This is a genomic window from Streptomyces sp. NPDC002446, assembly GCF_053595675.1.
Window position 1 is genome coordinate 1 of the sequence record NZ_JBSFYC010000057.1, and the last position, 51,433, is coordinate 51,433.

Annotated in this window: 38 protein-coding genes; 10 read left to right on the top strand and 28 right to left on the bottom strand. The window is 72.1% G+C overall.

The genetic code is table 11. The features are described 5' to 3' along the window. Positions 1 to 122: 122 nt before the first annotated feature. Positions 123 to 2,243 carry a DNA gyrase/topoisomerase IV subunit B gene (locus ACWD6P_RS27015; protein ID WP_451446758.1) on the bottom strand — a complete coding sequence of 707 codons (2,121 nt, stop codon included), beginning with the start codon at positions 2,241 to 2,243 and terminating at the stop codon, positions 123 to 125. Between the two features lie 441 nt (positions 2,244 to 2,684). Between ACWD6P_RS27015 and ACWD6P_RS27020 the strand changes: the two genes are divergently transcribed. Further along, on the top strand, positions 2,685 to 2,915 hold the full coding sequence (locus ACWD6P_RS27020) for a DUF7455 domain-containing protein (RefSeq protein WP_043266503.1): 231 nt from the start codon (positions 2,685 to 2,687) through the stop codon (positions 2,913 to 2,915). 123 nt (positions 2,916 to 3,038) lie between these two features. On the opposite strand, the gene ACWD6P_RS27025 is transcribed toward ACWD6P_RS27020, so the two are convergent. The 6 genes from ACWD6P_RS27025 to ACWD6P_RS27050 all read right to left on the bottom strand — a co-directional run bounded on the left by ACWD6P_RS27025 (position 3,039) and on the right by ACWD6P_RS27050 (position 12,335). Next, on the bottom strand, positions 3,039 to 3,848 hold the full coding sequence (locus ACWD6P_RS27025; RefSeq protein WP_451446759.1) for a serine protease: 810 nt from the start codon (positions 3,846 to 3,848) through the stop codon (positions 3,039 to 3,041). Between the two features lie 137 nt (positions 3,849 to 3,985). Beyond that, a complete protein-coding gene (locus tag ACWD6P_RS27030; protein ID WP_451446760.1) occupies positions 3,986 to 5,539 on the bottom strand; it encodes an RNA polymerase sigma factor in 1,554 nt (517 codons plus the stop codon). Between the two features lie 403 nt (positions 5,540 to 5,942). Continuing rightward, positions 5,943 to 6,950, bottom strand: a complete 1,008-nt coding sequence (locus tag ACWD6P_RS27035; RefSeq protein ID WP_451446761.1) for a FadR/GntR family transcriptional regulator — start codon at positions 6,948 to 6,950, stop codon at positions 5,943 to 5,945. 732 nt (positions 6,951 to 7,682) lie between these two features. After that, a complete protein-coding gene (locus ACWD6P_RS27040) occupies positions 7,683 to 8,447 on the bottom strand; it encodes an NUDIX hydrolase (RefSeq protein ID WP_451446762.1) in 765 nt (254 codons plus the stop codon). Positions 8,448 to 8,496: 49 nt separating this feature from the next. Beyond that, the gene (locus ACWD6P_RS27045; protein WP_451446792.1) at positions 8,497 to 10,500 is read right to left on the bottom strand and encodes a glycogen debranching N-terminal domain-containing protein; all 2,004 of its coding nucleotides are present in this window, start codon (positions 10,498 to 10,500) and stop codon (positions 8,497 to 8,499) included. Positions 10,501 to 10,715: 215 nt separating this feature from the next. Next, positions 10,716 to 12,335, bottom strand: a complete 1,620-nt coding sequence (locus ACWD6P_RS27050; protein WP_451446763.1) for a DUF4192 domain-containing protein — start codon at positions 12,333 to 12,335, stop codon at positions 10,716 to 10,718. Between the two features lie 125 nt (positions 12,336 to 12,460). On the opposite strand from ACWD6P_RS27050, the gene ACWD6P_RS27055 reads away from it, so the two are divergent. Continuing rightward, positions 12,461 to 14,626, top strand: coding sequence for a RecQ family ATP-dependent DNA helicase (locus ACWD6P_RS27055; RefSeq protein ID WP_451446764.1), 2,166 nt, complete (start codon positions 12,461 to 12,463; stop codon positions 14,624 to 14,626). A 226-nt stretch (positions 14,627 to 14,852) separates the two neighbouring features. Next, positions 14,853 to 15,560 carry a hypothetical protein gene (locus ACWD6P_RS27060; protein ID WP_451446765.1) on the top strand — a complete coding sequence of 236 codons (708 nt, stop codon included), beginning with the start codon at positions 14,853 to 14,855 and terminating at the stop codon, positions 15,558 to 15,560. Between the two features lie 94 nt (positions 15,561 to 15,654). Here the strand turns inward: ACWD6P_RS27060 and ACWD6P_RS27065 are convergent, their stop codons facing one another. From ACWD6P_RS27065 to ACWD6P_RS27085, 5 genes are all read right to left on the bottom strand, one after another. Continuing rightward, positions 15,655 to 16,302: a hypothetical protein gene (locus ACWD6P_RS27065; RefSeq protein ID WP_451446766.1), complete on the bottom strand. Its 648-nt coding sequence runs from the start codon at positions 16,300 to 16,302 to the stop codon at positions 15,655 to 15,657. 66 nt (positions 16,303 to 16,368) lie between these two features. Continuing rightward, positions 16,369 to 17,070, bottom strand: coding sequence for a ribonuclease HII (locus ACWD6P_RS27070; RefSeq protein WP_451446767.1), 702 nt, complete (start codon positions 17,068 to 17,070; stop codon positions 16,369 to 16,371). Between the two features lie 293 nt (positions 17,071 to 17,363). After that, on the bottom strand, positions 17,364 to 18,272 hold the full coding sequence (locus ACWD6P_RS27075; protein WP_451446768.1) for an ADP-ribosylglycohydrolase family protein: 909 nt from the start codon (positions 18,270 to 18,272) through the stop codon (positions 17,364 to 17,366). 11 nt (positions 18,273 to 18,283) lie between these two features. Beyond that, on the bottom strand, positions 18,284 to 18,943 hold the full coding sequence (locus tag ACWD6P_RS27080; protein WP_451446769.1) for a histidine phosphatase family protein: 660 nt from the start codon (positions 18,941 to 18,943) through the stop codon (positions 18,284 to 18,286). Positions 18,944 to 19,038: 95 nt separating this feature from the next. Continuing rightward, complete coding sequence (locus ACWD6P_RS27085) at positions 19,039 to 20,658, bottom strand: ABC-F family ATP-binding cassette domain-containing protein (protein ID WP_451446770.1); 1,620 nt, start codon at positions 20,656 to 20,658, stop codon at positions 19,039 to 19,041. Positions 20,659 to 20,742: 84 nt separating this feature from the next. On the opposite strand from ACWD6P_RS27085, the gene ACWD6P_RS27090 reads away from it, so the two are divergent. After that, positions 20,743 to 21,513, top strand: coding sequence for a TetR/AcrR family transcriptional regulator C-terminal ligand-binding domain-containing protein (locus ACWD6P_RS27090; protein ID WP_451446771.1), 771 nt, complete (start codon positions 20,743 to 20,745; stop codon positions 21,511 to 21,513). 27 nt (positions 21,514 to 21,540) lie between these two features. Here the strand turns inward: ACWD6P_RS27090 and ACWD6P_RS27095 are convergent, their stop codons facing one another. Then, a complete protein-coding gene (locus ACWD6P_RS27095) occupies positions 21,541 to 22,146 on the bottom strand; it encodes a YdbC family protein (protein ID WP_451446772.1) in 606 nt (201 codons plus the stop codon). A 69-nt stretch (positions 22,147 to 22,215) separates the two neighbouring features. After that, positions 22,216 to 23,628 carry an amidase gene (locus tag ACWD6P_RS27100; RefSeq protein WP_451446773.1) on the bottom strand — a complete coding sequence of 471 codons (1,413 nt, stop codon included), beginning with the start codon at positions 23,626 to 23,628 and terminating at the stop codon, positions 22,216 to 22,218. Between the two features lie 240 nt (positions 23,629 to 23,868). On the opposite strand from ACWD6P_RS27100, the gene ACWD6P_RS27105 reads away from it, so the two are divergent. Then, positions 23,869 to 24,456: a TetR/AcrR family transcriptional regulator gene (locus ACWD6P_RS27105; RefSeq protein ID WP_451446774.1), complete on the top strand. Its 588-nt coding sequence runs from the start codon at positions 23,869 to 23,871 to the stop codon at positions 24,454 to 24,456. Between the two features lie 200 nt (positions 24,457 to 24,656). After that, positions 24,657 to 25,175 (top strand): TerD family protein, encoded by a 519-nt coding sequence (locus ACWD6P_RS27110; RefSeq protein ID WP_451446775.1) that lies wholly within the window; start codon positions 24,657 to 24,659, stop codon positions 25,173 to 25,175. A gap of 94 nt (positions 25,176 to 25,269) precedes the next feature. On the opposite strand, the gene ACWD6P_RS27115 is transcribed toward ACWD6P_RS27110, so the two are convergent. Continuing rightward, a complete protein-coding gene (locus tag ACWD6P_RS27115; protein WP_451446793.1) occupies positions 25,270 to 25,836 on the bottom strand; it encodes a CGNR zinc finger domain-containing protein in 567 nt (188 codons plus the stop codon). A gap of 192 nt (positions 25,837 to 26,028) precedes the next feature. Between ACWD6P_RS27115 and ACWD6P_RS27120 the strand changes: the two genes are divergently transcribed. Then, on the top strand, positions 26,029 to 27,306 hold the full coding sequence (locus ACWD6P_RS27120; protein WP_451446776.1) for an MFS transporter: 1,278 nt from the start codon (positions 26,029 to 26,031) through the stop codon (positions 27,304 to 27,306). A gap of 60 nt (positions 27,307 to 27,366) precedes the next feature. On the opposite strand, the gene ACWD6P_RS27125 is transcribed toward ACWD6P_RS27120, so the two are convergent. After that, positions 27,367 to 30,240 (bottom strand): vitamin B12-dependent ribonucleotide reductase, encoded by a 2,874-nt coding sequence (locus tag ACWD6P_RS27125; protein ID WP_451446777.1) that lies wholly within the window; start codon positions 30,238 to 30,240, stop codon positions 27,367 to 27,369. 123 nt (positions 30,241 to 30,363) lie between these two features. Continuing rightward, positions 30,364 to 30,894 carry a transcriptional regulator NrdR gene (gene nrdR / locus ACWD6P_RS27130; protein WP_018092899.1) on the bottom strand — a complete coding sequence of 177 codons (531 nt, stop codon included), beginning with the start codon at positions 30,892 to 30,894 and terminating at the stop codon, positions 30,364 to 30,366. Between the two features lie 545 nt (positions 30,895 to 31,439). On the opposite strand from nrdR, the gene lexA reads away from it, so the two are divergent. Further along, positions 31,440 to 32,240: a transcriptional repressor LexA gene (lexA, locus tag ACWD6P_RS27135; protein ID WP_451446778.1), complete on the top strand. Its 801-nt coding sequence runs from the start codon at positions 31,440 to 31,442 to the stop codon at positions 32,238 to 32,240. A gap of 82 nt (positions 32,241 to 32,322) precedes the next feature. Here lexA and ACWD6P_RS27140 read toward each other — a convergent pair whose 3' ends face one another. From ACWD6P_RS27140 to ACWD6P_RS27160, 5 genes are all read right to left on the bottom strand, one after another. After that, positions 32,323 to 34,299 carry an ATP-dependent DNA helicase gene (locus tag ACWD6P_RS27140; RefSeq protein ID WP_451446779.1) on the bottom strand — a complete coding sequence of 659 codons (1,977 nt, stop codon included), beginning with the start codon at positions 34,297 to 34,299 and terminating at the stop codon, positions 32,323 to 32,325. Positions 34,300 to 34,376: 77 nt separating this feature from the next. Further along, entirely contained in the window at positions 34,377 to 36,143 is a 1,767-nt protein-coding gene (locus tag ACWD6P_RS27145; RefSeq protein ID WP_451446780.1) for an IucA/IucC family protein, read from the bottom strand. A 105-nt stretch (positions 36,144 to 36,248) separates the two neighbouring features. Further along, positions 36,249 to 36,950, bottom strand: coding sequence for a GNAT family N-acetyltransferase (locus ACWD6P_RS27150; RefSeq protein WP_451446781.1), 702 nt, complete (start codon positions 36,948 to 36,950; stop codon positions 36,249 to 36,251). Positions 36,951 to 37,047: 97 nt separating this feature from the next. Further along, complete coding sequence (locus tag ACWD6P_RS27155; RefSeq protein WP_451446782.1) at positions 37,048 to 39,081, bottom strand: IucA/IucC family protein; 2,034 nt, start codon at positions 39,079 to 39,081, stop codon at positions 37,048 to 37,050. Further along, positions 39,078 to 40,472, bottom strand: a complete 1,395-nt coding sequence (locus tag ACWD6P_RS27160; RefSeq protein ID WP_451446783.1) for a diaminobutyrate--2-oxoglutarate transaminase family protein — start codon at positions 40,470 to 40,472, stop codon at positions 39,078 to 39,080. The genes ACWD6P_RS27155 and ACWD6P_RS27160 overlap by 4 nt, the downstream gene beginning before the upstream one ends. Before the next feature lie 349 nt (positions 40,473 to 40,821). Between ACWD6P_RS27160 and ACWD6P_RS27165 the strand changes: the two genes are divergently transcribed. Continuing rightward, positions 40,822 to 42,009, top strand: a complete 1,188-nt coding sequence (locus ACWD6P_RS27165) for a trypsin-like serine peptidase (protein WP_451446784.1) — start codon at positions 40,822 to 40,824, stop codon at positions 42,007 to 42,009. Between the two features lie 127 nt (positions 42,010 to 42,136). Here ACWD6P_RS27165 and hflX read toward each other — a convergent pair whose 3' ends face one another. The 6 genes from hflX to miaA all read right to left on the bottom strand — a co-directional run bounded on the left by hflX (position 42,137) and on the right by miaA (position 50,702). Further along, positions 42,137 to 43,624, bottom strand: a complete 1,488-nt coding sequence (gene hflX, locus ACWD6P_RS27170) for a GTPase HflX (RefSeq protein WP_451446785.1) — start codon at positions 43,622 to 43,624, stop codon at positions 42,137 to 42,139. Positions 43,625 to 43,770: 146 nt separating this feature from the next. Next, positions 43,771 to 45,339 carry a M1 family metallopeptidase gene (locus ACWD6P_RS27175; RefSeq protein ID WP_451446786.1) on the bottom strand — a complete coding sequence of 523 codons (1,569 nt, stop codon included), beginning with the start codon at positions 45,337 to 45,339 and terminating at the stop codon, positions 43,771 to 43,773. A 240-nt stretch (positions 45,340 to 45,579) separates the two neighbouring features. After that, positions 45,580 to 47,778 carry a RelA/SpoT family protein gene (locus tag ACWD6P_RS27180; RefSeq protein WP_451446787.1) on the bottom strand — a complete coding sequence of 733 codons (2,199 nt, stop codon included), beginning with the start codon at positions 47,776 to 47,778 and terminating at the stop codon, positions 45,580 to 45,582. A 190-nt stretch (positions 47,779 to 47,968) separates the two neighbouring features. Further along, entirely contained in the window at positions 47,969 to 48,844 is an 876-nt protein-coding gene (dapF, locus tag ACWD6P_RS27185) for a diaminopimelate epimerase (RefSeq protein ID WP_451446788.1), read from the bottom strand. 281 nt (positions 48,845 to 49,125) lie between these two features. Next, on the bottom strand, positions 49,126 to 49,656 hold the full coding sequence (locus tag ACWD6P_RS27190) for a hypothetical protein (RefSeq protein WP_451446789.1): 531 nt from the start codon (positions 49,654 to 49,656) through the stop codon (positions 49,126 to 49,128). A gap of 107 nt (positions 49,657 to 49,763) precedes the next feature. Then, a complete protein-coding gene (miaA, locus tag ACWD6P_RS27195; RefSeq protein ID WP_451446790.1) occupies positions 49,764 to 50,702 on the bottom strand; it encodes a tRNA (adenosine(37)-N6)-dimethylallyltransferase MiaA in 939 nt (312 codons plus the stop codon). A 187-nt stretch (positions 50,703 to 50,889) separates the two neighbouring features. Between miaA and ACWD6P_RS27200 the strand changes: the two genes are divergently transcribed. Then, entirely contained in the window at positions 50,890 to 51,333 is a 444-nt protein-coding gene (locus ACWD6P_RS27200; protein WP_451446791.1) for a hypothetical protein, read from the top strand. The last annotated feature ends 100 nt before the right edge of the window (positions 51,334 to 51,433 follow it).

The following is a 51,433-nucleotide window of genomic DNA, read 5'->3' on the forward strand; positions in this document are numbered from 1 at the left end:
CTCGTGGCCGGGCGGCACGATCGCCGCCGTCTGCTCCAGCCATGCGGTCAGTTCCGTCGCGCGTACGGACAGCTCACAGACGGAGCAGGGTGGAGAGGCGCCCGACGGGAGTCCCGGTGCGCTCAGGTGTCGATGCGCGAACGGTCCAGGGTGGACGCGGAGTTGGTGATGAACTCCTTACGGGGGGCGACTTCGTTGCCCATCAGGAGGTCGAAGGCCTGCTCCGCCGCTTCGAGGTCGCTGATGTTGATGCGGCGCAGGGTGCGGTGGCGCGGGTCCATGGTCGTCTCGGCGAGCTGGTCGGCATCCATCTCACCCAGGCCCTTGTAGCGCTGGATGCTGTCCTTGTAGCGGACCTTCTTGCGCTCGAGTTCGAGCAGGGTCTGGCGCAGCTCGTTGTCCGAGTAGGTGTAGATGTACTTTTCCTGACCCTTCTTCGGGTTGGTCAGCTCGACGCGGTGCAGCGGCGGGACGGCGGAGAAGACCCGGCCCTGTTCGACCATCGGCCGCATGTAGCGCTGGAAGAGAGTCAGCAGCAGGCAGCGGATGTGGGCGCCGTCGACGTCCGCGTCGGCCAGGAAGATGACCTTGCCGTAGCGGGCGGCGTCGATGTCGAAGGTGCGGCCGGAACCGGCCCCTATGACCTGGATGATGGCGCCGCACTCGGCGTTCTTGAGCATGTCCGAGACCGACGACTTCTGGACGTTCAGGATCTTGCCGCGGATCGGCAGCAGTGCCTGGAATTCCGAGTTCCGCGCCAGCTTCGCGGTACCCAGCGCCGAGTCGCCCTCCACGATGAAGAGCTCGCTGCGGTCGACGTCGTCGCTGCGGCAGTCCGCGAGCTTGGCCGGCAGCGAGGAGGACTCCAGTGCCGTCTTCCGGCGCTGGGCCTCCTTGTGCTGGCGGGCTGCGATACGGGTACGGGCCGCCGCGACGACCTTCTCCATGACGGCACGCGCCTGCTGCTTGGCGTCCCGCTTGGTGGAGGTCAGGAACGCCTTGAGCTCGCGGCTCACCACCTGGGCGACGATCCGGGAGGCGGCCGAGGTGCCGAGCACCTCCTTGGTCTGGCCCTCGAACTGCGGCTCGGCGAGCCGGACGGTCACCACGGCGGTGAGGCCCTCCATGGCGTCGTCCTTGACGACGTCGTCCTCGGCGACGCGGAGCAGCTTGCTGGACCGCAGGGCCTCGTTGACGGTCTTGGTGACCGACCGCTCGAAGCCGGAGACGTGGGTGCCGCCCTTGGGGGTGGCGATGATGTTGACGAACGACCTGACGGTCGAGTCGTAGCCCGTGCCCCAGCGCAGCGCGATGTCGACGCCCAGTTCCCGGGTGACTTCGGTCGGTGTCATATGGCCACGGTCGTCGAGGACCGGCACGGTCTCCTTGAAGGTGCCCTGGCCGGTCAGCCGCAGCACGTCGCAGACGGCCTTGTCCTGTGCCAGGTACTCACAGAACTCGCTGATGCCGCCGTCGTAGCGGAACGTCTCTTCCGTCTTGCCGGCGCCGTCGATGCCGCGCTCGTCCCGGACGACGAGGGTCAGGCCCGGCACGAGGAAGGCGGTCTGACGGGCGCGGGCGTGCAGCGTCTCCAGGGAGAGCTTGGCGTCCTTGAGGAAGATCTGCCGGTCGGCCCAGTAACGGACGCGGGTGCCGGTCTTGGTCTTGGGGATCCGCTTGCCCTTGAGGAGGCCGTTGCCCGGGTCGAAGGGGGCGTCGGCGCCGGATTCGGTGAAGATGCCGGGGACGCCGCGCCGGAAGCTGATCGAGTGCGTCCGGCTGCTGCGGTCGACCTCGACGTCGAGGCGCGCGGAGAGCGCGTTGACGACGGAGGCGCCCACGCCGTGCAGGCCACCGGAGGCCGCGTAGGAGCCGCCGCCGAACTTTCCGCCGGCGTGCAGCTTGGTCATCACGACCTCGACGCCGCTCAGACCGGTCTTGGGCTCGACGTCGACGGGGATGCCGCGGCCGTTGTCGCGGACCTCCACCGATCCGTCGTCGTGGAGGATCACCTCGATGTGGTCGCAGTAGCCGCCCAGTGCCTCGTCGACGGAGTTGTCGATGATCTCCCACAGGCAGTGCATCAGACCGCGGCTGTCCGTGGAGCCGATGTACATGCCGGGGCGCTTGCGGACGGCCTCGAGGCCCTCGAGGACGAGCAGATGCCGCGCGGTGTAGTTGGAACCGTCCCGGTCTGCCCCGGTCAGCACTGCGGTGGACGGCACGGACATCTCGGCGGTCACGCGGTTCGCTCCTCGCTGAATTTCTGGCAGTCCGCATTCCGCGGACTCGGTTGTGGCGGTGTCGCCGGTGAGAGGGTACCGAGGCCCAGTAGAGCCGATGTGACGCCACCCGTAAGCATGCTCATGGTAGTAGAATTTCGCTCGTACGTTCGATCCCTCGTTGGGGTGACGTCCTAGTGACGTGCACATCACGTTCCCTTCGAGGCATGAACCATTTAGGCTCCGGGCACGTCCTCATCAACAACCGGCAAGCCAGCCGGGAGGACAGACAACAACCAACGTGAATCAGACCACCACGCAATACGGCTCATTCGCCGCCACCCGGCAGCACCCGGCCCCCTCGGAAATTTTTTTCGAGGAAAAGGCACGAGCGGGAACGTTTTCGGCCTGGTTGGATGTTGACCCTGGTACGACAGCTCGTCGAGCTAGAGAAGAGGCGACGTGACTACTGTTCTGACACCCGCGAGCCCGCTGACGGCCGCTGACCGCTGCGACCGCTGCGGCGCCCAGGCATACCTGCGCGTCGTCCTGATGTCCGGCGGAGAACTGCTCTTCTGCGCCCACCACGGTCGCAAGTTCGAGCCAGAACTCAAGAAGATCGCCGCGGAAATACAGGACGAGACGGAGCGGCTGACCGCCTCTCCGACGTCTGCGTCCGATGAGGAACGCTGACACTTCGCATCCACGACGAGCGAACAGCGGCTCAGCGCCGTGCGGCGGGCGGTTCCCCCGGCACCACCGGGGAGGCCGCCCGCACGCGTACGCTCTCGCATGCCTGTCGGCTCCCCTGACCGCTCAGCCGGCTCCGTGTGCCGTCACGGCCGGCAACAGCGCGAAGGCGCGCGTATAGACCCCCGGGCTGCCTGCCTGGCCGCAGCCTGTCCCCCATGACACCAGCCCCACGAGCCGCCCGCGCACGACCAGCGGCCCGCCGCTGTCCCCCTGGCAGGCGTCCTTGCCGCCTTCCGGCTCCCCCGCGCACAACATCGAGTGCGACCGGTACGTACCGTCGGCGCTGCCCGGATAAGCCCGCGCGCAGACGGCGTCGCGCAGCACATTGACGTGCGCCGACCGCAGCCGAGTCGCATAGCTGCCCTCACCCGTGGTGTCCCCCCAGCCGTAGACCGTGGCCCGGCTGCCCGGCCGGTAGGCGGCGTCACGACGACCGGCTATCGGGATGGGCCGGTTCGGGACCGGCTTGTCGAGCGTGATCACGGCCATGTCACCGTCGTTCGTCCAGGTGTCATAGTGCGGGTTGACCCATACCTTCGCGGGCTTGTGCTCCTGGCCACCGGCGCCGGTGAGGTTGTCGCGTCCGATCACGACCCGAAGATCCCGTACCTGGCGCCAGGGGACGCCCAGCACCTCCTTGCTCAGGCAGTGCGCGGCCGTCACCACTGTGGAGTGTCCGACGAGCACGCCGCCGCAGAACTGTCCGGAGCGCTGGGCGCCGAAGCGGTCGTGGGAGGCCAGCGCCACCGCCCAGGGGCTCTGCGACATCTGGGCGGGCTTCCCGCCGATCACCGACTCGTCCGCGGCCGCCGACGCCGGCAGGGCGAGGACCAGGGCGAGGGCTCCGAAGCCAGCACGTACGGTCGGATGCATACGGACTCCTGACTCTGGGACAGCGTTCGCCCACCCAGAGTGAGCCAGACGGCCTTGCCCCGCACCCGGGACTGCCACGAGCCCGGCCCCTCCACGCTGGAGGAACCGGGCTCGTGGCGCTGTCCGGGCGGGTTGGGCTAGTCGAGGTAGTCGCGCAGCACCTGGGAGCGGGACGGGTGCCGCAGCTTCGACATCGTCTTCGACTCGATCTGACGGATCCGCTCACGCGTGACGCCGTAGACCTTGCCGATCTCGTCCAGCGTCTTGGGCTGGCCGTCCGTGAGGCCGAAGCGCATGGACACCACGCCGGCCTCGCGCTCGGAGAGGGTGTCCAGCACCGAGTGCAGCTGCTCCTGCAGAAGCGTGAAGCTGACCGCGTCGGCCGGGACGACGGCCTCGGAGTCCTCGATGAGGTCACCGAACTCGCTGTCGCCGTCCTCGCCCAGCGGGGTGTGCAGCGAGATGGGCTCGCGGCCGTACTTCTGGACCTCGATGACCTTTTCCGGGGTCATGTCGAGTTCCTTGGCCAGCTCCTCCGGGGTGGGCTCGCGGCCCAGGTCCTGGAGCATCTGGCGCTGGACACGCGCCAGCTTGTTGATGACCTCGACCATGTGGACGGGGATACGGATCGTACGGGCCTGGTCGGCCATGGCGCGGGTGATGGCCTGGCGGATCCACCACGTCGCGTAGGTCGAGAACTTGTAGCCCTTGGTGTAGTCGAACTTCTCGACCGCACGGATCAGACCGAGGTTGCCCTCCTGGATCAGGTCCAGGAAGAGCATGCCGCGGCCGGTGTAGCGCTTGGCCAGGGAGACGACCAGTCGGAGGTTGGCCTCCAGCAGGTGGTTCTTCGCGCGGCGGCCGTCCTCGGCGATGATCTCCAGCTCACGCTTGAGCTTCGGCGCGAGCTTGTCGGAGTTCGCCAGCTTGTCCTCGGCGAACAGGCCCGCCTCGATGCGCTTGGCGAGCTCCACCTCCTGCTCGGCGTTGAGAAGGGGGACCTTGCCGATCTGCTTGAGGTAGTCCTTGACCGGGTCGGCGGTGGCGCCGGCCGCGGCGACCTGCTGCGCGGGGGCGTCGTCCTCGTCGTCGTCGGACAGGACGAAGCCGGCGTTCTCCGCGCCCTCGGCGGCCTCGGGAGCGTCTCCCTTGCCGGGCGCCGCGGTCTCCTCGGCCACCTCGTCGTCGAGGAGCTCGTCGACGTCCTTCTTGGAGGCGGTCTTCTTCGCGGTGGCCTTCTTGGCCGTGGTCTTCTTCGCGACCGCCTTCTTGGCGGTCGTCTTCTTCGCCGCTGCCTTCTTCGCGGGCGCGGACTCGGACTCACCGGCCGACGGGTCCGCCATGGAGGCGGAGGCCGCGGCTGCGGTGGTCTTCTTGACCGTGGCGGTCTTGGCCGCGACGGTCTTGGTGGCGGTGCGCTTCGCCGGACTCTTCGCTGCGACGCTCTTGCGGGTGCGCTTGGGCGCCTCTGCGGCACTGACCATCAGCGTCACACCCTCCTCGTCGAGGATCTGGTTGAGGCTGCGCAGAACGTTCTTCCACTGGGTTGGCGGAATCTGGTCAGCCTCGAAGGCCCGACGCACGTCATCGCCGGCGATCTGCCCATCTGCCTTTCCCCGCTCGATGAGCGCCATCACAGACTCGGACTCGGCGATCTCCGGCGGGAGCGTACGGGATGTGCTGGCCGACACGAACAACCTCTCGGAACGATGGAAACGGCTTCCGACCCCGTCCAGTGTGGATCGGAGCCGACGACCGCCGGTGGGGATGGACCGACGGCGCAGGGGCAGCCGGGGAGTTGAACAGCGTCACGAACGCTGCCCGTATTCCCTCCTCGGCTATCACCTCTTAAGTCATCGCGCTTCCCTGAGGAGCGTTACGCCCAATCTGCGTGGCCCGAGTCACACCCCATAACGACCCATTCCCAGTCATATGACATGCAACCCTCCCAAGGTCCGCCGCCGGATCCGGTCGACGCCCCGGATCCGGCGATCTTGTGCGCCTTCGCCGCGTACGGCGTGCCCCGCCCGAGGGGTACGCGGGGCACGGGGGCCGCGCGGCGCCTACGGTCCGTACGCGGTCGAGTACGGGCCTTCAGTGCTCGCGGGGCGCGGGGACGACATGGTCGACGGGCGTCCCGGAGCCCTGGCCGGCGGCCTCGCCGTGGGCGGCGAGGAGCTGGCGCATCGCGGATTCGGCCGCCGTGGCGTCGCCGGAGCCGATGGCGTCGACGACCCTCATGTGCTGCCCCACCGACGTCTCGACCGGCCGCTCGCAGCCGCCGCTGGGGCCGCCGGAGACGTGCAGGGCGGCGGAGACGATGCCCGAGAGGTGCTCGAGCATGCGGTTGCCGGCGAGCTGGAGCAGGAGGGAGTGGAACTCGGCGTCGGCGCGGGAGAAGGTCATGGTGTCGCCCTGGGCCGCGGAGTGGCCCATGATCTCGACCATGTCGGCGAGCCGCTGCTGGACGTCCTCCCTGCCGTGGCCGGCCGCGAGCCGGGCGGCCAGCGGCTCGATCGTCCAGCGCAGCTCGCACAGCTCACGGCGCTGGTCGTCGCGCTGCGGGCCATAGGCCCGCCATTCGATGATGTCGGGGTCGAGGAGGTTCCAGTCGCTGACCGGGCGTACCCGGGTGCCGACGTTGGGGCGGGCGCTGACGAGGCCCTTGGCCTCGAGGACGCGCAGCGACTCACGGACGACGGTGCGGGAGACCTCGAAGCGCTGGCCGATCTCCTCGGGGACGAGCGGGCGGTCGGCGCCGAGATCGCCGGAGACGATCATCTGGCCGAGCTGCTGGACGAGTTGGCCGTGCAGGCCTCGGCCCCGGCTGCCGGCGGCGCGGCGGCCGACCCGGCCGATGTCGGCTTCGGAGCCGTCCCAGACCTGCGAAACGCGCTCGGCACGCTCCGGACCGGCTGCGTTGTTGGCGTTCGCAGCGCCGGCGGCGCTGGCGGTGGCGTAGGGGTAGCGGTCAAGCTCGCCCGGGCCTGCGAGGCCGGTGTCGCCGGGGCGAGCCGCGGTCATCATGGTGTGCGCAAGGGTACTCACGCATCCTTTGTCGGCGACACCCTGAACGCCCTTGAGGTCTTTGGTGAAAAGCACACGAAAGGGTGATCGCCCCCCATCTCCGAATTGACGCTTTATCGGAAAGAAATGCGCTCTCCACAGCGAGTTATGGACAACAGCCATAACAACACAGCGTCAAAACAGGCGTCTTACTCGGTCAGAACACGAAGCCATAAAGCGCCATGGATACATCACCGCAGGCCAGAGCCGGTCAGCGCCAACGCCGTTGCGCTGCCTGCGAGTTGGCCCGTGCGCCGGCTCACGACCGAAATGCCTCGGTCGATTCCGGAGGGGCACTTGACGGCGGCAGCGTGATCAGTGACCGGCAGCAGGCCCCGTTTGCGGCGACGACGCGGCGACCCCCGGGCCAACCCTGTTGCGGCGAACCGAAGTACGGCGGGGATCGCCATTCCGGCGCAACTACGGCTGTTACAGAAAAGGACAGTTGAGGGGCCGCCCATCCTGTGAGCAGGCAAGGTGCCCGCGGCGCGGCGGGAGGGCGCGCCGGGGAGGCAGGGCAGGGCAAGGCCGGCAGCGGAGCCGGAGGCACGGCCGGGCGGGCGGACCGGTCGGGGTATCGCGGGCACCGGGGGCGGACCGCTCAGGCCGGAGATCCCACCGGTCGGCGACTATCGGGGACGCTGGGGCACTCACACAGCAAGAATACTAGCTTATGTCCTATTTTCTCGTAATTGTTCAATCTTGACGGTGCGTCGTGTCCCCGCGGGCGCACGCCGGTCCGGCGGCACCGCGGTATGCGCCCCTGGCTCAGATCTCCGGGCGCAGCATCGGCGGATTGAGCAGGGTCGCCCCGCCGGCCCTGAACAGCTGTGCAGGGCGGCCGCCCTGGCGCGTGGTGGTGCCGCCCGTGGGCACCAGGAACCCAGGGGTGCCGGTCACCTTGCGGTGGAAGTTGCGGGGATCGAGCGCCACACCCCAGACCGCCTCGTAGACCCGGCGCAGCTCGCCCACGGTGAACTCGGGCGGGCAGAACGCCGTGGCGAGCGAGGAGTACTCGATCTTCGAGCGGGCGCGCTCCACACCGTCGGCGAGGATCCGGGCGTGGTCAAAGGCGAGCGGCGCCGCCAGCTCGCCCTCGCGGGCATGGGGGTCGCCCTGCTCCAGGAGTGTCTCCACCGGTGCCCAGCGCGCGCTGTGGGCGTCTCCACCGGGCGTGGGGGCGGGCAGGTCTGGGGCGAGGACCAGGTGTGCGACGCTGACGACCCGCATCCGGGGGTCGCGCTTGGGGTCGCCGTACGTGGCGAGCTGTTCCAGGTGCGCGCCGTAAGCCGGCGACGCGTCCATCGGGGACTGCGCGTGCAGCCCGGTCTCCTCGGCGAGCTCCCGGGCCGCCGCGTCCTCGAGGTCCTCGTCGGCCCGGACGAATCCGCCAGGCAGCGCCCAGCGGCCCTGGAACGGCGGCTCACCGCGGCGTACTGCCAGCGCGCACAGGGCGTGGCGGCGCACGGTGAGCACGACCAGGTCGACGGTGACAGCGAAGGGCGGGAAGGCCGACGGGTCGTAGGGAGGCATGGCGTGATCATAGTCGTCCGCCTGACGATAAACAGGCCCACGAGGCACCTCACGAGCCCAGTTGCAGACCTTCCGCAGCCGCCTCCACCATCCCCATGCCGAGTCTGCTGATCCGTAGGGCGAACGGCTGCTCCGCGACGCTCAGGCCGGTGAGCTGTATCGCGCCGAGCGGGGCCGTACCGAGCGGCCGCAGGGACACCGTCCCTGCGGGGACATCGGGGCGCAGGCCGGCGAGCGCGATCAGTATCTGCACCGCACCTGCCGCCGCCACGGCCGCCGGACGGCAGGCCGCCGGGTGCGGCACGGGGGCGCCGCCGGCGGTGCGCTGCTCCCCCGCGTACATCTCCGGGAGGCGGTGACCGAAGCTTTCCGCGGCGTCGAGGACGCCCTTGGTCAGGGAGCCGGCGGCCCGCTCATGGCCGGCCGCGGCCAGGCCTGCGGCGGCGATCGCGGTTTCGTGGACGCGGACCGCGCCGCTGCGGTGGCCGAACGGGTTGTAGGCGCTCTCCTTGACGCCCAGCCCGCGCAGGCCCCACCCGGAGTCCATGGCCGGGCCGCCGAGCAGTCTGGCCAGCTGGTCGGTCTGTGCGGCGTCCAGCAGGCCCGGAGCCAGGGTGCCGCCGCCGAGCAGGCCGGTGTCGAGGAGGTGGGCGGTCGTGGAGCCGAAGTGCGGGACCGGCCGTCCGCCGGCGGTGAGCAGGGCGGCGGGGCGGCCGCCCGCGCGGTCCTCGACCCAGAAGTCCGTGCGGAACCGGGTCCGCAGATCCGCGGCCCAGTCCCGCAGCTCCGCCGCGTCGGACGATCCGTACGCCTCGAGGAGATCGGCGCCCAGCAGGGCGGCGCGGTGGGCATGGGCCTGGGTCTCGCAGCGGTACGGCCCGTCGGGCGCCGGGTCGGGGACGTAGCCACCGCGGCCGCCGTGCCGGGGGTCGGTCACGATGCGCAGCCATCGCAGGCAACGCTCCGCGGCGGGCATCAACCGCTCGGTTTCCGGCTCGGGCAGGCCCCAGCGGCGCGCCTCGGCGAGCACGGTGGGGAACAGCAGGGTGGCTTCGATGCCCGTGCAGCTCGGTGGAGCGTGCGGTCCGGCGTCCCGGAGAGCCCCGGGAATTCGGCCGAAATCCGCCCCTGGTGCGGCGTGTTGGCTGCGGGCGAGCGCACGCAGGGTGCCCGCGGCGAGCCTGGTGCCGAGCGGCAGCAGCATGCGGGCGGTCCACAGCGCCTCGGCCGGTGCGAGGCCGCAACGCCAGGGGAATCCGCCCGCGACATACACGTCCGCGGGAGCGGCCGGGTCACGCATCGCCAGGCCGTACAGATCGTCGAGGCTGCTCGCCATCAGGGCGTCGGCCCGCTGGTCGTCGCATTCCAGCCGGGCTGCCGTCCAGGGCTGCGGCGGGCGGTCACCGCGTTTCCGGGGCGCGAACGTGCCGCTGCGCGGGCCGGGGATGCGGGCACCCCCCATGCGTCGGTTGGTTGACGGGCCGCCGCCCGGTCCGCCGGGGGCGTGTTCCAGTGCGGCGTGCAGTTCGATGGTGCGGTGGCCGCCGGGCGGCAGGTTCAGCTCCCAGCGCAGCAGCCCCGCCGAGGCCAGGGCGTCGTCAGGCGCAGGATTCGCGGACACCACCGCATGCATCCCGGGCCCCGGCCAGCGGAGGCCGGAGCCGTGGACCGCGGCCCGCAGCTCGGGACCCGGGAGGCCGACGGCGACGGCTCCGAGCTCCGCGAGGTCCGTGCCGAGCCGGATCTCGACCGGCAGCCGGACGGGCCGTGCGGCGCTGCTGTGGAAGGTGATCTGCTCGGTGCCGTCGGCGTACCGCAGGCGCTCCATGCGGATCTCCGGGTCCGGCCCGCGCTCGCCGGTCCGGCGGACCGTGCCGATGAACCGGGCGCGGTCCGTGCGGGTCAACCTCCCCTGGACGACGAGTGGTTGGCCGCCCGCGACGCGCAGTTCGCAGTGGGACAGGACCCGTCGGCCGTCGCGGTAGAAGCCTTCCAGGCCGTGGCCCGTCAGCTGGCCGGAGTCGGGGGACACGGCAAGGGCCGGGAGGGCCACACAGACCAGTGCGGAGTGGACGGGTTGCGGTTGCGGGGCCCGGGGCGGCGCCGGGCGCCGCTCTTCGGGTGGCCGGCGGACCGGCTGGGTGGTGGGGACGTTGCCTGGCACGCTCTGCGCTCCCTGGTGGGGTCGGGGCTCGGTACGGCCTGCTCCATACAGGTGAACGGCGCGGCCGGTGCCCAGGTCACGCCGGACGCACGTCGTCGGTGTGATCATCGCCTGCTCCGGTCGTCGTCCCGGCCGGAGCGGCGCCTGCCGGGCCCGTCGGTGCTGCGGGTGCCGGGGCCCGTACCGCCACGTGGCCCCCGGGGGCGGCCGGCGGGCCCTGAGCGGGCCGGTCCCGAGCGCTTCGCGGGCTTCGGTGTCTCCTCGGCGGCGGGCGGCGGCCCGGCAGGGCTCATGGACGCGCCGCCGGCGGCGTCCATCGCCTCGCGGTGCTGCTCGCGCAGGCAGCGGCGCAGCGGCTCTGGGTCGAGGCCTTCGTTGATCGCGCGGTGCAGCAGCTGCGCGAAGGTGTACTCGGGGTCGAGGGCCAAGGCACAGCTGAGGGCGACCCGCGCGGACGGTCCGTCCTCGGTGGACCAGCAGACCCACCCGGCGAGCGTGAGCGGTGCCACCGCGTGTTCCACGTAACCGCCGGCGCAGCGGCGGGCAAGGGCGCGCCAGAGCCGCAGGGCCGGCGCCGCGACGGGGCCGTCCATCCACCCCGCCGCCCGGTCGCGGGTGACCCGGTCCTGGAGGCCGAGGATGAGGTCGGCGGCCTCGGCGTCGGTGATCAGTGCGTCGTCGCAGGCGTCCCGGGCCCGGTTGCTGCCCGAGGGGGTGTCCTGCCGGAAGCGGTGGATCATGGCGCCGGCCAGGTCGAGAGTGTCCCGGCGGACTGACGCCGCGCCGTCCCGCCGGAGCATACGGGGCACCAGTGCGCCGGCCGCCGCGTCCAGCGCCTTCTCCTGATCTGCGGCGCGCGGCCCCGTGCGGGGCCGCAGCCGGGCCTCCATCTCCTTGAGGGAGCCACGTACCTGCATTCCCGCGTACGCGGCGGCCGCGGCCATCACGGATGTGCCCGGCATGACCATGGGGGTGCCCTCTGCGGGGCAGCATCGGAAGTCGGGGCAGCAGTAGGACCAGAAGCGGCCGTTGGAGATGCAGAGCGCTTCGAGGACGGGTACGTCGAGTGCCCCGCAGGCGGTGCGCAGCCGCTGCGCGAGCGGCTTGAGGCGGTCCTTGACATCCTTGCCGCTCTCGCCCGCCGCGGGCTCCTGGCAGAGGTAGACGATGATCGCCGCGGGCCGGGCGGCACGTTCCCGGCCTGCTGAGATCAGACAGTCTGCGAGCTGGTCGGCGGTGTCCGGCCACTGTGCGGTGTCCGTCGGGATGCCGAGGCGGACCCGGCCGCCGAAGCGGCCGCGCTCGCCGTTGAGCGCCACCATCACGATGGAGTCGTCGGGATAGAAGCCCAGGAGATACGGCAGGGCGTCGGCGAGCTCGGCCGGCCCGCGCAAGGTCACCTGGGCTTCGGCGGGCCGGGGTTCGGTCGCGTCGGCAGCGGTTGCGGAGTGGGGACGGCTGGAGGCGAGGTCACCGGGTGCGGTGAGGTCGCTGAGCTCGGTGGGTCCGGATGGGCTCGCGGGTGTGGCGGGGGTCGGCGGTTCGGAGGCGCCGGAGGAGGGTGACGAGGGGGAGGGCGACGAGGAGGGTGAGGAAGGCGAGGGATTCGTCGGGCGGCCGGACGCATCCCGGGAAGGGGAAGCCGGGGAGGTCGAGGACGTCGGGGTGGTGTCCGCGGAATTGGTGTCGGTGCTGTGCTTGCGCGGTTCGCTGTGCGGATTCATGGCTCGAAGATCCCGCGGCCGGCCGCCGCTCCGCGACCCCTGTGGATAACTCGGGGGTGACGAGGTTATCCACAGCTTCGGGCGAGGGTTCGCGCGTTGTCAGTGGCATCGGGTTGCATGGGGGCATGAGCAACGAAGATCTGCGTGCCGCAGCCGACGCCGTCCTGTCCCGCCTCGTCGGGGATCCCGGCGGGAAGGCCCGGCTGCGCGGGGATCAGTGGCGGGCGATCGAGGCGCTGGTCGCCGATCATCGTCGGGCGCTGGTCGTCCAGCGCACGGGCTGGGGCAAGTCCGCGGTCTATTTCGTCGCGACGGCGCTGCTGCGTGAGCGCGGCAGCGGACCGACCGTGATCGTCTCTCCGTTGCTCGCGCTGATGCGCAATCAGGTCGAGGCGGCCGCGCGGGCGGGTATCCGGGCGCGCACGATCAACTCCGCCAACACCGAGGAGTGGGACACCGTCCAGGCCGAGGTGGCGGCGGGCGACGTGGATGTTCTGCTGGTGAGCCCCGAGCGGCTCAACAACCCCGATTTCCGTGATCAGGTGCTGCCCAAGCTCGCGGCGGCGACCGGCCTGCTGGTGGTCGACGAGGCGCACTGCATCTCCGACTGGGGCCACGATTTCCGGCCGGACTACCGGCGGCTGCGCACGATGCTCGCCGACCTCCCGCCGGGCGTGCCCGTGCTCGCCACCACGGCGACGGCCAACGCGCGGGTGACCGCCGACGTCGCCGAACAGCTCGGCACGGGCGAGGAGGCCGGCGAGGCGCTGGTTCTGCGCGGGCCGCTGGACCGGGAGAGTCTGAGCCTGGGTGTTCTGCCGCTGCCCGATGCCGCGCACCGGCTCGCCTGGCTCGCGGACCATCTGCACGAGCTGCCGGGCTCGGGGATCATCTATACGCTCACCGTCGCGGCGGCCGAGGAGGTCACGGCCTTCCTGCGTCACAGGGGCCACACCGTCTCCACGTACACGGGCAAGACGGAGAACGCCGAACGCCAGCAGGCCGAGGACGATCTGCTGAACAACCGGGTCAAGGCGCTGGTGGCGACCTCCGCGCTGGGCATGGGCTTCGACAAGCCCGACCTGGGGTTCGTGGTGCATCTGGGCTCGCCCTCGTCCCCCATCGCGTACTACCAGCAGGTGGGCCGGGCCGGCCGTGGTGTCGAGCACGCCGAGGTGCTGCTGCTGCCCGGCCGTGAGGACGAGGCGATCTGGAAGTACTTCGCGTCGCTGGCGTTCCCCCCGGAGGAGCAGGTGCGCCAGACGCTGGACGTCCTGGCGGCCGCCGGCCGGCCGGTGTCGCTGCCGGCCCTGGAGCCGCAGGTCGAGCTGCGGCGTTCGCGCCTGGAGATCATGCTCAAGGTGCTCGACGTGGACGGCGCGGTGCGGCGCGTCAAGGGCGGCTGGACCGCCACGGGCCGGCCATGGGCGTATGACACCGAGCGTTATGCGTGGGTGGCGCGTCAGCGTGAGGCGGAGCAGCAGGCGATGCGGGAGTACGCCACGACGACGGGCTGCCGGATGGAGTTTCTGCGCCGCCAGTTGGACGACGAGGCGGCGGTGGCGTGCGGTCGTTGCGACAACTGCGCCGGGGCGCGGTTCACCGCCGAGGTGTCCGCGGCGTCGCTGGATGCGGCGCGTGGTGAGCTGGGGCGCCCGGGGGTGGAGGTGGAGCCGCGCCGGATGTGGCCGACGGGGCTGCCGGCCGTCGGTGTGGATCTCAAGGGGCGTATCCCGGCGGACGAGCTGGCCGCGACGGGCCGTGCCCTGGGGCGGCTGTCCGACATCGGGTGGGGCAACCGGCTGCGGCCGATGCTCGCCCCGCAGGCTGCGGACGGTCCGGTCCCCGACGATGTGGCGTCGGCGGTGGTCACGGTGCTCGCCGACTGGGCCAAGGGCCCCGGGGGTTGGGCATCGGGGGCGGCGGATGCGCCGGCCCGCCCGGTGGGCGTCGTCTGTCTCTCGTCGCGCAGCCGCCCGCAGCTGATCCGGTCGCTCGCCGAGCGCATCGCCACGGTGGGCAGGATGCCGTTCCTCGGCACGGTGACCTCGGTGGACGACGGTGCCGAAGGCAGGGTTCCGCGCAGCAACAGCGCCCAGCGGCTGCGGGCCCTGCACCGTTCTCTCGGTGTGCCGCCGGAGCTGGCGCAGGCTCTGTCGTCGGCGGGCGGGCCGGTGCTCCTGGTGGACGACTACGCCGACACCGGCTGGACGTTGGCCGTGGCCGCCAGGCTGCTGCGCAGGTCGGGAGCAGAGGGGGTGTTTCCGCTGGTCCTCGCCGTACAGGGGTAGCGGCAGCGGTACGGCACGGGCCGGTGCGACGGCTGAGGACATTTGTGGTGTACAGGGCGATTCCGGGGCGCGTGCGGGAATTGCTCGTTGCCCGCATGCCTGTACGACGGCAAGAATTGGAGTTGCTTCCCCGTACCGGCCGTCCGTGATCAGGCACGGCCATGTCCTGGTGCACAGGCGCACCCGGCCATGCCCGGCGCGCTGACGCGTAGACGAAGGGAGGAACGTGACCTTCGGCTTCGCCCCGCCCCCTCATACGTCCCCGCCCACGTCCGCCGACCCCGCCGCCCGACTGGGCCGGATGCTGGAGCCCGCCGAATGGGCCTCCGCCGGTATCCCGTTGCTGCGCAACCCCCGTGAGGTCGTCGCCGGCCTGCACGATCGTCATCGCCCGGGGCCGTCGACGGCCATCGTGGCGGTGCTCGATCCGCAGGAGCGGGTGACGGCCAGCGCGTCGTTCACCGAGCCCGCGGCCGCTCCCGACGGCTGGGAGTTCCGCAATGCGCTGCTGACGCATCTGCGCCGGGTCATCCCGCACGACCTGCGGCTGCGCGCCCCCGTCCGTACGGCCGTGCTGCTCTACTGCCGTGAGGGAGAGCCCCGTTGGACGGAGACCGACGGGGCGTGGATGTGGGGGCTGCGCGATGCCTGCACCCTGCACGGGCTGCGCTGCGGGGCGTACATCACGCTGACGTCCGACCGCTGGCAAGTACTGGGAGAGGGGCGCGGCGGGCGCCGCCCCAGCCGGTCCCCCAAGGACACGCCGGGCACCCCGCCACGCCGTACGGGGGCGGGGCACATAGCCGCGCGTCGCACGACCACGGCGCGCTCCGACGCTCCCCGGGCGGCCATGGCGGTGGCGCCGGGCCGGCCGGCACCGCGCAGCACCGGCGGCGGCGCTCCGGAAGCCCATCGGCACACGGCGGCGCGCTGACCGGACCCGGCGGGCGCCATGCCTCGCCGGGGCCCGGGCACGCAAGCCAGCCCGACGGCCGCTGGGGCCGACGGGCTGCTTCCGGCGAAAAGGGTCAGGCGTTCGCGCCGAGAACGGCGTTGATCCGCTGCGGGTCACCGCAGACGATCAGCAGCGTTCCGGCGCGGGCCATCGCCGAGGGCAGCGCCCGCGCGGTGACCTCGTCCGTGCCGCCGTTGACGGCGACGACCACGACGGGCCGGCCGCCGGCACGCTCGGCGCCGGCGTCCGCGTAGAACACGTCGTCCGCGGCGTCGCGTTGGGCCCAGTAGGACGCCTCGCCGAAGGACAGTTCATGCGCGGCCCACGGGTGGGTTTCGCCGGTGGTCAGGACCAGGATCTCGCCCGGCGCACGCCCGGAGTCCAGCAGCAGGTCGACGGCTTCGTCGGCAGCGTCGATGGCGCCGTCGGCGGGTGCCGGGATCAGCTGGAGCTGGGCTCCTGCGGTGCCGGTCTCGCCGGCCGGGGGCTGCGCGGGGCCGGTGCGCTGCGCCGGCGGAGCGGCGACGGGCCCACGCGGCGGGGCAGCGGGTCCGGGCTTGCCCGGACGGGCACTGGACGCGGGGGCGCCACGCGGAGGGGCGGGGCGGGGACCGGGGCCAGGGACAGGACGGGGGGTCGGCGCGGTACGGCCGGCGGCCGGAGTTGCGCGGGGACCCGGGACACTCTCGTGAATCTGAGGCTCCTCGGGGATGAGAGGCATAAGACGATGTCTATCAAACGTAAGTGCGGGACACGTCATCGGGTACCGATTTGATGCCCGCACCGCTCAGAAGTCGAAGCCGAGTTGGCCACCGGCTTCCAGAGCGGCTGCTTCGGGGGTGATGCGCACCTTCTTCAGGTGCCGCCACCGGGGCAGGGCGTCCATGTAGGACCACGACAGTCGGTGGTGCGGCGTGGGACCGTACTCCTCCAGGGCGATGCGATGGGTCGGCGAGGGGTAGCCGGCGTTGGCCGCGAAGTCGAAGTCGGCGTATTCCAGACCCAGTTCGGCCATCATCGCGTCGCGTCGCACCTTGGCGATCACGGACGCGGCGGCGACCGCGATGCAGGACTGGTCGCCCTTGATGACCGTGCGGACCCGCCATGGCATGCCCAGGTAGTCGTGCTTGCCGTCGAGAATGACCGCGTCGGGCCGGACCGGCAGCGCCTCCAGGGCGCGTACGGCCGCGAGGCGCAGTGCGGCGGTCATGCCCAGCTCGTCGATCTCCTCCGGCGAGGAGTGCCCCAGGGCATACGACGTGACCCATTCGCCCAGCACATCGCAGAGTTCGGTGCGGCGTTTGGGGGTCAGCAGCTTGGAATCGGTGAGTCCGTCGGGCGGTCGGCGCAGGCCGGTGACTGCTGCGCAGACGCTGACCGGGCCGGCCCAGGCTCCGCGTCCGACCTCGTCGATCCCTGCAACGATCTTGGCGCCCGTCGTGGCGCGCAATGATCGCTCGACGGTATGGGTGGGGGGCTCGTACGGCATGGCGCCAGCAAGGTTACGCCTATTCGGCCCAGTCGTCCGCATCGGCTCCGAGCCTGGTGACGAACGGCGCGGGCGACGGCACGAGCGGAGCCGGCCGGTGCCGCTACCGACGGGTATGCGCAGCGGGGCACGGGCGCGGCGGGGAGCCCCCCGCAGGCCGCCGCTCCCCCGCTCCGCGCGCAGGGGTCGGAGGGTGAAGTCAATGGCCGTCCCCGCCAGTTGGAGGGCGCATACGGGCGCTGGGCCGGACGATCTTCCGGCAGGGGGCGGGGGACGCGGCGGTGCGGGCGTGGTCAGCCGGTGAGGCCGGGGGTCCAGGAGGGGAGGGGTTCGGTGCCGTCCAGCCATGCCTGGGGCGGGGCGCCGGCGCGGCCCGCGGCGACGATGCCGCCGACGATGGCGCAGGTGGTGTCGACGTCACCACCGGCCTGAGCGGTGGTCCAAAACGCCCGCTCGTAGTTGCCGAGATGGCGGGCCGCCGCCCAGAGGGTGAAGGGCACGGTGTCGTGAGCGCTGGTGCGCCGGCCGCAGCCCAGGACGGCGGCGACGGTGCCGGAGTCGGCGTAGTCGAGCATGTCGCGGGCGCGGCGCAGCCCGGCTTGTACGGCGCTGCGCGGGATCAGCTCCAGTACGCCGTCGAGCAGCTGCTCGGGGCCGGTCTCGCGGGCCGGGTCGGCCACCAGGGCGGCCGCGGCGGCCACGGCCATGGCGCCTACGACGGCCTCGCGGTGCTGGTGGGTGGTGTAGGCGGAGATCTCCGCCTGGTGGGTGGCCTGCTCCGGGTCGTCGGCGTACCAGGCGCCCAGGGGGGCGATCCGCATGGCCGCGCCGTTGCCCCAGGAGCCCTGTCCGTTGAAGAGTCCGGAGGCCAGCTCGCGCCAGTCGCCGCCCTCGCGGATCAGCCGGAGCATGCGGTTGACGGCGGGGCCGTAGCCGCGGTCGAAGTCGTGGTGCTCGGCGAAGGAGCGGGCGAGGGCGTCCTGGTCGATCCGGGCGTGGGTGGTGAGTACCGCCAGGACGGAGCAGGCCATCTCGGTGTCGTCGGTCCACTGCCAGGGGGCGGGGGGCAGCTCGCGGCGCTTGAGGGAGGGGTAGTGGGCGGGGACGAAGAACTGGGATCCGAGGGCATCACCCACGGAGAGTCCGCGCAGGCTCGCCAGAGCCCGCTGATAGCGGTCTGCGTCACGGTGGTCGGCGGTCATCGGTGTGCACTCTAACCGGTGACGCCGTAAGACTCGGGTTCACACCAGCGCTCGAAAGGCCGGTCGAGGGTGTAGCGGCCGTTCGGGCCGAGCAGCAGGGTGCGCCACTCCGCGTTGCCCGGGTTGGACAGCGACTCGAATTCGGCCACCGTCCAGTGGAACCAGCGCATACAGAACAGCCTCATGGTCAGACCGTGCGTGACGATCAGGACGTTCGGCGGGTGGTGGGGGTCCTCGAAGCTGCGCCACAGGCTCTCCAGGAACGCGCCGACGCGGTCGTAGACGTCCGCGCCGGACTCGCCCTGGGCGAAGCGGTAGAAGAAGTGGCCGTAGGCGTCGCGGTAGGCCTTCTGCAGCCGTACGTCGTCGCGGTCCTGCCAGTTGCCCCAGTCCTGCTCCCGCAGCCGGGGCTCCTCGCGGACCCGGACCCTGGCGGGGTCCAGCGCGAGCTCCCGGAAGGTCTGGTGGGTGCGGCGGTAGGGCGACACATAGGCGGAGATGCGCTCGTCGCCGAACATCTCCCGCAGCGGGCCACCGGCCTCGTCGGCCTGGCGCCGACCGGTCCGGGTAAGGGCGAGGGCGTGATCCGGTTCCCGCTCGTACACGGTGTCGTCGACATTGCCCACCGACTCGCCATGGCGGAGGAGAACGATGCGTCGGGGCCGGGCCATGCCGCCAGCGTAAAACGCCTGCCCTGTACATGCCGCCCGCCGCCATGGCCGCGGCCGTACCTGTGGCCGGGGCCGCCCAGGGAAAGGCGGGCCCGTCAGCAGGCGACGAGGGCCGGGCGGCCGCCGCGTATTTCGTAGGGGCGGCCGCCGAAGCGCCGGCGCAGCAGGCGGTCGTGGGAGACCACGACCAGGGCGCCGGGCCATGCCGCCAGGGCCGCTTCGAGCTCTTCGACGAGGCCGAGGGCGAGGTGGTTGGTCGGTTCGTCGAGCAGCAGCAGATCGGCCGGGCGGGCCAGCAGCCGGGCCAGGGCGAGCCGGCGCCGCTGACCGGCCGAGAGCGCCCCGACGGGCACATGGAGGTCGCGTTCGCGGAACAGCCCGAACGACAGCAGCAGCGCGGTCAGCTCTTCGGTGTCGCCGGTCATGCCTCGGCGGAACGCGGCCAGCAGCGGTTCGGCGGGGCGGGCGACCGGGATTTCCTGGGCGAGGAAGCCGATCCGCCCCCGGCGCAGGACCGTGCCGCTGTCGGGTGTGGTGACGCCGGCCAGGACCCGCAGCAGCGTGGTCTTGCCCGCGCCGTTCGCACCGTGGATCAGCAGGCGCTCGCCGGCGGCGACGGTGAGGGAGTCCACCGCGAGCCGGTCGGCGACCCGCACCCCGTCGAGCCGGACGAGGGTGCCCTCGGCCTCGCCGACGCCCGGCGCGGCCCGGAAGCGGAGCGGCTCGGGCGGCCGGGGGACCGGTTCCTCCCGGAGCCTGCGCAGCCGTTCCTGGGCGTTGCGCACTCTGCTGGACACGGAGGCCTGGACGCGGCCTCTGTCGCGGTCGTACGCCATCTTGTTGCCGTCCTTGATGGCCCGGCCCTTGGCGACGACGCGTGCCGTGCCCGCCGCGAATTCGGTGAGCTGAGCGATCTGTTCGCACCACTGGGCGTACTCCTGCTCCCAGCGGCGGCGGGCGGCGGCCTTGGCGGCGACGAAGGTGCCATAGCCTCCGCCATGGCGGACGACGCTCCGGCGGTCGGCGTCGACCTCGATGATCAGCGTGGCGATCCGCTGGAGGAAGAGCCGGTCGTGCGAGACGGCGAGGACCGTGCCGCGATGGGCGAGCAGGGCGTCCTCCAGCCAGTCGAGTGCCGCGGCGTCGAGGTGGTTGGTCGGCTCGTCGAGGAGCATGACCTCGGGTGCCGCGGCGATCAGGCAGGCGAGCCCGAGGCGGGCCTGTTCCCCTCCGGAGAGGCTGCCGAGCAGCCGGTCGCGTCCCAGCTGCTCCAGGCCCAGGGCGTGCAGCGCCTTGTCGACACGGGCGTCGGCCTCGTAGCCGCCGCGCAGCTCGAACAGCGTGAGCAGGTCTCCGTACTCCGCCAGCCGGTCGGGGCCGGCCTGCCCGAGCTCGCGCTCCAGCGTCCGCAGTCTGCGCTCCATCGCCCTGAGCTCCGCCAGAGCGGTGTCGATCGCGTCCTGGACGGTGTGGTCCGGCGGAAGGTCGGGGGTCTGGCCGAGGTAGCCGATGCCACCGTCGGCGCGCAGCACCACCTGGCCGTCATCGGGCTGCTCGACGCCCGCGATGATGCGCAGCAGCGTCGACTTGCCGGCGCCGTTCTCCCCCACGATCCCCGCGCGGTCGCCGGGCCGGATCGACAGTGAGACGCCGTCGAGCAGCAGTCGGTCGGCGTAGGACTTGGTGACGTCGTGCAGCGAGATCTGAGTGGGCATGCAACCTCCCCCATGCAAATGCAACCCGTGTTGCATTACGATGATGATGGCACGCGAAGACCACTAACGCAACCGGAGTTGCAATTGAATGCCGAGAAGGCGAACGAAACCGCGGGCAGGAGAGGGGCAACGGCCAAGGAGGCGAGCGACAAGGCGCGCGGCACTGACGCCGCCACCGCCCCGGGCACCCGGCGCCCCGGCGGCCGCACCGCCCGCACCCGGGCCGCCGTCCGCGACGCGGTGCTGGCCGGCCTCACCGAGCACGGCTACCCCGGCCTGACCGTCGAATACGTGGCCGAGCACTCCGGCGTGCACAAGACGACGCTCTACCGCCGCTGGAAGGACGTCGAAGGCCTGGTGGCGGACGCCCTGGACCTGGCGGGCGAGGACAGCTGGACCCCGCCCGACACCGGGTCCCTGGAGGGCGATCTGCGCGCCCTCGCCCACGAGGTCGTCACCTCCTTCACCGACCCGGCGGTGGCCGCCTCGGGCTCGGCGATGATCGCCGCCGCCTTCCAGTCGGAGCGCGCGGCCGCGGCCCTGCGCGCGTACTACGCCGAGCGGTTCGCGCGCTGCGAGGCCCTCGTCGAACGCGCGGTCCACCGCGGCGAGCTGCCGGCGGCCGCGGAAGCCCGCACGCCCACCGCCCCCGGCTCCGCGGAGACCGGCGCCATCGACGCGGGCGCGCTGGTCCGGTCCGTCTCCGCGCCGCTCTTCTTCCGCCTGTTCATCACCCGGGAGCCGGTCGACGAGGCCCTCGCCGACCAGGCGGTGGCGGCGACGCTGGCCGCTGCCCGCGCGGGGGTGTTCACCACCGGGGGCGCCGCCGGCAGCAGCGCGGGAGCGGCCCGCTGACCCCGGCCGGGGGCGCGGATGCGCCCGTCACACCGTCCACGACGGTTCGAGCTGCACCACGTCTCCGGCGATCGCGCGGACATCCGCGCCTATCTGGGCCCGCAGCGCCAGCCGCTCCACCCGTTCGGGCCGGTACTTCCCGCGCTCGGCAGCCGACTGCCACATCGACAGCACCAAGAACTCCTCCCCCGGAGCCCGCCCCAGCATCCCGCGCAGCATTCCCGGCGAACCCGCCATCGCCGGGTTCCAGACCTTCTCCTGCATCAGCATGAAGTGGTCCACCCGGTCCTCGCGCACCTGGCAGTGCGCCAGCCGCAGCACATCCACATCGCCGAACACCGGGCGGAAGCCCACCTTCACGTCAAACTCATGCTCGAACAGCCGCACTTGGGCGTCCTTGTACGTGCCGACCTGCGCGGCGGCCAGCCGGTCGTGCGAGCGCGCCATGAAGGAGTCGTAGAACGCCCGGCTCTCCCAGAAGGCGACCAGATGCGCGACGCCGGGCCGTCCCCGGCTCCACCCGCCGCCCTGCCCTCGGAACCCCGGCTCCCCCAGCAGCCCCGCCCATTTCCGCTGCCCCCGCTCGAACCCTCGACGGTCCACAACGGTGAGGCGAATCCACTTGACCAGCACCGCGCCATCGTACGGCCCGGGAGCGAATCCGGATCACTGCGCGTCACACTCCGACCACCCCGAACTTCCTTACGGGCGCGGGTCGATGGGCGTGTGGACACCCAGCCGCCGCTCCACCTCCTCTGCCGCCTCCAGGCACAGGTCCTCCCGGTAGGAGCGCCCGATCAGCTGCACGCCGTACGGGAGCCCGTCCACCACCCCGGTGGGCACGGCCACCGCGGGCACACCGACGAAGCTGGTCGCGGTGCACAGCCGCATCGCGTTCTGCACCCGCTGATGGCTCTGCGCATCGCGCGCCTCCTCTCCAGGAGCGAACGGCGGATCGGTGAACACGGGGCCCAGGACCAGCGGATATTCATCCAGGAACATCGCCCAGTCCCGCTGGATCCCCATCCGCACCCCGGTCAGCCGCAGATACTCCGTCAGCTCCACCGGGCCGTACTTCGCCATGCCCCACTCGATGTAGCGGTGGCCGTCCTTGCCGAGCATCGGCTTGACGGCCGGCCAGGTGGTGGCGAACTCCGTCTGGGTCATCCGGCCGTACGCCTCGAGCGCGTCGTCCAGCCGCGGCACGTCCGCGACCTCGTCCACCTGGTACCCGGCGTCCCGGAGCGCATCCGCGGCACTCTCCAGGGCCTTGCGCACCACGGGGTGCACTCCGCGCCCACCGGGGTCGGTCACCATCGCCACCTTGACGGGGCGGGCAAGCCGCTCTCCGTAAGGAGGCACCGGCACCGCCCTCGGGTCGCGCGGATCGGCCCCGGACAGCACCTCGTAGGCGAGCCGGAGATCATCGACGGTACGGGCCAACGGGCCGTCGACCACGAGGATCTGGGCGATCAGGGCGGGGTCGTCCGGCCCGATCCGGTGATCGGCGGCGAACCGCCCGTAGGTGGGCTTCAGGCCTGCCACACCACAGAAGGACGCGGGGATGCGCACCGACCCTCCGGAGTCGTTGCCCAGGCCCAGTGCGGCCATTCCGCTGGCCACGGCCGCACCGTCGCCGCCACTGGTGCCGCCCGGCGTGACCGCGCTGCTCCAGGGGTTCGCGGTGTCCCCGAACAGTTCGCTGCGTGTATGGATGCCGGCCAGGATGAGCGTCGGCAGATTGCTGTGCCCGACAGGGATGCCGCCGGCCGCGCGCAGGCGCGCCACCGGGGGCGCGTCGGCGCGCGCGACATGGTCGCGGAAGCGCTCCGCGCCGTAGGTCGTCGGGACGCCCTCGATGGCGGTGCTCTCCTTGACGGTGAACGGCACACCGGCCAGCGGCCCCAGCCCGGCGCCCGCCGCGCGCCGCCGGTCGACCTCGGCCGCTTCGGCCCGCGCCCGCTCGGCGAGCAGTTGTGTGACGGCGTTGACCGCCGGGTTGACCTCGGCGATCCGCTCCAGATGGGCGTCGACCAGCTCCACCGCCGACACCTCGCCGGCGCGTACGGCCGCCGCCTGGGCGCGAGCGGTCATCTTCCACAGCGCGTTGTGCATGTCCTCACCCTCGTCGTGCCGCTGCCGCCCTCAAAGGCCCCGATGCCCTCGCGGAGGATCTCGGGCGGCCTCTGACGGCCTGTTGCGGCCTTGGCTTTCGTATGGACGTCCCGTCGGCGTGCCGGCCACCACGGGCACGGCGGCTCCATGCCGAGACGGAGACGTTCCGATGCGCTTGCATCGCTTCAGCATCGTAGCCTTATCAGCGATACGTACGCATCGAATAAACCGGAGCGCGGCATGCCCAAGCAGGTGGACCACGAGAGCCGACGCCGGCAGATCGCCCAGGCCGTGTGTCAACTCGCCGACGAGAGCGGCCTGGAAGGCGTGACGCTGCGCGATGTGGCCACCCGGGCGGAGGTGTCCATGGGAGCCGTCCAGCGCTGCTTCGGCACCAAGGAGGAGATGCTGGCCTTCGCGCTCCGTCACGTCGCCGAACAGGTCACCGCCCGGGTGTCGGCCCGGCTCGTCGCATCGCCGGCCCAGTCGGCGCGTACGGCACTGGGGCACGCGACGACCGAGATCTCGCTGCTCCAGGAGGAGCAGCGCGCCGAGGCCCGGGTCTGGCTGGCTTTCGTGGCGCAAGCCGCCGTCAGCCCGTCGCTGGCCGAAATTCTGCGCACCAATTACACCGGTCTGCAGACCGTGTTCACACGACTGATCTCGGAGGCCTGCGACTCCCCCGACCCGGACCGGGCGGCTCGCACCCTCCTCGCCCTCGCCGACGGCCTCACCACCCACGTCCTGATCGGCCACCTCTCCCCCACGGCGGCGCTGGACATCCTCGACGGCCACCTCAGCCGGCTCTGGGACACCCCCGCATCCTGAGCAGATCCGCGCTCCACCTGGCCAAAGGGTGTTTTCCAGCCATCCTCATTGCCCTCAATCCGCTTCTGAGCAGGGGCAATTCACCCCGCCCCAGGGGCGCGGGGCGTGGCACGATGGTCAGCCGACGGGAAGCCCTGGGGCTGTCCGCGTGACCGCGCGGGTCGAACCGCGCCCTCGGGAGACGAAGGAAGGGAAGCCCGGTGAGCACGCTCAACAAAGGGATCGAGAAGGTCGAGGTCACGCTCAAGTGGGACCCCAGCCCGACCGGCACTCCGGACAATGACCTCGACATCATCGCGGCGACCTATACGGCGGACGCACCGCACGACCCGGCCTATCTGGTGGCCTTCGGCAGCCGGTCGCCCGACGGGACCATCACGCTCAACCGGGACAGCCGGACCGGCCAGGGATTCGGCTTCGACGAGGTCATGACCCTGGAACTGCACCGGCTCGCCGACTCCTACACCCGGGTCGTCGTCGGCGTGGCCATCCAGCAGGGCGAGGGCCGCAAGGTCTTCGGCGACATAGAGAACACCGCCGCCCTGATCCGCGAGGGCTACACCGACCTGGCGTCGTACGACTTCGCCGGGGTCGCGGGGGCCACCGCCGCAAAGCTCGCCGAGTTCGCCCGCGACGAGGCGGGGAACTGGCGGTTCTACTCGGCGCTCCAGGGTTTCGACGCCGACCCGGATGCCTTCGCCCGGCAGATGGGACGCTGACGGCACCACTGGGGCGCTGACGGCCCCGAGCGCGCGCCGTGGCGGCCGAGGGGAGGCGACGGCCGGCCGCCTCCCCTCCGCCCTGCCGCATCCGTCATCCGCCCTCCCTCTTGCGGCGGCGATGCGCGGCCACCCGCTCCCGGGAGGCGCAGGCGGTCGAGCAGTAGCGGCGGGCGCTGCCCGGCCCCGTGCCCAGATAGAGCGTGCCGCAGCGGGCGGCCGCGCATTCGCCCCAGGGGGCACGGCCGTAATCGGTGAGAACCTGGGCCAGCACCAGGGCACTTGAGGCGAGGAACCACTCGGCCCAGCTCGCCTCCTCGCCCCGGTCGATATGCAGATGCCAGCCGTGTCCGCCGTGCCGGGAGAGGTGCGGGCGGGCGCCGCATTCGGCCAAGAGCTCGTTGACGGCGTGGGCGGCCCGGTCGGTGTCGGACTCCGTCAGGACGGCGGCCAGCCGGACCGCGGCCGCCCTCAGGCCAGCGGCGTCGCGCCCGGAGAACTCCCGCTCGGTGAGGTCGTCCGGGCTCTCACCGTGGTGGGCGAGCAGATCGGCCAGTGCGTCCCGCGGGAGATCCGGGTCCGCACGGACCGCGTTGACGAGATCCATCATCCGCTCGGCGGGCCGGAAGCCCCGCCGCCCCCATGCCGCATCGCCCGTCATGGCCTGCCCCGTTCCCGTCGCCCGCTCGTTTCCGACGCTCATTCCCGACGCGGATTTCTCCTACCCCTGGGCTCACCCGCCCTCTCCAGGGTAACGTCTTGACGATATAAGCCGTTACAGGGCGCTGCACGCTGCATCCCTCCGTGCCCTCCCGCCTGCTGTACGCCTCCCACCACTCGCCTGGAGATGCGCATGCCACGGCGCTCCGCCACGTCAGGATCGCGAGCGGTGTTACCGCTCTATCTGGCCACCGCGTTCTTCGCCCGCGTGGCGGAGGAGGGGATGTCCGTGGCGGTGGCGCTGCTGGCGCTGCAGCGCGCCGGAAGTGCGGCCCAGGGCGCGTTCGTCCTCACCGCCTGGATGGCGCCGCATGTCGTCGCCGCGCCTCTGGTGGGCGCCCTCGTCACCCGGGCACGGCGCCCCCGGCTGTGCTACCTCGGCGCCCTGCTCGGCTTCGCCGCGGCCATCGCCGCGCTGTCCGTACTCGTCGGACGGGCGCCCGCCCCGGTGACGCTCGCCGTCGCCCTGGCCGGGGGCGCCTGCGGACCGGTCGTCTCCGGCGGCCTGTCCAGCCTGATCGCCGCGCTGCTGCCGGAGGGCGCGCGGCGGGACCGTGCGTATGCGCTCGACGCGGCCGTCTACAGCGCCGCGTCGGTGGCCGGTCCCGCGGCGGTCAGTGTGGTGGCCGCTCTGGCGTCACCCGGCGCCGCGACGATGCTCCTCGGCGGCACGGCGGCCATCGGGGCGGTCATGGCCGCCGGGCTGCCGTACGGGCGCGCGCGACAGGCCGCAGCGGGACCCGTACCCGTCACCCCGCTCCGTGCGGACCTGGCGGCGGGGCTGACGGCCGTCTGGCGCACCCGGGAACTGCGCGCGATCACCGCGGGCACCTGCCTGGCGTTCGGCGGTCTCGGCGGCCTGACCACCACCACTGTGCTGCTCAGCGGCCATCGTGGTCACCCGGAAGCGGGCGGCGCCCTGATGACGGCGTTCGCCATCGGGGCGCTGCTGGGATCGCTGGCGGTGGCCCGGTGGCGGCCGCCCTTCCCGGATCAGCGGCTCGTCACACTCGCCCTGTGCGGCACCGGCCTCGCACTGGGCGCCGCCGCGCTCGTTCCGTCGCCGGCCGCCGGCGCGGCGCTGTTCGTACTCGCGGGGGTGTGCGACGGTCCGCTGCTGACCGCGACCTTCCGTATACGAGCCGGGTACGCCCCGCCGCGTACCAGGGCGCAGGTCTTCACCCTGGGGGCAGGCCTCAAGATCACCGCGGCGGCCTGCGGGGCCACCGCGGTCGGCGCGGCCGCCGCACTGCCGCCGCCCCTGTTGCTGCTCACCATCGCCGCCGTCCAGCTGGGCGCCGCGCTCCTCTACACGCTCATCCGCCCACGGGAGGGCAGCGGAAGCGGCTCCCCGGGATCGGACACGGCAAAGGGGACCGGAGTTGGTCCGGTCCCCTCCACAAGCCGATGAGCCCCTGGGGCCGCAGGCCCGGGCCGCGCGGGAAGCACTCCCCGCGCGGCCCGGCCGTGCTCAGCTGCAGCCGCTGGTCGACCCGCAGCCCTCGCACAGGTAGCAGCTGCCGGCCCGCTGCATCTTCGTGCCGCAGGAGAAGCACAGCGGTGCGTCGGCGTTGATGCCCAGCTGCATCTCCACCAGTTCGGCGTTGGTGTGCGCCTGCTTGGGAGCCGGGGCGGCGGCCTCCTCGACGATCTTCACCGCCGGCAGCGAGTCCGTCTGGCGCGGCGCCGACTGGGCCAGGCCCTCGACGTCGACCTCGTCGTCGGACGGCTCGTACGAACCGGTCTCCAGGTGGCGCGTGCGCTCCTCGACGGAGTGGATGCCGAGCGCCGAGCGGGTCTCGAACGGCAGGAAGTCCAGCGCCAGACGGCGGAAGATGTAGTCGACGATCGACTGGGCCATCCGCACGTCCGGGTCGTCGGTCATACCGGCCGGCTCGAAGCGCATGTTGGTGAACTTCGAGACGTAGGTCTCCAGCGGGACGCCGTACTGCAGACCCACCGACACGGCGATGGAGAAGGCGTCCATCATGCCCGCGAGGGTCGAGCCCTGCTTGGACATCTTCAGGAAGACCTCACCGAGACCGTCGTCCGGGTAGGAGTTGGCGGTCATGTAGCCCTCGGCACCGCCGACCGTGAAGGAGGTCGTGATGCCGGGACGGCCCTTGGGGAGGCGCTTGCGCACCGGGCGGTACTCGACGACCTTCTTCTCGGCGGCCGGCGCGACGGCGGCCTCGGCCTTCTCCTCCTCCTTCTTCTTGGCGGAGAGCGGCTGGCCGACCTTGCAGTTGTCGCGGTAGATCGCCAGCGCCTTCAGGCCGAGCTTCCAGCCCTGGAAGTAGACGTCCTCGATCTCCTCGACGGTGGCCGACTCCGGGACGTTGACCGTCTTGGAGATCGCACCGGACAGGAAGGGCTGCGCCGCGGCCATCATGCGGACATGGCCCATCGGGGAGATGGCGCGCTCGCCCATGGCGCAGTCGAAGACCTCGTAGTGCGCGGGCTTGAGGCCGGGGGCGTCGATGACATTGCCGTGGTCGGCGATGTGGGCGACGATCGCCTCGACCTGCTCGGGCTGGTAGCCGAGCCGCTTGAGCGCCTTGGGGACCGTGTTGTTCACGATCTGCATGGAGCCGCCGCCGACCAGCTTCTTGAACTTGACCAGGGCCAGGTCCGGCTCGACGCCCGTGGTGTCACAGTCCATCATCAGGCCGATGGTGCCGGTCGGCGCGAGCACGGAGGCCTGCGCGTTGCGGAAGCCGTTCTTCTCGCCCAGGCGCAGCACGTCCTGCCAGGCCTCGGTCGCCGCGGCCCACACCGGGGTGTCCAGGTCGTCCATGCGCACCGCGGCGCCGTTGGCGTCGGAGTGCTGCTTCATGACGCGCTTGTGGGCGTCGGCGTTGCGGGCGTAGCCGTCGTAGGCGCCGACGACCGCGGCCAGTTCGGCGGAGCGCTTGTACGACGTGCCGGTCATCAGGGAGGTGATGGCACCGGCCAGCGCGCGGCCGCCGTCGGAGTCGTAGGCGTGGCCGGTGGCCATCAGCAGGGCGCCGAGGTTGGCGTAGCCGATGCCCAGCTGGCGGTAGGCCCGGGTGGTCTCGCCGATCTTCTCGGTGGGGAAGTCGGCGAAGCAGATGGAGATGTCCATCGCGGTGATGACCAGCTCGACGACCTTGGCGAAGCGCTCGGCGTCGAAGGACTGGTTGCCCAGGTCGTCGTCGCGCAGGAACTTCAGGAGGTTGAGCGAGGCGAGGTTGCACGAGGAGTTGTCCAGGTGCATGTACTCGCTGCAGGGGTTGGACGCGGTGATGCGGCCGGTCTCCGGCGAGGTGTGCCAGTGGTTGATGGTGTCGTCGTACTGGATGCCGGGGTCGGCGCACGCCCAGGCGGCCTCGGCCATCTTGCGGAACAGGCCCTTGGCGTCGACCTCCTCGATGACCTCGCCGGTCAGCCGGCCGCGCAGCCCGAACTTCGAGCCGGCCTCGACGGCCTTCATGAACTCGTCGTTGACCCGGACCGAGTTGTTGGCGTTCTGGTACTGGACGGACGTGATGTCGTCGCCGCCCAGGTCCATGTCGAAGCCCGCGTCGCGCAGCGCGCGGATCTTCTCCTCCTCCTTCACCTTGGTCTCGATGAAGGCCTCGACGTCCGGGTGGTCGACGTCCAGGACGACCATCTTGGCCGCGCGGCGGGTGGCGCCGCCCGACTTGATCGTGCCGGCGGACGCGTCGGCGCCGCGCATGAAGGAGACCGGGCCGGAGGCGTTGCCACCGGAGGAGAGCAGTTCCTTGGAGGAGCGGATGCGGGAGAGGTTCAGGCCGGCACCGGAGCCGCCCTTGAAGATCATCCCCTCTTCCTTGTACCAGTCCAGGATCGACTCCATGGAGTCGTCCACGGAGAGGATGAAGCAGGCGCTGACCTGCTGCGGCTGCTGGGTGCCGACGTTGAACCACACCGGCGAGTTGAAGCTGAAGACCTGGTGCAGCAGGGCGTACGCCAGCTCGTGCTCGAAGATCTCGGCGTCCGCCGGGGAGGCGAAGTAGCCGTTCTCCTCACCGCTCTTGCGGTACGTCTTGACCACTCGGTCGATGAGCTGCTTGAGGCTCGCCTCACGGGTCGGGGAACCCACCGCGCCACGGAAGTACTTGCTCGTGACGATGTTGACCGCGTTCACCGACCAGAAGTCGGGGAACTCGACGCCACGCTGCTCGAAGTTGACCGAGCCGTCGCGCCAGTTGGTCATGACGACGTCACGGCGCGCCCACTCCACCTCGTCGTACGGATGCACGCCGGGGGTGGTGTGGATGCGCTCGATACGCAGCCCCTTGCTCGCCTTGCTGCCCTTGGCGCGGGAGCCTCGTGCCGGGCCGCTCGTCGTCTCTGTCATTCCGCCTCCCTGTATACGGGCAAACGCCCATATGTGCGCACGCATTCCGTGGCACGGTGTTTGTCTTTCTGATACCGGGGCGCCCTGCTCTCGCCCCGATCAGGTCCTGGATGCGCGCCGAGCTCAGTCGGCGGCGGTGGCGGGCACGGGAACGGCCGGGCCGCCGGCCTCCCCGTCGGTCCCGCATTCCTGCCCGGGCGGTCCCTGCTCGCGCTGCTCCCGCAGCTCGGCGATGGCCGCCTCGAAGTCCTCGAGCGAATCGAACGCCCGGTAGACGGACGCGAAGCGCAGGTACGCGACGAGGTCGAGTTCCTGCAGCGGGCCCAGTATGGCGAGCCCGACGTCATGGGTGGACAGCTCGGCGCTGCCGGTGGCGCGCACCGCCTCCTCGACCCGCTGGCCGAGCTTGGCGAGGGCGTCCTCGGTGACCGGACGGCCCTGGCACGCCTTGCGCACTCCGGCGATGACCTTGTTGCGGCTGAAGGGCTCGGTGACCCCGCTCCGCTTGATCACCATCAGTGACGCCGTCTCGATGGTGGTGAAACGGCGGGAGCAGTCGGGGCACTGGCGGCGCCGGCGGATCGCCGTCCCGTCGTCGGTGGTCCGGCTGTCGACGACCCGGCTGTCGGGGTGCCTGCAGAAGGGGCAGTGCATGGCTCGACCCTCCTCACCCTCGCTATACGGACGTACGTACGCCATCGATCCCGGCGTACGACGAATAACCTCCGGCCGGTCCGCACGGGCCCTCCGAAGCAGTCACCAGCATAGGCGATTCCGGGACCCCGAAGGACCAGGCACCACAACTTCTGGGCGACTGAACGCATGCAACCACTAGATGTGGTGTCGGGCCGCTTACATGTGCCTACCGCGTGTCGCGGCGGAGGCGGGCCGGGCGGTCGCCCATGAGGGTACGGGAAGCCACCCGGCCGGCGTCGCGGCGGGGCGGGGATGGAAGAATCGGCCCGGTTGCGGCGCCCGCTCGGCGCGAGCTCGTACGCTGCGACCCCGGCGCTCTCCGGCCGACCGGGGAAGCGGGGCGGAAGCGAACGCCGAAGCACCGAAATGCCATTCGCCATACACCCAGCCACTTGATCGGGTCAGCCAATCAGCGAATATTTCACTCGAACGTGTGTTTGGCGCAACCTTTCGAAAGCAACTACCGTTGGCTAACTAGGGAGAACATTTCGAGAGGGGCCGACGTGACCACCACCGCAGACAGCGCGACCATCACCGCACAAAGCCACTCCCAGAGCCGGTTCGAGCATCAGCAGAAGGCACAGCGGCCGCCGATGGACGACGCCACGTTGGACTCCGAAGAGCAGAAGCCCGCCCGCTCGCTGCCCGGCCGGCCACCAGGGATCCGGGCCGACAGCTCGGGGCTCACGGACCGCCAGCGCAGGGTGATCGAGGTGATCCGGGATTCGGTGCAGCGGCGCGGGTACCCGCCGTCCATGCGGGAGATCGGCCAGGCCGTCGGGCTCTCCAGCACCTCGTCCGTCGCCCACCAGCTCATGGCGCTCGAACGCAAGGGCTTCCTGCGGCGCGACCCGCACCGCCCCCGGGCGTACGAGGTCCGCGGCTCCGACCAGCCCACGACCGCGGCGACCGAGACCGCCGGCAAGCCCGCTGCGTCCTACGTCCCGCTGGTCGGCCGGATCGCCGCCGGTGGCCCGATCCTCGCCGAGGAGTCGGTCGAGGACGTCTTCCCGCTCCCCCGCCAGCTCGTCGGTGACGGCGAACTGTTCGTACTGAAGGTCGTCGGCGACTCCATGATCGAGGCCGCCATCTGCGACGGCGACTGGGTCACGGTCCGTCGCCAGCCGGTCGCCGAGAACGGGGACATCGTCGCCGCCATGCTGGACGGCGAGGCCACCGTCAAGCGCTTCAAGCGCGAGGACGGCCATGTCTGGCTGCTGCCGCACAACTCCGCGTACCAGCCGATCCCCGGCGACGAGGCGACCATCCTCGGCAAGGTGGTGGCAGTCCTGCGGCGGGTCTGACCCAGCCCTCACGACCGGGCCCCGGGACCACTGCGCCGGTCCCGGGGCTCGCCCCTTTTTGCCGCTAGGCCGCGGCCGCCTACTATTCCTGGCCCGCTTCCGTCTTCGCCGCCGCGTCGATGGCCGCCAGGGAGCGGCGGACCTGGTTGCGGTCGGTGGTGTACCAGAAGTCCGGCATGGACTTGCGCAGGAAGGAGCCGTAGCGGGCCCGTTCGACACGGGGGTCCAGCACGGCGACGACGCCGCGGTCGCCCGTGGCGCGGACCAGACGCCCGGCGCCCTGGGCCATGAGCAGGGCCGCATGGGTCGCGGCGACGGCCATGAAGCCATTGCCGCCGGACTCCTCCACGGCCTTCTGGCGGGCGCTCATCAGCGGGTCGTCCGGGCGCGGGAACGGCACCCGGTCCATCACGACCAGCTGGCAGTTCGGGCCCGGCACATCCACGCCCTGCCACAGGGAGAGAGTGCCGAACAGGCACGTACGGGCATCGGCGGCGAAGGTGCGGATCAGCTCGCCGAGGGTCTCCTCGCCCTGGAGCAGGATCGGCACGTCCAGGCGGTCGCGCAGCTCCTGGGCGGCGGCCTGGGCGGCACGCATGGAGGAGAACAGACCGAGCGTGCGGCCTCCGGCGGCCTCGATCAGCTCGGCGAGCTCATCGAGCATGTCCGTGCGGCTGCCCTCCCGGCCCGGCTGGGCGAGGTGCTTGGCGACATAGAGGATGCCCTGCTTCGAGTAGTCGAAGGGGGAGCCGACGTCCAGTCCCTTCCAGGGTGGGCAGTCGTCTCCTTCCGTGCCCTCCGGGGACAGGCCCAGGGAGGCCGCGACTCCGTTGAAGTCGCCCCCGAGCTTGAGGGTGGCGGAGGTGAGGACCACCGAGCGGTCCTCGAAGAGCTTCTCGCGCAGCAGGCCGGAGACCGAAAGGGGCGCCACCCGGAGGGACGCGCCGAAGCGGTCATGGCGTTCGTACCAGACGACGTCGTACTCGGAGCCGTTGGCGATGCGCTCGGCCACCGCGTGGACGTTCTCCACCGAGGCGAGGGCCTGCTTGCGGACGGCGTCCTCGTCCTGGACCGACTTGTCGCGGGTCGAGCCGAGCGCCGCGATGACCGTACGGGCGGCGTCCCGCAGCGCCATCAGGCAGTATCCGAGGTCCTCGGGGAGCTCCTCCAGGCGGCCGGGCAGCGCCAGCTCCATGAGCCGCTCGAAGGTCTCGGCGGCGGTCTGGAGCTGGTCGGCGGCCTTTTCGTTGACGAGCTTGGCGGCGCGCCGCACGGCGCGGTTGACCTGGCCGGGAGTGAGCTCGCCGGTGGCCGCGCCGGTGACCCGGGAGACCAGCTCATGGGCCTCGTCGATGATCAGGACCTCGTGCTGCGGGAGGACCGGCGCGCCCTCGATCGCGTCGATGGCGAGCAGCGCGTGGTTGGTGATGACGACATCGGCGAGCTTGGCGCGCTCCCGCGCGGCCTCGGCGAAGCACTCCGCGCCGTAGGCGCACTTCGAGGCGCCCAGGCACTCCCGGGAGGAGACCGAGACCTGTCCCCAGGCGCGGTCCGAGACGCCGGGGGTCAGGGCGTCGCGGTCGCCGGTCTCGGTCTCGTCCGCCCAGTCGCGCAGCCGCAGCAGGTCCTTGCCGAGCTTGCTGGTCGGCGTGGCCTGCTCGAACACGTCGAAGAGGCCGTCCTCCTCTTCCTGCGGGACGCCCTCGTGGAGGCGGTGCAGGCACAGGTAGTTGGAGCGGCCCTTGAGCATGGCGAACTCCGGGCGGCGGCGCAGCAGCGGGTGCAGCGCGTCGACCGTCCGCGGAAGATCGCGCTCCACCAGCTGGCGCTGCAGCGCCAGGGTGGCCGTGGCGACGACCACTCTCTCGCCGTGGGCGAGCGCCGGCACCAGATAGCCGAGGGACTTTCCGGTGCCGGTGCCGGCCTGGACGAGAAGGTGGGCGGAGTCGTCCACGGCCTCGGCGACGGCTTCGGCCATCGCCACCTGGCCGGGGCGCTCGCTGCCGCCGACGGCGGTGACGGCGGCGTGGAGCAGATCGGGGAGGGAGGGCTTCGTCATAGCGCTGCAAGCCTACGCGGGACCACTGACAGCCGGGCCGGTCATGGGGCGTACACCGGTCACGGGGCGTACTCCGGTCATGGGACGTGCAAGGGGTTGGGGACGGTGCCGTGGACGGCGGCGTGCGGGCGCTCACGGCGGTCTCGGTAACCGTCCACATGCAGACGGTTGCGGTTCAGGCACAGCCGCTCGATCCGCGGGGTGAGCAGGTCGAAGGTCTCGTGCCGGTCCTTGAGGGCGGGGAAGCGCTCGTGGTGGCGCAGGATCTCCGCCCGGACGAGTGACCAGAACTCGCCCTCGGGAACGTCCAGTTGGTCCGCGCACAGCGGCGCGAGGTAGCGGAACACGCCGACGAACAGACCGGAGTGGATGAACTGGGTGAGGAAGGCGGGCGGTTCGGTCAGCAGCACCGCGCGGACGTCCTCCGGCATGGAGTCGTGCTCCGGGAGCGGGTGCGAGCTGGTGTTGACGTCGTCGACGAAGTCCTTGACCGCGAGGCGGGTGGGGACGTCGTGCTCGTCGAAGACCACGATGGCGTTCTCGCCGTGCGGGGAGAAGACCGTGCCGTACTGGTAGAGGAAGTGCAGCAGGGGCGGCAGCAGGGCGGCGAACAGCCGGGCCAGCCAGTCGCGCGGGGCCAGCCCCGAACGGTGCACCAGTTCCGTGGTCAGGGCGCGGCCCTCGGGGTCGGTCTGGAGCAGAGCGGCCAGGGTGCGGGCACGCTCTCCCGGGTCGAGATACCCGCTGACCGGCTCGCGCCAGATGCAGCCCAGCAGCTCCTTGAACTGGTACGGGACGCCGGGCAACCGGTCGTAGAGGGGGTGCTCGACGGTGACGGAGGCGGTCTCGCCGAGCAGGATCACCCGGGTCTCGTCGCGCAGATAGGGGTCGGCGTCGCGCAGGCCGTGGACCCAGCGGGTGACGGCGGGCGCGGCGAGGGTGCGCTCGGTGGGCAGACCGCGCCAGACCAGGGTGTTGAGGATGGACAGCGGCAGTTTGACCGTACGGGCCTCGGGCCGGCTGATGTTGAGGAAGGTGCGGATCGACTGCTGCGGCAGGCGGAGGTCGTTGTCAGTGGGCAGCGCGATGATGGATCTGTCGGCGAGTTGCGGGGCGAAGAGCGGGGCGATGGTCTCGTCCCATTGCCAGGGGTGTACGGGGAGATAGAGGTAGTCGGCGGGGCTTCGGCCCTCGTCGGTGATGGCGCGGGCGAAGGCGTGACGGGTGGCGGGGGCGAGCTCCTCACCGTAGAGGCGATCGGGGGTGGCGAGCGTGGGGATACCGCGGTAGTGGGCGATGCTGTGGTGCGCGGCGAGCCAGGGCAGGGGCCGGGCGGTGCGGGCCTCCGGGGCCCAGGTCGCGGCGTCGGCGGCGGAGAAGCCGAGCCTGCCCTTGTTGGCGACGAGCCAGGGGTGGCCGGTCTGGTGGCCTTCGAGGGCGGCGTAGTCCAGGTCGGCGAGGGCGGCGGCGCTGACGGCGGTGGCGTCGAGGCGGGTGTCGGCGGCGAGGGTCGCGGTCAGCTCGCGGATGAGATGGCCGGTGGTGTCGCCGGACAGGCCCAGGACGGTGTCATGGGCGTGGGTGAGGAAGTGGAAGGGGTCGGAGCCGGGGGTGATCGAGCCGGGGTCGACGCGCCAGTGCCCGTAGGCGCCGCGGCGGGCGCGGAAGCGGTAGACCAGTTCGTCGGTGACCGGCAGGCGGTACTGCGGGGTGCCGTCCGCAGCGGTGCCGTCGGGCTCGGGGGTGAGGACTTCCTCGTACGCGAACTCCGCCAGGATCTTGGCGAACAGTCGGCGCGCGGCGTGCTGCCAGGTGCTGTGCGAAGGCTGGGGCTCAGGAGACAAGGCGGGACTCCTCGAAGCGGGACCGCTCCGGCACGTGCGGGGGACAACCGGGGCGGCGCGGTGGACGGCGGACCGGACGGGGGTCGTCGACGGACGGCCCCGGCGTCAGTGCAGGTGGCGGTGGGCGCGGTCGCGGACCATCAACGCCGCGCGTTTGCCGGGCAGTTCGATCTCATCGGCGTAGCGGAAGCCCCCGGTCAGGAATGCGGCGACCGAGGCGGTGTTGCGCAGATCGGGCTCGGCGACGACCCGGGTGCACTGCGGGCGGCGGTCGAGCACGAGATCGGCGGTGGCGCGCAGCAGTGTGCTGCCCAGCCCGCGGCCGCGGTCACCGCCGCCGCCGATGAGCAGATGGATTCCGGTGTCGTGGGGCCGGGCCGGATAGTGGCGGGCGAGGGGGTCCAGGTCGGCGCGGTAGATCTCCCAGTAGCTCATCGGGACGCCGGCCAGCACACCGAGGCAGGGCACGCTGCGGCCGTCGCCGTCGAGCTGGCCGCGCAGGTGGGCGGCGGTGGTCGCGGGCGGTCCGGACAGTTCCCAGAAGGCCGCGACGGCCGGATCGTTCATCCAGCCGGTGATCCGGTCGAGGTCGCGGGCGATCTGGACGGGGACGAGCTCGAACGGCCCGGCGGGGGTGCCGGCCGGCCCCCAGCCCGCCAGGTCGTCCAGCAGCGGGCCGGTGCCCGGGAGGCCGGGGGACGCCGGCTGCCGCGGTCCCCCGGCGAGCAGTGCGCCGGACTGCGGTGGGAGCCGGTGCTCCTGGATGTGGTCGGAGCTGGAGCTGAGGCCGGATTCGGTGGGTGGCACGGCGACGCTCTCCTCTCGTGGCCGGTTGCCGCGTGGCCTTGTGGGTCGCGGGGTGTCGGCGCCGGGGGCTCGTGGGGTGGCGGACTGTGGTGGGCGGCTAGGGGACGAGGGGGTTGGGCAGGGTGACGTAGACGGACTGGGTCTCGACGGGGCCGACGAGTTCGTCCAGTCCGTGCAGCCGGGTCGCGAGATTGGCCTTGCAGCGCAGCGTGGGGGCGGACAGCAGCCGGCCGGGGAGCGGGGAGCGGTGCGCGCGGGGGGCCGCGGCGGCGTCGGTGAGGAACCTCCGGAAGGCGGCGAGCAGGACCTCCTCGCGGACCAGGCGCTGGGACCCGAAGGCCCCGATGAGGCCGAGGACGTTGTTGATGCCCAGGTAGTAGGCGAAGCGCTCGTCGGCGACCTCGTCGGCGACGAAGGTGTCGCTGACCGTGCCGATGCCGGGCAGCCTTCGCTCCAGCTCGGCGCGGCGGGAGGCACGGAAGTAGTAGCCCTGGTTGTCGCGGTAGCGGCCGCCGACCGGCCAGCCGTCGGGGTCGAGCAGCACCAGGGTGTTCTGCTGGTGGGCCTCCAGGGCGACGCCGGCCGTGCCGTCGAGCCACAGCAGGGGCCGTACGACCGCTTCGAGGTAGCGCAGGAACCACTCGGTGGCCACCGCGCCCGGGGGACGGCCGGTGCGGGCGCCGAGCGTACCGACGAGCTCTTCGAGGCGGGAGCGTACGCCCGCGTGGCCGGGCCAGGGCCGGGGGGAGGTGAGACCGGCGATGCAGACGGCGTCGTCGGTGGTGCTGAAGGGGTTGTGGCGGATGACGGCGTCGAGGCCCTGGACGGGTTCGCCGTCGGGGCCGTCGACGGCCAGGTAGGCCGGGTCCCGGACGATGTCGAAGCCGGGGTGGGCGGCCTGCCACTGCTCGGCGAGGCCGGTGCGCAGCAGCCGGTGCACCTCGACCCCGCGGACCAGTTCCTTGCGGAGGTTCTCCCGGCGGGAGTTGGTGATGCGCAGCCCGAGGGAGAGCTTGAGCATGGCGTCCGCGCCGGGGCGGTAGACGGTGCGGACGGAGGAGGTGGGGTGCCAGCGGGGGCCGTGGGCGCCGAGGTCGTGCAGCAGACCGGCGTCGCGGAGGGCGGCGACGGCGGGGCGGTCGGCGAGCTCCCTGGCCTGCCAGGGGTGCAGGGGCAGCGGCACGGTGCCGTCGGGGAGCGGGAGGACCTCCCCGGCGAGGCGCGCGGCGAGCTCCTCGGCCGGTACGGGCCTGCCGCGTTCGGTCCAGGCGGAGTCGGCGGCGACGACGGAGCGGTGCACGGCCATCCAGTGGAGCGGGAAGGAGCCGCGCAGTTCGGGCGAGTAGGCGCGGGTCTCGGCGGCGGAGAGGCCCTCGCGGCTCTTGGGTGTGGGGTGCAGCGGGTGGCCGAGGAGCAGCGACTGTTCGGCTTCGAGGAAGAGGGCGCCGTGGTCGTCGGCGGGCCGCGCGCGCCGGTCGGCGAGGAAGGCGGCCACATTGCGTACCGAGTCGGCGACCCGGCCGATGAGTTCGGCGCCGTGGCCGTCGGGCGTCTGCGGTGGTCCGGCTTCCGCATCCGGCAGGCCGCCGCCGTCCGCCACGCGGTGCTCGCCGCCGTCCGAGGCCCGCCGGTCGCCGCCGTGCGCGGCCTCCCGGCGCAGCAGCGCGGCGAGGGTGACGGCGTCGAGCGGGGCGGCGCCGGCCGGAGCGCCTTCGAGGGTGGGGGCGCCCAGGCGGTGCCAGCCGGTGGGGGACCAGTAGCGGACGGGGATGTGCAGGGCGCTCGCGCCGGAGCGCAGGGGGACGCGCAGACGTCCGCCGGCCGGGCGTGCGGAACCGTTCTCGCGGAGCCAGCAGCGCAGCAGATGCTCGATGCCCGCGGCGTCCGCGGCGACCGCCGGGTCCGGGTGGTCGAGCAGGTCCTGATCGCCGTGGCGGGCGCCGCGGTCGTGGCTGCCGGGGACGCCGGGCGGGGTGGCCTGGGCGGGGTCCTCGTGGGTCTGCTGGTGGCAGCCGTCGTCGGGGGCGCGTCGCTGCTGACGCGGTACGGACTCGATCGTGCCGGCGCTCGGGGGCCGGTCCGGGACCAGCTCGGCGGGCTGGGCGTTGTCGGGGCCGGTGCGTTCGTTCATGGGGAGGTGCCTCGCAGTGTCGTGGGGGACGAGCCCGTCGGCCCGGGGGTGGTGCGGATCGCCGCCAGGAGGGCGTCGGCGAGGCGGTCGAGGATGGCGTCCGCCTGTTCGTCGGTGATGGTCAGGGGCGGCAGCAGCCGGACGACGGCGGAGTCCCGGCCGCCCAGTTCGACGATCAGGCCGCGGTTCAGGCAGGCGCGCTGAACGGCGGCGGCGAGCCGCGGGTCGGCGGGGCGGGCGCCGGTGGCGTCGGCGTCGGCCTCCCGGTCGACGAGTTCGACGCCGAGCATCAGTCCGCGTCCGCGGACGTCGCCGATGCAGTCATGGGCGTCGGCGAGGGTGCGGAGCCGGGCGAGCATCCGGGCGCCCATCTCGGCTGCGCGCCCGGCGAGTCCGTTGGCGCGGACATAGGCGAGGGTGGCGGCTCCGGCGGCCATGGCGAGCTGGTTGCCGCGGAAGGTGCCGGCGTGCGCGCCGGGCTGCCAGGCGTCGAGCTCCTCCCGGTAGACGATGACGGCGAGCGGCAGGCTGCCGCCGATCGCCTTCGACAGGACGATCACGTCCGGCACGATGCCGCTGTGTTCGACCGCCCAGAACGTTCCGGTGCGGCCGACGCCGGTCTGCACCTCGTCCACGATCAGCGGGATCCGCCGGTCGGCGGTGATCTCCCGCATCCGCCGCAGCCAGCTGTCCGGGGCGGGGATCACTCCGCCCTCCCCCTGGACGGGTTCCAGGATCATCCCGGCCGGCCGGGGCACCCCGCTCTTGTGGTCGTCGAGCAGGCTCTGGGTCCAGCGTGCGGAGAGTTCGGCGCCGCGCTCGCCGCCGGTCTGGAAGGGGCAGCGGTAGTCGTACGGATAGGGCAGCCGGACGACGCTGGTGTGCTGCGCTCCCCCGGAGGCGGCGAGCGCCTCGGCGGTCATGCCGTGGTAGGCGCCGGAGAAGGCCATCAGGCCGTCCCGGCCGGTCGCGGTGCGGACGAGTTTGAAGGCCGCCTCGACCGCGTCCGTACCGGCCGGGCCGCAGAACTGGATGCGGGCGTTCTCGGCCAATTCGGCGGGCAGGGTGGCGAACAGCTCGGTGGTGAAGGCGTCCTTGACGGGCGTGGCCAGGTCGAGGACGTGCAGCGGGGCGCCGGAGTCGAGGACGGCACGGATCGCTTCGAGCACCACCGGGTGGTTGTGGCCGAGCGCCAGGGTTCCGGCGCCGGAGAGGCAGTCGAGGTAGCGCCGGCCGTCGGCCCCCTCGATGGTCAGCCCGCGGGCGCGCACCGGGACGATGGGCAGCGAGCGCGCGTAGGTACGGGCAGCGGACTCACGCAGGGACTGCCGGCGCAGGATCCCCTCGTGGGCCGGCGGCGCGGCCGCCGGCACGGTGTCGGTCAACGCCACGGCAGTTGTGTCCTCCTGCTTGGTGAGCTGCTGATGAGCGTGCGGGGCCCGGCGCCCGTCTCTCCGGCCTGCCGGGCGTCGTGGGCCGATCCACGGAGTCCGGGCAGACAGGCCCCAGGGACTGCCCGGCTGTCCCCCGTACGTACCAACGACGGTGACGACGCCGGATCACGGCTGCGGGCAAGATCCTTGACGGCTGGGAACCGGGGCCCCGAGTAACGCCGTCTCCATCGTCACCGGCATAGTGGGGGGTCGCGCCGGGATCTTGCCGTTCATGACAAGTTCCATCCGGTGCAACTCCACTCAAAGCCACACCGGCTCAGTCCGATCCACCCAGGGGGACACACCCATGCGACCCATACGTCGGCCAGTCCTGGCCGCCGCCGCTCTCACCGCCGTCGTGGCGCTGACCGCCACCGGCTGCGGTCCCGAGGGCGGCAACGCGGACGCCAAGCCCAGCCAGTCCGCGGCGGACACCACGGGCGGGGGTGAAATCAAGATCCCCCAGGAGCTCCAGGACAAGCTCAAGGAGCACGGCGTCGACCTGGACAAGTGGAAGAACGGCGAGTGGAAGAACTGGGACAAGGACAAGTGGCTCCGGGAGGCCGGGGAGTTCATCAACCCGATCATCAAGAACTTCTGGGACCCGGACAAGATCGACAAGGTCAAGCCGCCCAAGGACCCCAGCAAGCCCGGGGACATCTCCGAGGACCAGGGCAAGACGGACCCTGAGCCGGCCGCCGTCCAGGCCCAGGCCGTCAAGACGCCGTACGACTCCACCGCTCCCGGTGTGGGCCTGCTGCTGTTCAGCACCCCCCAGGGCGAGTCGCGTTGCTCCGCCACCGTCGTCAAGGACCCGGCGCACCCCGGCAAGTCCAACCTCGTGTGGACCGCGGCGCACTGTGTGCACGCCGGCAAGAACGGCGGCTGGTACCGCAACATGATGTTCGTGCCGAACTTCAACAAGAACGGCGCCTCCGCCGACAAGCTGAAGACCACGCCCTTCGAGGACCGCGTCCCGTCGGGCAAGTGGTGGGCCGACGACATGTCGACGTCCGATGAGTGGATCAAGGACGGCGGCGCCGTTCCGGGCGTGCCGATGGCTCCGTACGACTACGCGCTGATGCATGTGAAGCCGGAGTCGAGCACCGGCGGCAAGTCGCTGGAGGAGGTCGCCGGCGGCGCGTACGCGGTCGACTTCAACGCCCCGGCGATGTCCAAGATCCCGAGCCTGACCGCGCAGGGCTACCCGGCCGAGGCACCGTTCGACGGTGCGACGCAGCAGCAGTGCACCGACAAGCCGACCCGTCTGACGATGGACGCCAAGAAGCCGACCATGTACCGCATCGGCTGCACCATGACCGGCGGCTCCTCCGGTGGCCCCTGGTTCGTCAAGGGCGCCGACGGCAAGCCGGTGCTGGTCTCCAACATGTCGATGGGTCCGCGTCCGGCCCGCTGGTCGGCCGGTCCGCACCTGGGCGCCGCGGCCAAGACGCTGTTCGACAACATGAGCAAGAAGTGGGCGAACAAGCAGTAGCGGCCCGCGACGGGTGGCGCCCGCGCAGCGACCGCGCCACCCGCACCGCTCCCTGAACAGGGCGAAGGCCCGCTCCCGGTCTCCCGGGGGCGGGCCTTCGTCGTCGCTGGGTGTGCCGCGGGCGCCGTTACGCCGCCGGCACGAACGGCTGGAACTCGGCGGCCAGCTCCTCGTGCACCCGCGCCTTGAGGACCGTGCCGTCCGCGGTGTGCTCCTCGGAGATGACCTCGCCCTCGGCATGCGCCCGCGAGACCAGCGCGCCCTGCGTGTAGGGCACCAGCGCCTCGATCTCGACCTGCGGCCGGGGCAGCTCCTCGTCGAGCAGGGTCAGCAGCTCCGCCATGCCCTGGCCCGTACGGGCCGAGACCGCGATGGAGTGCTTCTCCTGGCGCAGCAGACGCTGGAGCACCAGCGGATCGGCCGCGTCGGCCTTGTTGACGACCACGATCTCGGGCACGTCCGTCGCGCCCACATCGCGGATCACCTCACGGACGGCGGCCAGCTGCTCCTCCGGCACCGGATGCGAGCCGTCGACCACGTGCAGGATGAGATCGGACTCGCCGACCTCCTCCATCGTGGAGCGGAACGCCTCGACGAGGTGGTGCGGCAGATGCCGGACGAAGCCGACGGTGTCGGCGAGGGTGTAGAGCCGGCCGCTGGGCGTCTCAGCCCTGCGGACGGTCGGGTCCAGGGTGGCGAACAGCGCGTTCTCCACCAGCACACCGGCGCCGGTGAGGCGGTTGAGCAGGGAGGACTTGCCGGCGTTGGTGTAGCCGGCGATGGCGACCGAGGGGACCTTGTTGCGCCGGCGTTCCTGGCGCTTGATGTCCCGGCCGGTCTTCATCTCCGCGATCTCCCGGCGCATCTTCGCCATCTTCTCGCGGATCCGCCGCCGGTCCGTCTCGATCTTGGTCTCACCGGGACCACGGGTGGCCATACCGCCGCCCGCCGAACCGGAGCCACCGCCACCCATCTGCCGGGACAGCGACTGGCCCCAGCCGCGGAGCCTGGGGAGCATGTACTGCATCTGCGCCAGCGAGACCTGCGCCTTGCCCTCCCGGGACTTGGCGTGCTGGGCGAAGATGTCGAGGATCAGGGCCGTCCGGTCGACCACCTTGACCTTGACGACGTCCTCGAGGTGGATCAGCTGGCCCGGGGAGAGCTCACCGTCGCACACCACGGTGTCGGCGCCGGATTCGAGCACGATGTCCCGCAGCTCCAAGGCCTTGCCCGAGCCGATGTACGTGGCCGGGTCGGGCTTGTCACGGCGCTGGATGACGCCGTCGAGCACCATGGCGCCGGCGGTCTCGGCCAGCGCGGCGAGCTCGGCGAGGGAGTTCTCGGCGTCCTGCACCGTGCCCGCGGTCCACACGCCGACGAGCACCACCCGCTCCAGCCGGAGCTGCCGGTACTCGACCTCGGTGACGTCCTCGAGCTCGGTGGACAGGCCCGCGACGCGGCGCAGCGCGGCACGCGCCGAGCGGTCGTACTGGTCGCCGTCACGCTCCCCGTCGATCTCGTGGCTCCAGGCGACGTCCTCTTCCATCAGGGCGTCGGCCCGAAGGCTCTCGGGGAGGCGCTGCCGGTCCTGCGGAAGGGAAGAAGAGGAGGTCATTTGATCCTTTGCGTCGTTGGGAAGCCCTCATCGGGGCCGGCCGGCCCCACCGGGACTGTCGCTGGTGTCAACGCACGAGCCGTCCCGGAGATTCCCGGGCCGGTCGCCGTCGACCCGAAGATGGTCCCACGGGCCCGGGAGCGCCGTCACGCGGGTTTTCCGTGCTTCGGGGCCTTTGCGGGCTTCCCGGCCGCCCTGGTGGACCGCCACTCCGGATGTCCGGGCATCTGGGGTGTGCGCTCGGCGTAGAGCCATTCCTGGAAGAAGGCCGTGAGGTTCTGGCCGGAGATCTTGGAGGCCAGCGCGATGAAGTCGGCGGAGTCGGCGACGCCGTCGCGGTGCTGGGTCACCCACTCGCGTTCGAGGCGGTCGAAGGCCGCGGCACCGATCTTCTGCCGCAGGGCGAACAGGACCAGCGCGCTGCCGTCGTAGACGACCGGCCGGAAGAGGCTGATCTTCTCGCCGGGGCTGGGGGCCTTGGGCATCGCGGGCGGCCCGCCCTCGGCACGCCACCCGTTGGACTGCTCGTAGGCGTGCCGCATACGGGTCTCCAGGGGGAGCCGGCCGCTGCCCCTGTCCTGGGCGTAGAGGGCCTCGTACCAGGTGGCGTGCGCCTCGCTGAGCCAGACGTCGGACCAGCGGCGCGGGCTGACGCTGTTGCCGAACCAGTGGTGGGCCAGCTCGTGCACCATCACGGACTCGATGTACCAGTCGGGCAGGTTCGCGGTGGTGAACAGGGTCTTCTCGAAGAGCGAGAGGGTCTGGGTCTCCAGCTCGAAGCCGGTCTTGGCGTCGGCGATCAGCACCCCGTACGCCTCGTAGGGGTAGGGGCCGAGCCTGCGCTCCAGCCAGGTGACGTGGTCCGGGGTCCTGGCCAGCCACTTCGCCAGCAGGTTGCGGTCCGCCGTCGGTACGACGTCGCGGATCGGCAGGCCGTGCGGCCCCTGCCGCAGCAGCACGCTGGACTTCCCGATGGAGACCTGCGCCAGCTCGGTGGCCATCGGGTGGGCGGTGCGGTAGGTCCAGGTGCGGCTCGCGGCGCGGCGGCCCGACCCCGCGGGCAGTCCGTTGGCGACGGCGGTCAGCTCCTGGGGCGCGGTGATGTGGAAGGTGAAGAACGCCTTGTCGGAGGGGTGGTCGTTGCAGGGGAAGACGCGGTGCGCGGCGTCCGCCTGGTTGGCCATCGCCAGCCCGTCGGCGGTACGGATCCAGCCGCCGTCGCTCTTGCCGCGGGGGTCGCTGGTGTGCTGGACGACGATCTTCAGCTCCTGCCCCCGGGAGATGTGGGCGGCCGGGGTGAGCACCAGGTCCTCGCCGTGCTGCTCGTGCTTGGCGGGCGCCCCGCCGATCGTCACGGAGCTCACCGTGCCACGGGCGAAGTCGAGGTTGAGGTGGTCGAGCTCGGTGGTGGCCTGGGCGGTGATCTCGGTGGTGGCCTTCAGCGGCTGGTCGTTGCGGCCCGGGTAGTCCAGCGTGATGTCGTAGGACGTGACGTCGTAGCCGGTGTTGCCGAGCATGGGGAAGAGCCGGTCACCGAGGCCCTGCGGCCCCAGGGGCTGCGGCTCGGCCATGCCCAGGGTGGCGACGGCGGCCATCCCCAGGGCGACGGCCCGGCGGCCGGTCCAGCGGATCCGGGCGCTCGGGAGCCGGGGCAGGGCGCGGGCGAAAACGAGGCGGTCGGAGTCGCGGGGCGGGCGGCGCGAGGGAAGGGACATGAACTACGGCTACCAACGCGGCCGCCTCCGCCGTGGGCGAGGCGGCAAACGGCACCCGAACGGGCGGCGGATCGTGCGTCCGTCTTAGGGCTTGTCCGGCGGGTCACGGCAGGTCCGTGGTGTTCCCGTGCCAACGCCGGGGGACGCGTGCCGCGTTGCCGTACCACCCGTACGGCGCCGCCGGGAGCCGCTCCGGCGGGCTGTCCGCGGCCCGTCACCAGGCCGGGCCGCGGGGCCGGTTCACGGACGGACGGCGGCGGCCTGGCGGGCCCGGCCGGCCCGCAACACATCGAAGACGCCGGGGACTTGGCGCATGGCCCGCATCAGGGACGGCAGGCCCGCGGCGTTGGGCAGATGGAGCGTGTACGTATGGCGGACCCGCTGTTCGTGCGGGGGTTCGACGGCGGCCGACACCACCGCGGCGCCCTGGGAGGCGATCGCCTCGGTGAGGTCGGCGAGGAGCTGGGGCCGGCTGAAAGCCTCGGCCAGGAGGGTGACCCGGCAGCCGTGTCCGCCCTGGCCGGCGCCCCGCCAGCGCACTCCGACCGGTTGCCGGCCGGTGGCCGCCATACGGGCCACGACCGGGCACAGGGCGCGGTGGACGGTGACCGTGCCGCCCCGCACGGCGAATCCGGTGACGGTGTCCGGCGGCACCGGGGTACAGCAGCCGGCCAGCCGGACCGCGGCGCCGGGCAGATCCGCCACCGCGAGGACCGAACCGGGCGTGACCTGGGCCGCTCCGGAGCGGTCGGGGCCCGCGGCGGGGCGGTCGGCGGGCGGCGGTGCGGCGGGCCCCTCACCGGCGGCAGAGGGGCGGGCACCGGCCCCCCCGGCGAGCCACCGGGTGATCGCGAGCCGGGCGGCGGGCGTACGGGCGTGGTCGAGCCATTCGGGCGAGGGGCCGGCCGCGGAGTCCGGGGCCATCAGCAGCTGCAGGCTGTCGCCGTCGTGCAGGACGGTGGCGAGCGTGGCGAGCCGGCCGTTGACGCGGGCGCCGATGCAGCAGTGCGCCGCCTCGCCGTGCCGCTCGTACGCCGCGTCCACACAACTCGCCCCGGCGGGCAGGCCGATGGCGCCGGCCGCGGACCCGGACGAGCCGCCGGGGCCGTCCGTACCGGCGTCGGCACAGAAGACCGTGATCTCCCGGTCCTGGGCGAGGTCGTCGCGCAGCGAGGTCCAGAACGTGTCCGGGTCGGGGGTGGTGCGCTGCCACTCCAGCAGCCGGGAGAGCCATCCGGGGCGGGTCGGGTCGGCGCGCTCGCCCTCGGGGGCGTCCGCGCCGTCCGTCGGGGCGTACGGATTGCCCAGCGCGATCACCCCGGCCTCGGCGACCCGGTGCATCTGGTGCGTACGGATCAGCGTCTCGGCGATCTCGCCGGACGGTCCGGTGACGGCGGTGTGCAGCGACTGGTAGAGGTTGAACTTGGGCGCCGCGATGAAGTCCTTGAACTCCGAGACGACCGGGGTGAAGCAGGTGTGCAGCTCACCGAGGACGGCGTAGCAGTCGGCGTCCTCCGCGACGAGCACCAGCAGCCGTCCCAGGTCGGCGCCGGTCAGCTCGCGGCGCGCCAGGCGCACGCGGTGCACGGAGACGAAGTGCCGTGCCCGTACGTGGACTTCGGCGTCGATGCCGGCCTCGGCCAGGACCGTACGCACCCGCTCGGCGATGGCGGCGAGCGGATCGGGCCGGGTGGCGTACTCCAGCACCAGGGCCCGGGTGGTGGCGTACTCCTCCGGATGCAGGATCGCGAAGACCAGGTCCTCCAGCTCGGCCTTGAGCGCCTGGACACCGAGGCGTTCGGCGAGCGGGATCAGTACGTCGCGGGTCACCTTGGCGATCCGGGCCTGCTTCTCGGGCCGCATCACCCCGAGGGTGCGCATGTTGTGCAGCCGGTCGGCGAGCTTGATGGACATCACCCGGACGTCGTTGCCGGTCGCCACCAGCATCTTGCGGAAGGTCTCCGGCTCGGCGGCCGCGCCGTAGTCGACCTTCTCCAACTTCGTGACGCCGTCGACGAGATAGCAGACCTCGTCGCCGAAGAGTTCCCGCACCTGATCGAGCGTCACTTCCGTGTCCTCGACGGTGTCGTGGAGCAGGGAGGCGGTCAACGTCGTGGTCTCGGCGCCCAGTTCGGCGAGGATCAGGGTCACGGCCAGCGGGTGGGTGATGTACGGCTCGCCGCTCTTGCGGAGCTGGCCGCGGTGCGAGGACTCGGCGAGCTGGTAGGCCTTGGCGAGGATGTCCAGGTCGGCGTCGGGGTGGTGGCCGCGGTGCACCTTGGCGACGTGTTCCAGCGCGTGCGGGAGGCCGTCGCGCGGGGCCGGGCCGAGGAGGGCCGCGCGACCGATGCGGCGCAGCCCTCTGAGTTCCAGTCGGCGGCGGCCGCGCCTGCGGCCCGCTGCTCCAGGATTACCAGGGTTAGTGGCCTCTGCGCTCATGGGCACCTCCGGCAGCGTCGACCGGCGTGCGAACGCGTGAGTGTCGGGCGTCCGGGCCGGTGCTTGATGCTATCGAGCCCATCACGCAGCGCTCTCCACCTCTCGCTCAGAGTGATCCGGATCACCCGTTCGAGCGAATCTTTTGGCTGGAACCGTCGCTGGTGGCCGGGGCCGGACCGATCCGGTGCCGTCAGGCGAGGGCGGTGGTCAGCCAGGCGGGGTCGAAGGTGCCCTCGGCGACGATCTCGGCCGGTCCGGTCATCTCGACCGTGCCGTCGGGCAGCTCGGTGATCGAGAGGCTGCCGCCGAGCACGTCGACCGTGTACGTCACGGGGGCGCCGGTCGCGGCCGGGTCCAGGCCGTCCCTGCGGGCGGTGGCGACGGCGACCGCGCAGGCGCCGGTGCCGCAGGAGCGGGTCTCGCCCGATCCGCGCTCGTGCACTCGCATCGCCACATGGCGCGGGCCGCGGTCGACGACGAACTCGATGTTCACGCCGTCGGGATAAACCGCCGCTGGGCTGAACGGCGGTACGGCCAGCAGGTCACCGGCGTGGGCCAGGTCCTCGACGAACGCGACGGCGTGCGGGTTGCCCATGTTCACATTGCGGGCCGGCCAGCTGCGGCCGCCGAGGGTGACGACGACGCCCTCCCCGGGGAGCTCGGCGCGGCCCATGGAGACCGTGACATCGCCGTTCTTGGCGAGGTGGACGCGGCGTACGCCGGCACGGGTGGCGATGGCGAGATCGCCGGCCTCGACCAGGCCCGCGTGCAGCAGATAGCGCGCGAAGACCCGGACGCCGTTGCCGCACATCTCGGCGATCGAGCCGTCGGCGTTGCGGTAGTCCATGAACCACTCGGCCTCGTCGGCCTGGGCGCGCGCCTCCGGGTGCGCGGCGGACCGTACGACGCGCAGCACCCCGTCGCCACCGATGCCGGCCCGCCGGTCGCAGATCCTGGCGACGGCGGTCGCGGGCAGATCGAGGCGGCCGTCCGGGTCCGGGACGATCACGAAGTCGTTCTCGGTGCCGTGGCCCTTGAGGAAGGCGATGCGCTCGGTGTTGGTCACCCCTGCATCGTACGGGTGTGACGGGCGAAGCGCCGGGACGGGGGCGGCGGTCAGGTACCCGCCCGGCGCCGCTCATGTACCGGGCGGCGCTCATGTAACCGCCCATCCCCGCTCACGTACCGGGCGGCGCTCCCGCTCACGTGCCGGGCCGCGCTCAGGTACCCGCCCACCCGCGCTCACGTACCGAGCCGCGCTCATGTACCCGCCCACCCCCCGAAGGGGGGTGGGCGGTGGGGAAAAACCAAAAAGAGGTGCGGGTGGGCGGTGGGGAAAGGGGAGGCTCAGCGGAGTCTGGCCACGCGCCAGATGGCGAGTGAGGCGGGGATGGCCACCACCAGGGCGTACAGGAGCACCACGCGCCAGTTGGCGCGGCGGCCGGAGCCGCGCACCGGGAGGCCGGGCCAGGTGTGGCCGACGCGGCGGGCGGCCATCATGCCCCAGCCGGCGGCGCAGCAGCACAGCAGCAGGCCGAGCATCGCGATCACCGCGCCGCCGTCGCCGCCGAACTCGAAGGCGAGGGGGAAGGCGAACATCAGCGAGCCGACCGCGGCAAGTCCGACGATCGGCGCGAGCTGCCACAGGCGCAGCCGGCGCGGCGGGCGCAGCTCGCGGAAGGACTCGCCCCCCTCGCCGGATCCGTCGGCGTCCGGGCCGTCGGAGTCGTCCAGGGCGGCCGGGTCGGCGAGCGGGCCGGCGCCGGGGTCCACGGCGCCGGACAGGGCGTCCTGGGCGTCCGGGCCGTCGTCGGCCAGCGGTGTCGCGTCAGCGTCGTCGTCCGCATTTCGGGCTCTGTTGCGAGGGCCGGCCTCCATTGCCACGCGCCCTCCCCACTCAGACTGCACGCCTCGATCGAAGGTCGATGATGACACGCCCTCAGGGGCCCGGATGGCGGCCGGAGCGTCCCGATGCCATGACGTGATCAGGCTGTGACCGGTCGTTCGAGCAACGCCAGTGCCCGTCCCGGAAGTTCCGCCCGGTGCTCGGCCGCGCCGCTGAGCCAGTGGACCCGCGGGTCCCGGCGGAACCACGAGTCCTGGCGGCGCGCGAAGCGCTTGGTGGCGCGCACCGTCTCGTCCCGCGCTTCCTGCTCGGTGCACTCCCCCGCCAGCTGCGTGAGCACCTGCTGGTAGCCGAGCGCCCGGGACGCCGTACGCCCCTCGCGCAGCCCCTCGCCCTCCAGGCGGCGCACCTCGTCGACCAGGCCCGCCTCCCACATGCGGTCGACCCGGCGCGCGATGCGCTCGTCGAGCTCGGGGCGCTCGACGTCGACGCCGATCTGCAGGGTGTCGTAGACCGCCTCGTGGCCGGGGAGGTTGGCCGTGAAGGGGCGGCCGGTGATCTCGATGACCTCCAGGGCGCGCACGATGCGGCGGCCGTTGCTGGCCAGGATGGCGCGGCCGGCGTCCGGGTCGGCGGCGGCCAGCCTGGCGTGCAGGGCGCCGCTGCCCAGTTCGGCCAGTTCGGCCTCCAGGCGGGCGCGCACCTCCGGGTCGGTGCCGGGGAAGTCCAGGGCGTCGATGGCGCCGCGTACGTACAGCCCGGAGCCGCCGACCAGGACGGGGGTGCGGCCCTCGGCGAGCAGCCGGTCGATCTCGGCGCGGGCCAGCCGCTGGTACTCGGCGACGTTCGCGGCGCGGGTGACGTCCCAGATGTCCAGGAGGCGGTGCGGTACGCCCTGCTGTTCCTCGGGTGTGAGCTTGGCGGTGCCGATGTCCATGCCCCGGTAGAGCTGCATGGAGTCGGCGTTGATGACCTCGCCGCCCACGTGTTGCGCGAGCGCGACGCCCAGATCGGACTTTCCGGCCGCGGTGGGGCCGACGACGGCGATGACCCGCGGAGCGGGAACAGCGGTGTTCACCCCGTCAGTCTCGCAAACCTCCCGCCCCCATCTCGAACGAGCGACGTGACGGGCCACCGATGAGGTCGTTGCCTGTTGCGAGGTCCCGAGAGCCGGTGCAGCACCGGCGCCCGTGGGCGGCGCAACGGTCCGCTCCGGGCGGCCTGGGATTTCGCCCAACATGAATAGCGTAGGAGCAGTTATGGGCGTGTTTTCGCGGTTTCGCCGCCGTAAGTCCGAAGCGTCGACGGAGGAGGCTGCCGCTGCGGCGGTGACGGCCGAGGCGGAGGAGCCGGCGGAGTCGTCCGCTTCGGCGGACGCCGAGGACGCCACGGACGCCACGGACGCCAAGGACGCCAAGGACACCGAAGACGCCAAGGCCGAGCGAGCCGAGGAGGGCGGGGAGGCCGCGGGGGACGGCGGGTCCGCGCAGGATGCGGTGGGAGCGGCGGAAGCGGGGAAGGTCGCGGAAGCAGCGGCCGCGGAGGGGTCCGCCGGCGCCGAGGGGGAGACGGCCCCCGGGGCCGCCCCCGGGGCCGGCGAGGACGGCGAGCGGCATGCCCAGAAGCCCGCCGAGGGCGCCGGGATCCCCCGGCAGCAGTCGGCCCCGGCCGCGGCGGGCAGGGAGTCCGACGAGAGCGCACGGCACTAGGACCGGCGCGGCCCGGAGCCGCACGGCAGCGGCCGCGGGGTGGGTCTGCTGGCCTCGCTCGGCGTACGGATGCTGCGGCTGCTGATCGGTACCCAGTCCC

Bases quoted from the DNA above. Each gene is read 5' to 3' on its own strand.
- ACWD6P_RS27025 (WP_451446759.1), bottom strand. From the start codon at position 3,848: ATGCATCCGACCGTACGTGCTGGCTTCGGAGCCCTCGCCCTGGTCCTC.
- ACWD6P_RS27040 (WP_451446762.1), bottom strand. From the start codon at position 8,447: ATGCCTCCCTACGACCCGTCGGCCTTCCCGCCCTTCGCTGTCACCGTC.
- ACWD6P_RS27050 (WP_451446763.1), bottom strand. From the start codon at position 12,335: ATGAATCCGCACAGCGAACCGCGCAAGCACAGCACCGACACCAATTCC.
- ACWD6P_RS27055 (WP_451446764.1), top strand. From the start codon at position 12,461: ATGAGCAACGAAGATCTGCGTGCCGCAGCCGACGCCGTCCTGTCCCGC.
- ACWD6P_RS27065 (WP_451446766.1), bottom strand. From the start codon at position 16,302: ATGCCTCTCATCCCCGAGGAGCCTCAGATTCACGAGAGTGTCCCGGGT.
- ACWD6P_RS27070 (WP_451446767.1), bottom strand. From the start codon at position 17,070: ATGCCGTACGAGCCCCCCACCCATACCGTCGAGCGATCATTGCGCGCC.
- ACWD6P_RS27075 (WP_451446768.1), bottom strand. From the start codon at position 18,272: ATGACCGCCGACCACCGTGACGCAGACCGCTATCAGCGGGCTCTGGCG.
- ACWD6P_RS27080 (WP_451446769.1), bottom strand. From the start codon at position 18,943: ATGGCCCGGCCCCGACGCATCGTTCTCCTCCGCCATGGCGAGTCGGTG.
- ACWD6P_RS27085 (WP_451446770.1), bottom strand. From the start codon at position 20,658: ATGCCCACTCAGATCTCGCTGCACGACGTCACCAAGTCCTACGCCGAC.
- ACWD6P_RS27100 (WP_451446773.1), bottom strand. From the start codon at position 23,628: ATGCACAACGCGCTGTGGAAGATGACCGCTCGCGCCCAGGCGGCGGCC.
- ACWD6P_RS27105 (WP_451446774.1), top strand. From the start codon at position 23,869: ATGCCCAAGCAGGTGGACCACGAGAGCCGACGCCGGCAGATCGCCCAG.
- ACWD6P_RS27115 (WP_451446793.1), bottom strand. From the start codon at position 25,836: ATGACGGGCGATGCGGCATGGGGGCGGCGGGGCTTCCGGCCCGCCGAG.
- ACWD6P_RS27120 (WP_451446776.1), top strand. From the start codon at position 26,029: ATGCCACGGCGCTCCGCCACGTCAGGATCGCGAGCGGTGTTACCGCTC.
- ACWD6P_RS27125 (WP_451446777.1), bottom strand. From the start codon at position 30,240: ATGACAGAGACGACGAGCGGCCCGGCACGAGGCTCCCGCGCCAAGGGC.
- nrdR (WP_018092899.1), bottom strand. From the start codon at position 30,894: ATGCACTGCCCCTTCTGCAGGCACCCCGACAGCCGGGTCGTCGACAGC.
- ACWD6P_RS27140 (WP_451446779.1), bottom strand. From the start codon at position 34,299: ATGACGAAGCCCTCCCTCCCCGATCTGCTCCACGCCGCCGTCACCGCC.
- ACWD6P_RS27155 (WP_451446782.1), bottom strand. From the start codon at position 39,081: ATGAACGAACGCACCGGCCCCGACAACGCCCAGCCCGCCGAGCTGGTC.
- ACWD6P_RS27165 (WP_451446784.1), top strand. From the start codon at position 40,822: ATGCGACCCATACGTCGGCCAGTCCTGGCCGCCGCCGCTCTCACCGCC.
- hflX (WP_451446785.1), bottom strand. From the start codon at position 43,624: ATGACCTCCTCTTCTTCCCTTCCGCAGGACCGGCAGCGCCTCCCCGAG.
- ACWD6P_RS27175 (WP_451446786.1), bottom strand. From the start codon at position 45,339: ATGTCCCTTCCCTCGCGCCGCCCGCCCCGCGACTCCGACCGCCTCGTT.
- ACWD6P_RS27180 (WP_451446787.1), bottom strand. From the start codon at position 47,778: ATGAGCGCAGAGGCCACTAACCCTGGTAATCCTGGAGCAGCGGGCCGC.
- ACWD6P_RS27190 (WP_451446789.1), bottom strand. From the start codon at position 49,656: ATGGAGGCCGGCCCTCGCAACAGAGCCCGAAATGCGGACGACGACGCT.